The sequence below is a fragment of the Bacillus cereus group sp. Bce041 genome (genome assembly GCF_052646455.1).
Genome location: NZ_JBQXON010000006.1, coordinates 1 through 57671 on the forward strand (window position 1 = coordinate 1; position 57671 = coordinate 57671).

A 57671-nucleotide genomic window follows, 5' to 3' on the forward strand; every position below is an offset into this window, starting at 1 on the left:
ATTAACATATTATCATAACAACATTACAAGCACGTTAGTGCTATGTGAAGTAATGCAGAAACATAATGTAAAGAAGATAATCTTTAGTTCATCTGCAACTGTATATGGTATCCCGGAAACGTCACCGATTACGGAGGAGTTTCCATTAAGTGCAACAAATCCATATGGTCAAACGAAATTAATGATTGAGCAAATTATGCGTGATGTAGCATTTGCAGATGCAGAATGGAGTATCGCATTACTTCGCTATTTCAATCCATTTGGTGCACACGAAAGTGGGCGTATCGGAGAAGATCCAAATGGAATCCCAAATAACTTAATGCCATATGTAACGCAAGTAGCGGTAGGTAAGTTAAAAGAATTAAGCGTATTCGGAAATGACTATCCAACGAAAGATGGAACAGGAGTCCGTGATTACATCCATGTTGTGGACTTAGCAAATGGTCACGTAAAGGCGCTTGAGAAAGTACTGAGTACAACGGGAGTAGATGCTTATAACCTGGGAACAGGTATGGGCTATAGTGTACTAGAGATGGTTGAAGCGTTTGAAAAAGTTTCGGGTAAGAAAGTTCCTTATAAAATTACAGAGCGTCGCCCAGGTGATGTGGCAGTATGTTTTGCTGATGCATCGAAAGCAAAGCGTGAATTAGGCTGGGAGGCAACACGCGGATTAGAAGAAATGTGTGCAGATTCTTGGAGGTGGCAGTCTGAAAATAAGACTGGATATCAAAAAGTTAGTAACTAGAGAATTGGTTATAGGTTGCTAAAACTTTCATTGAGTTATCAATATAGTTTGGCTTAAAAATCGAATTACATGTATAATGTATTTTATATTTTGAAGTTATAATAATTTGATAGCGGTACCTGAAGAAAGAAGGTTAAAAGCATGAAAAAGAAAATCCTATTTTGGATATTAGGAATCATAGGAGTACTAATTATAGGTGGAGGAGCTTACGCTTATAATATATATTCTTCTGTTTCAAAAACATTAGATGAAGTTCATAAACCATTAAAACGTGATCAAGGTAATAAACAAGAAGAAAAAATCAATAAATCTGAACCTGTTTCAATTTTACTATTAGGTGCAGATGAGCGCGGTAAAGATAAAGGTCGTTCAGATTCATTAATGGTCATCACGTTAAATCCAAAAAATAATTCAATGAAAACAGTAAGTATCCCTCGTGATACATACACAGAGATCGTTGGAAAAGGAAAAAGTGATAAAATTAACCATGCGTATGCATTTGGTGGCGTAGACATGTCTGTAGCGACAGTAGAAAAATTCTTAAATGTTCCTATCAATTACTATATTGAAGTAAACATGGAAGGATTTAAAGACATTGTCGATGCAGTAGGCGGTGTAGATGTTAATAATGATTTAGAGTTTTCTCTGGAAGGAAAGCACTTCCAAAAGGGAAATATCCACTTAACAGGTGACCAAGCTCTAGCATACACACGCATGCGTAAAGAAGACCCACGAGGCGATTTTGGTCGTCAAATGCGTCAACGTCAAGTGATGCAAGCTGTTATTAAGAAAGGCGCAAGTTTCTCTTCTTTATCAAGCTATGGTGATGTGTTAACAGCAATTCAAAAGAATGTGAAAACAAACTTAACGCAAGATCAAATGTTTGATATGCAAAAGAATTATAAAGATTGTCTGCAGAATAGTGAAGATATCCAAATCCCAGGTGACGGTCACATAGCAGCTGATGGTATTTGGTATTACTATGTTCCAGAGGCAGCAAAACAAGATTTAACGAATAAGTTAAGAGCGCATCTTGAAGTGACTAAATAATATGTAATAACCCAACTCCTTTGGAAGGAGTTGGGTTTATTTTTGCATGGATTTATATTAGTATTATATATTGTGAGATTAATAGATGAGGTGAATCGATGAATAAGAAAGCAGTACTTGTCCTTGTTATTTTTGTATTGTTTGTAGCTTCGATTGTGAGCGGTAAACTATACTGGAATAAGAAGATTGCGAATGCAACAGGACAAACACAAACGAGTGAAGTAACGAAAACAAAGGCTGAAGTGAAAGATAGCGGAGCGAAGAAAGAAGAGAAAAAGGAAGAGAAAAAAGAAGAGAAAAAAGAAGAGAAAAAAGAAGAGAAAAAACAAGATACGAAGTCATCTTTTAATGAAGCATATGCGAAGAATTTGCCAGATGCAGTGAAAGAGAAGTTAAAGAAAGCTGCTGAGGATAAAAAGGCATTAAATCTTGTTATTGTTGGTGATGAAGCTTCTTCATCTGAAAAAGGTGCTTGGACAGCTAAGTTAACGTCTAATTTAGAAACTGCTTACGGTAAAGGTTTATGGAATGTGACTGTAAAGGAATATAAGGGTGAAAGCACAGAAGAGTTAATCGCGAATAAGCGTGATAAAGAGATTGCGAAAGAGAATCCAGATGTAATTTTATTTGAGCCACCATTTATTACTGATAACGGTAAAACTGGTAATGGGAACTCTGTCGCAAATACACAGAAGTTCGTTCAAGCACTTTCTACTAGTGCAAAGGGTGCTACGATTATGATTCAACCATCAAATCCAGTGTATGGTGCGAAAAATTATCCGAAAGCGATCGAAGCATTAAAACAATTTGCGACGCAAAATAATTATACATATATTGATCATTGGGGAGCGTGGCCGGATGCATCGACAAAGGCTATCCTACCATATTTAAAAGAAGAATTTGGTTTCCCAACTGCTAAAGGTCATGAAGTTTGGGCACAATATGTAACGGATTATTTTGTAGCTAAATAATAAAAGGGGAGAGGGTATCGTCGACAAAATATGTTCGACAATACCCTCTCTTTTTTTGTACGATTTTTGCTATACTAAACTGTACTATAATACATGATGGAAGGAGGAGAATGATGAAAATACTTGTGGTTGATGATGAATCGAGTATTCGTAATTTGATTCGGATGCAGTTGGAGATGGAAGGTTATGAAGTATTAGCGGCGGCTGATGGGAGAGAAGCTTTAGAGCGATGGAATGAAGGACCAGATGTATTGATTTTGGATGTTATGCTTCCGGATACGGATGGGTATGAGTTGCTTCGTTTGTTCCGTGAGAGGGATAGGGATATTCCGGTGCTTATGTTAACGGCAAAGAGTCAGATGAATGATAAGTTGCTTGGCTTGCAGCTGGGTGCTGATGATTATGTGACGAAGCCGTTTAATTATGCGGAGCTTATTCTTCGAGTTAAGAATATGGCGCGGCGTGTAAAGAAGACGGAGGCCGCTGTAAGTCATGAAGTAATTGAGGCTGGAGAGATAGTGATTTGTCCTAAGGAAAGAAAGGGACATGTGAGTGGACAAGAGATTCAGTTAACGTACCGAGAGTTTAATTTATGTCAGTTATTTGTTTCAAATCCGCAGCGTGTGTTTATGAGGGATGAGTTGCTTGAGAAAGTATGGGGATTTGAGTATATCGGAAATACGAGAGCAGTTGATATTATGGTGCAGAGACTTCGCAAGAAGCTTGGGACGAGCGGAGAATATATTAAGACAATTTATTATGGCGTTGGCTATAAACTGGATTGTTAAATGGTGATGGTATGTCTTTAAAGCGAAATATGGTGTTCGGAATAGTTGGGCTGTTAATTCCGATTTTTGTTCTTTTATATGCAGTTGTTTATATTACGTTAGAAAAGAATATGTATCATAACGCAGCAGATTCTTTAGAAAAGTTAAGTGTAGAAGCACAAATTTATACGATGAATTATTTAGAGAAGGAAGCAGAAGTGGATACGCTTGGTTCGAATTCACTTTTAATTGCGTCGTATTTAGCGAAGCGTATGGATGTCCGTGTGCAGATGATCGGGAAGAATGGCGATGTTGTTGCAGATACATAAAAAGGAGCATTGCTTCACCGTAACATCGACATTGAGAGTTCCTTGAAGGGGAAGAAATCTTATGTTTTTGAGGAGGCGGATCCAGCTCCTATTCTTTTGTTTTCAAGCCCAGTATATTATGGAAACGATGTCATTGGAAGTATTCGTTTTATAAATGAGTTAACGGGTGAGAAGGAAGTTTTAACAAATGTGAGCTGGACGTTCTTAATGACATCTCTTTGTTTAGTAGCTACCGGTATTTTCTTTGCGATTCGTTTGGCGAAGTCTCTTCATAAACCAATTGATCAGTTGAGACAAATGGCACAGAGGCTCGCGAATGGTGATTATAAGAGTAAGATTGAGTTAAATGAGTACGTAGAAATCGCTCAGCTTTCAGCATCTTTTAACGCGATGGCCGATGGAATTGAACTGCATATTAAGCAACTGCAGGAGGAGAAAGAGAAGCAGAAAGATTTCCTAGACCGCATTACGCATGAGCTAAAAACACCGCTAACGGCAATTATTGGTTATGTTGATTTAATTCCAAAGTTACAATCGAAAGAAGATGTACAGGAAAGTCTTCGTTATGTGGCTGTGGAAAGTGAGCGTTTATTATCACTTGTAGAGGAACTGCTTAAGTCCTCGAAATATGGGACGAGTACGCTTGAAGTGTCTCCTACAGTTGTGAACATAAAGGAATTGGCAGAAGAAGCAGTTTCAATTGTGAAACCTCGTCTAAATCAATTTGAAATTGAAGTGATAAATGAGTTAACGGATGTACATGTTGTTGCGGATTTTGATAAGACGAAGCAAATTTTCTTAAATGTGCTTGATAATGCAATTAAGTATAGTGATGCTTCGCACATTCGTATGAATGTAATTGTAAATGAGCATGAGGCGAAGGTTTTTGTTCATGATGATGGAATCGGTATAGACGAAGAGGTGCTTGCAGAGTGGAATGAGTCTCCAAAAGGAAAGGCACTTCCTTCTAGTTACGGGAATGGTTATGGTTTGTATATTTGCCAGGAGATTATGAATAAGCAGGGCGGAAGTATGCGGATTGAGAGTAGTGAAGAAATAGGTACTACAATATTCATTACATTTTTGCTTTCGAGAAGGATGGAAGACATAAAAAACTTGAAAGCGGTTAAATGATACATTTATGAAACAATTATGCGGTATTTTTGAAACAACGTTTTTTTATCTTGGAGGTAGGCAGAAATGAAAAGGCTATCATTTCAAATTCTTATGTTTGTCATTTGTATGATTGTTTCTCTTGTTTTGTTTTATGTTATGGAGAAGCAAATCTATAATCGAATCAACATTGTAAATGATAAACAAGCCGTTTTATAAAGGGTGAATGAATCTCTTCCAATCGAAGTGAAAGTAAGACATGAAAAGTGGGGAGAAATTGTTGTAACGGATGAAGTTCGTTTGCATACGATTGTTACATTCTTTGACCGAATTCGAATAGAGCCAGGGGACGTTAAGAGCCAAGAACAAGTATTTACTGGAGAAGTAACGTACTTGAATGGACATAAGCGTACTTTTGCATTAGGTGACTTGTTCCAGTATGGGGAAAATGTATACGGAAAGAATGGCATGGATCCGATGATTTCAGCACTTCAAACGTATTTATTAAGCCTGTATTACACGCCAGAGCGTATTAGTGATTTCTTTGCTTCAGCAAAGGATGTCGTAGTACGTCAAGGCGATGTGGTACGTACTATCAATCTTACGTACATACTTGATTCTATTCGATACGCAAAGCAAATTACAGATTACGGAGAAATTCAGAAGTTATTACAATCGCAGAATGAACCGATTGCTTATATTACAGCTTATAAAACAGGTAAGCGTGTAAAGAATGATCGTGAAGATATTCTTACGATTTCTGTGTATCCATCGTACTTTGTTGTGCAATATCTCGGTGATAATAACGGAAATGTCATGTATATGAAAGGCTCTCTAGCAGAGTTATTCGTAAAGGAGAATGCGTCATGAGAAAGATAGCCTTTTTCTTCTTTTTGCTAGTAATTGGAGGAGCGATGTCTAGTTGCTCTCGAGATACAACCTCTATTAAATATAGTAAAAATGGTCTCCCTATTTTGGATGATCGTCATATTGTTGCGTATGTGGCGGCTCGTGAGGAAGTTGGTGAAGCGTTACTTTCATCATTTTGTAAGCCGCGCGGATGTACGTATGAATTTATTCGTCTTTCAACAGAAGAACTTCTTCGTAGAGTGGAAGAAGAAGCTGGAAATCTGAAGGCGGATATTATTATTGGCGGTACAGTAGATGCGCATCAAATGATGAAGCAAAAAAATCTTTCTATTCCTGTGATAAGCCAACATGCAAATCGTATTTCAAAAACTGTTAAAGATAAAGATGGTTATTGGTACGGTTATGAAGTGGAGAAGCTGGCAATTGCGATTAATAAAGAGCGGTGGAACGAGGAAATAGCGCCGCTCGGTCTCTCGTATCCGTTAAGATGGAAAGATTTATTGAATCCAGTATATAAGGGAAAGATTGTCATGCCCGATCCAAATGTTTCAGGTACAGCATATACGTTTTTCCAATCACTTATTGATACGTTAGGTGAAGAGGAAGCGAAGGAATATGTGAAGAATCTGGCAGAACAAGTTGGAGAAGTAACAGTGAATGGTTACATCCCAGCGGAACTTGTTACGAGCGGTGAATATATGGTAGATCAGAGAATGCTTCAAAAACAAGGCTTTCCTATTTAAGTAACGAACCTCAGCAAACAGGGTTATCCGTTAATGCGATTTCTAAAATAAAACGTGCACCGAGTGGTATTATTGCGGATTTATTTATTGATTATTGTTTATCAGAAGAAGCGGGTCACATTTTAGAAAAAGTGTCGTTTGGCGTACCAACGATGTTTGCGAAGAATGAGAAAGAAATAGAAGGACAGCCGGTTAGAAGGACGAACCAAAATATATCAAATAGCGGGATAATCGAGATATGGAATAGACAGCGTCTCTCTCTGAAGTGAGAAAAGGAGACGGAAATATATGTTTAAATGGCTCAAGCCAGCACCTGCAATTGAAAGATTGCCAGCGGATATGATCGACCGTGTATATCGATTACTACGTATTCGTGTGTTAATGGGGATTTCAGTTGGATATGCTACTTATTATTTAGTTCGTAGTAACTTTACGTTATCAAGTACGTATTTAGTACAGCTGAAATTGGTCTACTAGGTTCAGTAATGGCAATTGTTTATGGATTTAGTAAGTTCTTTATGGGGAATTTATCAGATAAAGCTTTCGCCCAGCGCTTTATCGCAGTCGGTTTATTCTTATCAGGGCTTGTAAATATTTGTTTCGGCTTTGCGATTGTTACATTACTTGTTGTTAACGGTATTGTACAAGGTATGGGAGCACCACCTTGTAGTATTGTTATGACGAAATGGTTTTCGAAGAAAGAACGTGGTACGAAAACAAGTCTTTGGAATATTTCACATAACGTTGGTGGAATGCTTGTGCCACCACTTGTCGGAATTGGTGTAGGTATTTTCGGTGAAAATCATTGGCAAGGCGGCGTGTTTATTTTCCCTGCGATTATCGCAATGGTAATTGCAGTACTTGTTTGGATCAATGCGAAGGATACACCAGAATCTGAAGGTCTTCCTCCAATTGATGAGTATCGTAATGACTATGAAAATCTTGAAAAAGCAGATAATGCTAACAAGATGTCTCCAAAAGAAATTTTAATGAAGTATGTAGTGAAAAATAAATTTGTGTGGTTCTTATGTATTGCGAATGCTTTTGTTTATTTAATTCGTTTCGGTGTTATTAACTGGGTTCCACTTTATTTAACGACAGTTAAAGGATTTTCAAAAGCAGAAGCGCATGCGGCATATGCAATCTTTGAAGGTATGGCAATTCCAAGTTCATTAATCGTTGGTTTTTTAAGTGATAAATTATTTAAAGGAAAACGTATGCCATTATGTATTATTAGTATGGTTGGAGTTGTTGTTGGTACGTTTATATATCGGCAAGCAACTAGCGTACTTGTTGTAAGTATTGCAGTTTCTATTATCGGTTGTTTAATTTATGTACTACAGTTCTTAATCGGTTTAAGTGCGATGGAATTAGTACCGAAATTTGCAGTAGGTACGACAGTTGGTATGTGTGGTCTATTCGGTTATGTAGGCGGAAGTCTTGTAGCTAACGCAGCAATTGGTGTTATTGTTGATAGTTCTGGCTGGGATGGTTGTTTCATCTTACTATTAACAGGTGCGGTTTTATCAACAATTTTCTTATTTATTGTTCAACGTGGACATGAGAGAAAAGATCCTAAAGTAGCGTAATATTTTGTTTGAAAAAGCTATCCAATTGTGATTGGATAGCTTTTATATTAGAAAAACAAACAGTATGTAAAATTGCAGTTTAATATGTAAATGATTTTTATTAATTAATATAATTTTTTTAGATTTAATAAACCAATTACGTACATAGTTAGACCGAAAAATCCGCCGCCACAGATGAAAATTACAACCTTAAATAAAGAAATAGAGATTTCCTCTGAACCTACATAGGGAAGGATATAATTCATAAAAACAAACATTTGAAAGCCCCAAAGCACACCTGCTTTTAAGCCAGCTTTTCTTAATTTTTTCTTATGTTGTAAATATTCTTCTTTTGTTGCACATTCAGTATCACTTAAACCTTTTTTTTTGAATTTAAAGGCTAAATAATTAGCGTAAATCATATTAGATAGAAAAATGAATATTGTTCCTATAGATATTGTGTGGTTCATAGTATCAACAAGTAACATAATAAGCATTGCCAACATATTCAACCACCATAAACCAATTCCAGCTACAGATAATTCTTTATTGATTTCTTGTTTTTGATATTCATCTCTCTCACTCAGTGTTCCAACAAAACTATTATAAACTCTTTCTTTCCATTCAATTTTCATCATTTAATCTCCCTCCCAAAATAGACTGTTTAAATCTGTTTTTAGTGCTTTTGCTAATTCGATACATAAGGCTAAAGAAGGGTTATATTTATTATTTTCAATTAAATTTATTGTCTGTCTCGCCACGTTAACTTTTTTAGCTAACTCTAGCTGCGATAGCCCTTCAAATTTTCGATATTGTTTAACGTTATTCAAATATAACCCTCCCATTTATGGTTGTAGATCTCGTGTACCAAAATGTCATTTATATGTGACATTTTATAATTGAATAAATGAAATGTCACATATATATGACAAAAATGACAATAGTACAATTAGGAAAATGATTTTAATAATTTATCTTGGTAAGAAGTTTATTAATAAAAGATGGCTTACATTCATATAGAAAGTACTTGAAAATTCAATTTAAATTATCCTTTTTCCTTTCCTTAAATCTATCTTAAAAGATATAATGTCATATTTCTAATCATTGGAATTTTTGTTACAATATAAATGGATGTGTAAAACTTTGTAAAAAGATTGTAATAATATACAATTTATTTTCAGAAAGTTTTATACAATTATGGTATTTATTAAACTATTAATTTATAAAGGGAGAGAGAATATGTTACCAAATACGGTTCGTACTCCAAACAAGAAGAAGAAATGGATTATTATTGGGGTTATTGCACTAATTGTTATTGTAGCGGCAATTAATATTTTTGTTATGCAAGGTAAGAAGAAGGGGGTATCAACAAATGCTGATGCTGTAAGTTTTGAGAAAGTGACAGAGCGTAAGCTGAATAATACGAAGTTAATTTCTGGTCAGGTGAAACCTGGTAATATTGAAAGCTTCTATGCAGATCCGGCCAAAGGGAAAGTGAAAGATATTGAGGTAAAAGAAGGGCAAGAGGTAGAGAAAGGTACGAAGTTATTCTCTTATGATAATGAAGAGATTAACCTTCAAATGAAGCAAGCTGACCTTGATCAGAAGATGGCGGATATGCGTTATGATCAGGGGAAAAAGAAGATTGATTCTTTGAAGAAAGAAATTAAGAAGGCGAAAGATAGCGGAGCTGGGAAAGAAGTAACAGATCCGATGGACGAGCAAGTAAACGAGTTAGAGATAGGGCAAAAAACAATTGACCTTGAGAAAGAAAAAGGAAAGTTGCAGAAAGAAGAGTTAAGTAAGAAGCAGAAAGAGCTTACGATTTATAGTAATTTCGCTGGTGTTGTTCAAAAGTTAGATAAAGATGCGGCACAAAGTTCATCTCAAGCGTTAGGTGGTCAAGGAAAAGCGTTTTTACAAGTAGCTTCTAAAGATCCATTCCAAGTTCAAGGGACGTTAACTGAGCTTCAAAAGTCACAAATCCAAAAGGACCAAACATTCACTGTAACGGCAAAAGCAAATAATAAGAAGAAGTGGACAGGTAAGATTACAGAGGTAAGCGAATTCCCAACGAGCGCAGAGATGGCGCAAGCTGGCGGCGTGGGTGAAGCAACTCAAAATATGTCTCAGTATACATATAAAGCAAGTCTTGATAGTCAAGATGGTTTATCTCCAGGTTATCACGTTTCTCTGCAAGTAAACTTAGAGAATAAGACGATGATTGCTGTCCCAAGTAAAAGCATTGTAGAAAAAGGCGATGATGCATTTGTTTATGTTGAGGATAAAGGGAAGCTTCGTAAACAAAATGTGAAAAAAGGTTCTACTGATGGAGACTGGACAGAGGTTATAGAAGGCGTAACAGTGGGGCAAAAGGTGGTTAAAAATCCTTCCGACGATGTGTATGACGGAATGGAAGTGAAAGAGAAATGATTACGTTAAATAATATTGCTAAAACTTATTATCAAGGGAAATTGGCGGTGCCGATTTTGCATGGTATTAGTTTAACAATTCAGAGCGGTGAGTTCGTTTCTATTATGGGGCCATCCGGTTCAGGTAAGTCAACGCTTATGAATATTATCGGTTGTTTAGATCGTCCAACAGAAGGCGAATATGTGTTGAATGACGTGAATATCTTAACAGCAGACGAGTCAAAGCTTGCTTTAATTCGTAATGAATATATTGGCTTTGTATTCCAGCATTTTAATTTACTACCTCGTCTTTCCGCAGTGGAAAATGTTGAGCTTCCGCTCGTATATGGTGGCGTGAAGAAAGCGGAGCGTCGCAAACGTGCTTTGGAGGCGTTAGGTAAAGTTGGATTGGCAGATCGCGTGCATCATTTACCAAATGAGTTATCAGGTGGACAGAAGCAGCGTGTAGCGATTGCAAGAGCGATTGCGAATAATCCAACGTTCATTATGGCCGATGAACCGACTGGTGCACTTGATACAAAGTCTGGTGAGCAAGTTATGGATATTTTCACGAAGCTTAATGCAGAAGGTACGACGATTGTTATGGTTACGCATGAAGAGGAAGTAGCAGCGTATTCTTCCCGCCGCATTGTACTGCGAGACGGGAAAGTTACAGAAGATAGAAGGTGTGCGGTATGAGTTTACTAGATAGTATAAAAATTGCCTTATCTTCTATTTTAGCTCATAAACTGCGTTCAGCTCTTACGATGCTCGGTATTATTATCGGGGTAGGTTCGATTATTACTGTCGTTGCAATTGGGCAAGGCGGAGAAGCGATGTTGAAGTCGAAAATCGCTGGTTCTGGTAATAATCTTATGCCAATTCAATTTAAACCAGATATTAATGATGAGTTTAGTATGGGTGGGCATCAAGTACCGAAATTAACAGAAGAAGATATTATGGAAGTAAAGCAAGTTAAAGATGTTTCTCATGTTATTACGACGAATAATACGATGGAAACAATGGATATTAATGATAAAAAATCAATGATTAATGTTATTGGACTTGATAGTGAGTATTTTGAAGTAAATAAAGTGAAAGTGGTTAAAGGCCGTTCATTAAATGAATCTGATATTTCACAAGGAAATAATGTTGTTATGATTAGTACGAAATCAGAAGAGACGTTATTTAAAGATGAAAATCCAGTAGGGAAAATTATTGAAATGAAAGGGCAACCGATGCAAATTATTGGTGTCTATAAATCAGATAATGAATTTATGGGGTTCGAGGCTGAGGAAATGTTAATTCCTCTTACTTTATGGCCCGTCTTATACGGAACAGATGAAATTCAAAGTATCGCCATTCAATCTAAAAACGTAGATAATTTAGAAACGGCAGGGAAAAAAGCTGTTGATGTATTAAATAGTCGTAAACCAAGCGATATTCCAGGTAAATATGAGCTGGTGAATTTAAAAGAATTCCAAGAAGGTGTTTCTAAAGTTACTAACATTATGACGATGATCATCGGTGGTATCGCTGGTATTTCACTAGTCGTTGGTGGTATCGGTGTTATGAATATCATGCTCGTATCTGTAACAGAGCGTACGCGCGAAATTGGGATACGTAAAGCACTTGGAGCAACGCGTAGTAAAATTTTATTACAGTTTTTAATTGAAGCCGTTATGTTAACACTTCTAGGTGGTTTAATCGGAATTGGTCTTGGGTATGGTGGAGCATATATCGTTTCTACATTCGCAAAATGGCCACCACTCGTTTCATGGGAAGTTGTCGTTGGAGGCGTACTGTTCTCGATGACACTCGGTATTATTTTCGGATTAATTCCAGCGAACAAAGCCGCAAAATTAGATCCAATTGAAGCATTGCGTTATGAGTAATTAATAGTGTAGTAGAACTACACGTTACCGTTCTAGTGGGCGGTTCGTAGCCTCTTGCGTGAGGAAGTGAACCGCCCGTTAGAACGGGTTATATAAATAGAAGGAGGCGTTATAATGGAAGCAAATATTAATACGCAAGATGTAGTTTCAAAAAAGCCATCATTATTTGGAATGATTACTTCTCCAGGTGAGCAGTTTGAGAGAATGAAGACGAAAAGTCCGATATGGGGAGTATTTTTCTTATTTGTTATATTAGGAACGATTATAGCAACAGCAGTGTCTTACTTAACATTAATTAGTACTCCAGAATTGGCAAAAGAATTAAATGGTGAAGCAGGGGCAATGGTAAAAGGATTTACCCTTGGTGGAGGCGCACTTGTTGGTCTATTAGGGACACCTATAGGTCTCTTTATTGCGGCAGGTTTTTATAAAATTATTATGATGTTTATGAGCAATGATACACCGTACATGAAAATATTATCGATTTACTTATATGCTAATCTGGTTTATTATATCGGCGGATTGTTAAATGCAGGATTAGGATTTATTTTTGATGGAAATGGCACTGATGTTTATACAAGTTTAGCTCCTTTATTTGAACAAGGGACAGTAGCACATGGAATTGCCTCTTCAATTGAAATTTTTAATATTTGGAGCCTCATTCTAACAGGACTAGGCTTACACATTGTAGCTGGTTTAAGTAAGAAAAAAGCTACGATTTTAATTGTAATCTTCTTTATCCTAACAATTGCATTAGGCGTTGTAAGAGGTTTAGTAAGCGGCTTTGGTGCATAACATATTATTTTAAAAAGGTGACTCTTTAAAGGAGTCACCTTTTTTATTTTTACCCTTACTTCAATTACTACCAGCAGAATTTTAAATACGGTTTAGTGTAATTTCAAATTCCGTCGGTAGTATTTGAAATTACTCACAGTGAAATCTTTTCTTTATTTTTATATTGTGAAAAGGTACCACGGAATACTAGAAAGGTATACCTTTTAGAAACGGGTACTGTGTGAAGCCAGCGACTTTTAAAGAGGCAATTGTTTTGTATGAAGGGATGATTGTAAATCAAATAAAGAAATTAGGTATTCGTAAAGATTATGAAGAGTATTATCAATGTGGTTTAATTGGTCTTTGGTATGCGTATGAAAGGTATGATGCAGAGAAAGGGAGTTTTCCCGCATATGCAGTTGTAACGGTGCGAGGTTATATATTAGAGAGATTGAAGAAAGAGTTCGCAGTGCAGGAGAGATGTGTATGTGTAGGAGAGTATGAGGATATCTTTCATTTTGAAGACGTTGAAATAAGAGTGAAGGAATTTATGAGTGTGTTAGATGAGAAGGAGAAGTATATTATTTTTAAACGTTTTTTTGTAGGGAAGACGATGGGAGAAATCGCTTTAGAGACGGAAATGACATGTTATCAAGTAAGATGGATGTATCGGCAAGCAATCGAGAAAATGCGAGATAGTGTAAGAGGATAAAAACAGCAAATAGAATGGAAGGTAGAGAAATACTACCTTCCATTCTATTTGTTATTAAGGTGATGAATCTAGCATGTTCATTTGGGATAATACATATCCAGCTTTCCATAATTGCTGGCTTAACTTATGGGAATTAATTTGTATCGTTACGGTAGCTCCATTTGAAAAATGAATTTTAGCTCGTTTAGCTTTTTTGAAAAACTCTATTGTATGAACATGTTTGAAGAAAAGCCAAATACAATTTGGAAAAGCAGGAGATTCTGTTGGGAAAGCACAAATATATTCTCTATGATTGATCGGAATTGGAACGTTTTGTTTAAATTTAAATTTTTTTTTTACGGCATTACGTCTCCCTTGATAAGTAGAATGAATATTTGTTAGACAAGATTTCTGTATAAGTTGGAGAGCAGTTTGACAGGAGTAAAGATGGTTCCCGCTACTGTCGATAATTTTTGTGCGGTAATAAGGGTGTTTACATGGTTCAAGCATCATTGTAGAACTAGAAATAAAAATGTTGTTTTCATTATCCATAATTCTATATCCCCCCTCTTATAATTTTTATTCTGAATATAATTATATATAAATTAAGTGAATTTATTGTTAATATTCTATTTCATATTGTAAATTTTGGCTATTCGTTTACAATCAATAGGTGATAGTCTTTCTAATTTGCATCGCTTGTACATATATATGAAAATAGAAAAGAGTAGGCGGTGATATAGTATGAAGAAAAAGTATATTATTATGGCTTTAGTTGTCGTTCTCCTAGTATATTTAGCAAACAGTAATCCGAGTAAAGGAGAATATACAGAATGGGCAGCGAAGCAGTTTATGAAGCGTAATGATGTGAGTAAGAAGCTAGATGAAGTTCAAAAAGAGAATGAAGAGGGTCTCCTTGGCGACTTGGCATCGGCCGGTAAAAAGTTAGCGAAAAAGTATGTTGAGCCACAAGTTGGGTTATTAATTGATCATTATACGAAGCGAAATGATTATATATTCTTCTCAACATATACGACTGAGTTTGATATAGGTGAAGAACATTATAAGTACGTATGCGTCGGTTTTTCAAAGATTTTTATTCCGATTGAAATGCCGAAGAAAAAAGACGAATCTGCAAAATGATGCAGATTCGTCCTTTTCATTTTATAGAGTAATTGGAACTTCAGATACATTTTTTTCTACAAGGCGAGCTCCCTTTTTTCGTGTATTTTCATCAATGGATGAAAATACAGATGAGGTAAGGATTGTATCCATTACTTGATTTACAACTTGTGCATCGATAGAAAAAACGACTGTTTTTCCATCTTCTTTCGCGAAAATCAACTCTAGTACTTGCATGTATTATTCCCTCCTTTGTATTTATCCCGCTATTTAGGGGATTCGGGTCTGCCAGTTAAATTGTGGGCTAATAATCAGTGGGGATGAATAAAATCCCCACTGATCCGAGTTTTACTTTATAGTTTAGAAAGATCTGATGTGCTTACCAGTTGTACAGCGTGAAGTGGTGATGCTTATAAGGAAGCGAGAGCATGAGCTACGTTGTGTACTTGATCTAAGCTTGCATTTGTTTTAACACGTTTAAATTGTTTGCTCTTGAAAACTGTTTTTCCGTTCTTATCTAATCCGTTGTTTAAGACTAGACGTAAAGTTAAATCCATTACGATTGTTTCAATTGCCATGTGTATCACCTCCTTTCACTTTATAAGTAGGGTGCAAATGTCATGTTTTGGCGTGAAATTTTTTCTTTTTTTTGGTACCCTTAAAAGATTAAGAGAGGAGATTTCTGGAGAATGAATCGTAAATTGTTATTTTGGATTCCTGTATTACTATGGATGGGGCTGATTTTCTACTCTTCGGCACAGCCATATAAAAAGCAGGATATGCGCTCGGATATTGAGCAATATGTAAATGTTGAGTTTGTGAAAGAGCATTTTTCATGGGTATCTATCGATTATGGTGGAGGTACACCTGTTAGTATTGCGAATAAAGGTGTAGGCGGATTTATTGAGTTTTTCCTTCGTAAAGGTGCTCATTTTATGGTGTTCTTTATGCTAGGTTCATTGATTTATTACGCTTTTCATCGATCGGGTTATTCGAGAAAAAGGTGTTTTATATATGCCCTTCTTTTCGTTGCAGGATATGCAACATTTGATGAAATTCACCAATGGTTTACGGGAGACCGTACACCGATGTGGCAAGATTCATTGCTTGATACGTGCGGTGGATTAACAGGGATTATAATAAGTAATTGGTTTTGGAATAGAAAAAAGCGCTAATCTCATTTCGAGATTAGCGCTTTTTTTGCGGGTAGTAAAACTCTACGTAACTGGCCTAATTCAAGTTTCACTTTATACACCAAGTAATTCTTTTAGTTCGTCTGTTGATAGTTCAGTCATCCAGCTATCGCTTGTGATGACCGCATTGTTTAGAGATTGTTTTCTTTCTAGCATTTCATCAATTTTTTCTTCTAATGTTCCTGTTGTAATGAGTTTGTGAACATGAACAAATCTTTTTTGACCAATGCGATATGCGCGGTCTGTTGCTTGATTTTCCACAGCTGGGTTCCACCAACGATCGTAGTGAATGACATGGTTGGCAGCGGTTAAGTTTAATCCTGTTCCGCCAGCTTTTAAGGATAAGATAAAAATGTCATACGTTCCGTTTTGGAACTCCTCAATCATCTTGTCGCGATCTTTTTTCGGTACACTACCGTTTAAGAAGAGGACACGCTGGCCGAATTTTTCTTCTAGCACACGCTTTAGCATGTTCCCCATGCCGATGTATTGAGTGAAGATGAGGCAACTTTCATTTTGATCTTTTATATTTTGGATGAGCTCCATTAACGTTTTTGTTTTCATAGAGCGTTCAACGACATTTTGTGGCTCTTCTTCTTTTAAATAAAGAGCTGGATGATTACAAATTTGTTTTAGCTTGTTCAGCATAAGTAATATAAAGCCGCGTCTTTCAATTCCACTTAATCCTTCGACATTTTGCAGTGTATCTTGAACAAGTTGTTCATATAAGGAAGCTTGTTCACCAGTAAGAGGACAGTAAGCTTTTTGTTCTTGTTTATCTGGTAAATTTAATGCGACCGTTTGATCTTTCTTCGTTCGGCGCAGTAAAAATGGTGAGATAAACCGTTGAACTTGCTGAATTTTTCCTTCATCACGATCTTTTTCAATCGGTGTGACGAAGCGGCGTTGGAATTGCCCTAAGCTTCCGAGATATCCATGATTAATAAAGTCGAAAATGGACCAAAGTTCAGCGAGGCGATTTTCCATCGGCGTACCAGTTAAAGCGATTTTGTGATTTGCTTGCAAGTTTCGTACTGCTTTCGACTGTTTCGTATGTGGGTTCTTAATATTTTGTGCTTCATCCAAAATAACAGCATCCCAGCATAATGAAGTCAATTCTTCCTCATCGAGCTGAGCCAATGCATAAGATGTTAATACAACATCTGCCGATTGAAGGAAATATTCAAATGAATTGCCTTTATCTCTATTACTTCCGTAATGTAATTGAACACGTAAATTCGGTGCGAAACGCTCAAATTCTTTTTGCCAATTTCCAAGAACAGATGTCGGCGCTACGATTAATGCAGGGCCTGTTTTGAGATTGTTTTCTTTTATATATAGTAAGTAAGAGATTGTTTGAATACTTTTCCCGAGTCCCATATCGTCAGCTAGCAATGCTCCAAATCCAAGCTTTCGTAAATATAATAACCATTCAATGCCGTGTTGTTGATACGGACGAAGTGTTGCGTTTAGTGAAGTAGGGACATCTACTTTTGGAATATCTCCAATATGAAGCAGCTTTTGGAATAGTTCCTCATAATATCCATCTAGTTCGATTTCAATATCAGTAAACGGACTATCATCTTCTACAATTTCTGTTTCAGCCGTATTTGATAAATGTTGTTGCAAAACATCTTTCATCTCTAATCCGTATTTATCGGCACGGTTCATGAGTTTCCTTACTTCTTCGATAAAGGCTGGATCTAGTCGCATCCATTGACCGTTTATATTAAATAGACGTTTGTTTTGTTCAACGAGTTCAAAAAATTCGCTTTCTGATAAATCAATGCCGTTCGTCGAAATTCGCCAGTCAAAATTAACGAGCGTATTCATACCGAAGAACGATTGTGTTTGTACTGTATTTTGCTTCAGCTGGACACGTAATTTCGGTTTTGTTGCTTTTAAATTTTGCCACCATGATGGTAGTAAAATTGTAATGCCGGCTGCAAGTAATTCATTGCTTGCTTCTGTTAAGAAGTTCCACGCTTCGGTTTCAAAGAGCTCATTTCGGAACGTATCTCCTTCTTTTAACCACGGTATGAGCTTACTAAAACCTTCTTGTGTTTCTGTAATCCGTTCTTCGTAATCGTGCCATCTTTTCGGTAAGGAATCGATGTTTTCATATATATATATGCGATGCGCCCCGCGCTTTGGTGTCACGATTGTTTCAAGCTTCCACATTTCAAATTCTTCTTGTGGTTCTTGCAGTCTTAGTCCGATTGTAAACGGAAGATCATCTTCAATATAACCAATTTTTCGAAGCCAATCTTCTTCATGTAGTGCTGTTTCCAATTGTCTTTTCGTAAAGTCGTAATGTTCATATAGTCTTTTAGCATCTTCCCAGCCGTCATTTGAACGATTATCTTGTAATATGCTTTCATTAACTGCTGCTGAGAAAAGAGATGCTAATGTGTCATCTTCAATTGGCGTATTTTGAACTTTCCAAGATGGTTGTTTGGGCCAGTGCTCCATATCTGGTACGAAGCTACCACTCGTAAAGGCATCCCATAATTCATTTGCATCTTTTGTAAGTGCTGTAATAGGGCCGTTCAGTTGAATATGTGCAAAGGAATTCATCGGTTTGTTTGCAATGTATTCAAAGGCTTGTGCATTTGTTAGTAGCACACCTTGTTTTCCTTCGAAGGTTGCTTCTTTTAGAAACGTACCGTAGAAAGAAGTGGAGTGCCATGTGAATGCATTTCGTTTCCAACTTGTTACGGATAATGGAGTACCACTGTCATCTTCTCCCCAAAGGAACCAACCTTGACTAACATGCTGGAGCCTAATTGTTACTTCAGTTTGATTGATCATCGATTAATTTTCCTTTCCGTAATTCCTCTTGTAGTGCACGCAGACGTGAATGGAGATTGGCGATGTGAATAATGAAAGCATCCCATTCATCGGTGCGTTTTAATCGTTTATATAATGTACGTAATTTCTTTAAGTAACGAACTGCGCGTCTATATGATTTACGATTTCGTTCTTCAATTGCCTCTACAGCAGCAAGATGATAAAGAGGAAGTGCTGCTTCTGGCGCTTCTTTCTCAATGTCTTTCAGTGGTTCTTTTAACAGTTCAATTGCTTCAAACCCATATAAGAGATGAAGCTCTGCCCATGTGTGATACTGTTTTTTCGCGAGTACGTACTGTTCATAGTTTGTGAAACTATACGGTAATAGTTCTTGTAAAATCATTTCAAAGCCAGCTTGTTCATTTGTATGTGTTGCGTATGTTTCATACATGATTACAAATAGCCGAACGATATCTTTTATGAAAATCGTATTTTCGTGATCTTGGATCGTTTTCTTTACTTGTTTATACGTAAAGGAAAGCCAGTTTTTTGCACGTTCCCACTGCATGCCACTTAATAGTTCTTCTAACCAATAGAAGTATAGACTCACAACAGAAGCAGGCTGTTTTTTTAGTAAGTCCATCGCTAGTAGATCTTCTTCATTTAAAAAGAGAAGGTGAGAAGACGCTAATGCTTTAGATAGTGGATTGATTTTCGTATCGATTCGTTTTTCTTCCTCTTGTATTTTCTCTTTATTGTTTAAAAGTTCACTCCATATGTGGCGATAAATGAAAAATCGCTCTTGTGTATAAGCGTCGGTAGAGAAGAATACTTCATGAACAAGACGAGCTGTTTCTTGCAAAATTATTTCAGACTCTGAAGGAATCGCTTCTGATTGTAAGTCCCGAACGATGGATTCCACTTTGTCTACAAATAGGCGAACGACATTAACAGGTTGGTGATAAGAATACGTTTTGTTTGCTTCGAATGCCTGGATTTCTTCTAATAATTTTTGAAAGCAGTAAAGTGCTGCATGTAATCTGAATAATTCATGTATGGCGATGACGCGCGGAGCTTTCCGCTCAAGTTTCGTATAGAAATCTGTAAAGATACTCATAAGAAAATACATTTGTTTATAAGTAAGGCGAGCTTGTTCTTTTTTAAATGATTCATATTCTTTTTCAAAATACGATTCCCAACTTTTATAATCCGTTTCTTCAAAAGCTGATGATTGCAATACTTGTCTTGCAGTTCGAATAGGAGGAAGGGAAGGTTTCGTATTATTTTTAAATAAAGTTAATACATCTCCTACTTGCCCGAAACTAGACGCTGCAGATAGTAATACAGCGAGCATATGCTCACATTGTGTTGGTGCGAAGCAATCACAATAACTTTCAGCGACATTACGAATCGGAATATGAACGCTATATACGTTGCCTTCCGCATCTACAGTTCCTGATAGTGTATAACCATCAAAGTCAACGTTGTAGACAACACCACTACGATATAGGTGCCGAGCTGTAGCGACATGTTCCTGATCAGCTGTTTGCTGTGGATCTAGTCCTTGAACGAACTCATTCGCAATCATCATAATTTCATCTTTCGTAATTGAGTGTTGCAGCATAATATTCCTCCGTACACATATTTCTTTCCTTTACCATTATAAACAAAAAATGCTCAAAACAGAAAAAATGAAATTTGGATTACATAACTTGAAAATCATGGTAATATATAAAATGTTAATTTCATATATGAATATATATGTATAGGAGGAGAAATGATTTGTCAGATTTACAGACGAAGTTAGGTAGTGGAATGAATAAGTTACAAGAAGGAATAGAACAAGGGAAAATGAAGTTGCAAGTTGCACAAGAAATTGCTCAATTGAAAAAGGGAATGCAAGTGCAAATGCAGAAAAAAGCAGAGGTTCTATTAGAGGTTGGACAGCAAGTGTATGTTCAATTAAGAGGAAGTGGAGTAAATGAAGCGAGCTTAAAAGAAATGATTGCTCCAGTTCAAGAATTTGATGTAGCTATTTATCAAGCAAGAAAGCGCATTGTTGAATTGCAAAAACAACAAGGTGAAAAAGCTACATGTGAATGTGGTGGACCTTTATCAATAAATGATAAGTTTTGTGGTTCGTGTGGAAAGCCTAACCCGATGTTAGCAGTAGAAAATGAAGGTGAAATGGTAAATTGTATTTCATGTAATGAGCATATCGATAAAAACTCTACTTACTGTCCAGTTTGTGGAATTAAGCAAAGTGGGGAGTGAATTAAATGTATTGTCGCACATGTGGAAAACAACATGGTGAAGAAGTAAATTATTGCCCAAATGAAGGTAGTATGGAGATTGCAGGAGCTATAGATGCAGTAACATTAGAAAAAGATACTGCAAAATACTGCAGAGGTTGTGGCAGTGAAAATGCTCAAAAAAATTTATATTGTCAAAAGTGTGGGTATTCTTTATCTGTTGTGAAGAAAAAAGAACAATCTGTAAAATTGCCTACAATGGATGGTGCTCCTAAAGTTGAATTTAAAGCAGATAAAGCCGTTTTACAAAAAGGTTTTATTGGTGGGGCTGTTGCAAGTATTCTCATGTTAATTGCTGGTTGGATTGGTAGTTTATTATTTGCCTCTATGTTAAGTGAGATGTTTAGCAAATTTGCGAAAGAATTAGAAATGTTGCCAAGTTTTTATTCGAGTGCAACTTCTACGATGTTAAGTTACCATTTACTTGGTTTTACAGCTAACGATGATAGTGGATTGATATTTTCTTTATCTTGGCATACTCCATTTACATTATTATTAATCATTCCATTTATTATTTTCGCTGGTACAGGAATTTGGTTAGGGAAACAGCATGTTGCGAAAACGATTAAAGATCAAATCTTTATGGCAGGAACAGTTGGTATTATTTATGGAGTCTTTTTATTCATTATAAGTTTTATAGCATCACAATCTTTTGCAATCCCATTCTCAGAAGCAGGTAAGATTACGGTTGGCTATTCAGCGATGAAGAGTTTATTGAGTGGTTTTGTATGTGGGACATTATTTACCTTATTAGGATTTATTGCTCATACAAGCAAAAACAATATGGCAGTAGCATTTCAAGAGTTAATGCCATATGGAGCGTCTGTTTATTACGGTGTTTCAGCTATGATAAAAGGACTTTTAGTAACAGCGGTAGCAGTTTGTATTATGGCGTTAGTAAGTAAGGAAGACGGTATTGAACCATTAAAAGAAATAACAACTTTAAAATCTGAAAGTACATTATTAGCATTAGAGTTAACACCTCAATTATGGAGTATGGCTCATTTTGCGCCGTTAGAAGTATCAAGTCCAGCACTTAGTAAGGAATTTACTAGAATTGGTAAGAAATCAAATGTATATGAGAGCACACTATCGTTTTCATTTATATCAGGCGTCTCTGTAAATGGCGTAGAGCTTAGAGAGATATTAATTTCAAAAGGAGCAAATGAGGAAAGCCTTGCAGAATTTGATAAAGTGAATAACGTATTCCATTACGGTTTATTACTGCTTATTATTCCATTGTTCTTTATGTTTAGAGCGGGAAGAAAGTTAGCTAAATTACCGACTGCCAATATATATATTACATTAGCGGTATGCAGTGGTTCTTACACAATTATGATGATTGTAATGAATATGATTTCTAAGTTCCAAATTAATGTTTCAGGAACTGTAACAAGTTTATTTGGAACAAGCGGAACAGTACTATCTATGCAAAATTCATTTACATATTTAATTTTGTTTAGTTTTATTGTGACATATGTAGCGGCATTTGCTGGAATGAAATTAGCTAAAAAATAGGAGGAGAGCACGTTGAAGTTTTGTGGAACATGTAAAAAGAATGTTGCAGACCATTTGAACTTTTGTCCTGAGTGTGGGAGTAAAGTAGAAGTAATCGTTGATAACACTGCTGCTTCATATACAGAATTACAAAGCGAGACAAAACCAGTGAAAAGTAAGAAAAATTTATTTTTAATCATTGGTTTTGCCATTATTGCTGCATTATTATTTGGGGCATATAAATTTGGAGCATATAAGTTTTCAAAAGAAAAGCAAGTAAATGTAATGATTGAAGCATTCCAAAAGAAAGATATTAATGCAATTGATGAGTTTGTAAAAGCAAATGATTCAAGCTTAAAGATTAAGACAGAGGATCTTAAAGCGTACATACGTTATTTAAAAGAGAATCCTTCTTACAACAAACAATTACTGTCTTATTTACAGAAAGAGACAGTAGATCAAAAGTTAACAAAAGATAAATCTTCATTTAAGGACGGGGAAATAGTAGAAGAGGGAAAAGAGTGGTTATTATATCCAAAGTATAAGTTCAGCATGAAATCTTATTATATGAGCGTTAGTACAACTGCAAAAAATGCAGAAATATATGTGAATGACAAAAAAGAAGCAGAGCTTTCTAGTGATAAAACTTCGAAAGAGTTGGGGCCATACTTCCCAGGTACATATGTTGTAAAGGCAACGGCGAAGACAGAACTTACTGAATTAGAAACAGAGAAAGAAGTAGATTTAGCGGATGAACAGAGCGAGAAGGTGAAAGTGGATTTATCGCTTGAAGGCAAGTATGTAAGCATTTCTTCTGATGAAAGTGATGCAACTGTATTTGTGAATGGGAAAAAACGTGGAAAATTAAATTATGGAAGTTATAAGCTTGGCCCTGTACCAACAGATGAAACAGTAGAAGTGCATTTAGAGAAAAATGCTGAGTTTGGTTTAATTAAATCAGAAAGCGTTAAAGTGGGAGACCAAAGCACATATTACTTAAAATTCCCGAAAGAAGCATCAAGTTCAGCAGTGGGCGAATTTGTAAGAAATCATATTTATGATAACGTACGTGCAATTTCATTAAATGATTTTAGTTTAATTGAAAATAATTATGATAAGAGCGGGAAATCGTATAAGGAAGACCGTGATTATATACAGTATTTACACAAAAAAGGAATTACAGAAGACTTATTAACGATGGAAGTTCGTAATGTAGAGCGTCAAAGTGCTACGAAATATAAAGTAACGACATATGAAGAGTATCATATTCGTTACGGTGATGGATCTGTGAAGTTCAAAAGTTTTAATAACGAACATATTATAACTGTGAATGGAAATGGAAAGATGTTGTATCATTCTCTTGGTGCAAATAATACGTTGAAATCAGAAGATGTATCTGGTCCAACTCGTTAATATGAGAGAAGCTGTTCAATATTTGAACAGCTTCTTTTTTGTAGCTAAATCGATATTTCGTGTCGAACCGTTGATATATCGTAAGTTATGATAGATATAATCGAAAAATCGTTGATATATTTTTTTACAATTATGAGTGTGTTTCCTTTAGTATCGCTTGTACATACGGATCATGTAATATTTGCTCTATAATTGGTAACATGTTTTGTTCAAATGGAATGTCGATAGGAAATGGCTTTTGAGAGCCTGGTTTTATTCCATATTGCACAATTTTGTAATGTGTATTGTTTTCAGACTTGAGCACAATTAACTTATAGCGGTTATCATCGCCAGCGAGTGAAAAATCAATAGAAGTAGCGTTATATGTCACTTCATCTTTATATATGTACGGTTTTGGCGTACCAATCCAGTCTACTTTTGCTTGTACATTCATGGGCGTAGCCTCCTTATATGTATTATAAATAAATAAAAGCCAGCTCTCAATAAAGAGAACCGGCTTGTAATTTAGCAGTCATTGGTTATTTTAAAATTTTCACTTTAACAGTTTTGCGTCCCCATTTTTGAGCAGCGCTATCTGATCCAAGTAAGATATCAATACGGTTACCTTTAATTGCACCACCAGTATCTCCAGCGATAGCTTCTCCGTAACCTTCTACCCATACTTTAGATCCTAATGGGATTACTTTCGGGTCAACAGCGATCATTTTCATGTTTGGATTCGCAGTTAAATCATGACCCATTGCAGTTAATACACGGCCGCCATATGTGCCACCGTTTTCGCTCGGGTGAGCTGTATATGCTGTAGCTACAACTGTTAACTCACGACCACCAGATGGTTCGCTAGTTTCAGCAGCTTTCACAGCAGGCTTAGCAGCTGGTTTTGCTTGAGCCTTAGCTGGTGCTTCAGCTTTAGCAGGAGCAGTTGTTTCTTGTTTCTCAATTACAGGTGCTGTACCTGTTAAGAAAGGAACATGAACATAAGCTGTTTTCCCGTTATATTCAAATTGTAACCACTCATTTTGTACTTGGTTCGTTGTTTCGATTACATCGTCTTTCTTCAACTTTCCAAGAACCTCTGAGTTTGTGTTCGTTTCAGCACGTACGTTTAATACGTTAGCTGTTACGTAGTAGATGCTTTTTGTGAACTCTGCACTTACGAATGCGTCTTTACCGTCTAAAGTAATTTTTGACCATCCGTTCTCTGTATTTTGAACATCTATTTTATTACCGTTTAGTAATTTACCGACAACTTTTGATTCAGTAGTAGGGTTTTCGCGTACGTTTAGTACGTCTGTTGTTACAACAGCTTCTGCATTAGCAGATGATGTGAAAATCCCAAGACCAAAAACTGCTGCTGTTGCTATACCAATTAATTTTTTCATGATAGCCTCCATTGCGTTTGTTTTCGTGTCCTCATTATAGCAACAGATTTTTTCGGATTTGGGGAAAACACACAATTACAAACCATTCGTAATAAGTCGTTAACATCCTGTAATATAACAAAAAATATAGGAAAGCGTTTTTCATTCTATATGATTCATAGGTTTCTAGTTATATTCAAAATATTTAATACAACATGTTTTTTTCGACGTAAATAAAAATGTTACAGGAATATTACATGATGTTTACTAAACGATTACATTCCTTGAGTATTTTACCGTTTTATGGGTAATATAGTTATATAAACATAAACATTTTGTTTGTGAAGCTATAAACACGTGCTATATACTAGCAAAAAAACCGCATAATTGTTACAAAACGAAAGGGTTGCAGGGAAGAACTTTGCCCTTTTTTACATATGTAACACATCCTTTTTTAGGAAAATACATTCCTATCCGCGTTTTTCTCACACAATTTGACAGCAGTATTTCTAACTTGTAGCTCTTGCAGAGTGAAAAGGTTATACGAAAGGTAAGGCTGTCCATAAGAATTCGAATTGGTGAAGGTGAAAGTAAGAAAATCACCGCAAAATTATAGTTTTCTATCCGATTTTACATATCGGAATTTATGTTATTTACAAAAGCGAAACCTACGAAGGGGGATTTGATGAGGAAACTGACAAAAACATTCATCGTTTCATTAACATTATGTATTGCATTTACAATTTGGGGGATTATTCCCGAATCTATTATTGGAAAAGGTAGCTTAGGAAATGTAACAACCGCAATTCAAACTGCATTAGTTAGTAAGTTCGGGTGGTTTTATATTATTTCCGTGTCTATTATTTTAGGTGTGTCTATCTTTTTAATTGTTTCGAAATACGGTTCTATTCGTTTAGGTAAAGATGATGATGAACCTGATTATAGTTATATGACATGGTTTGCTATGTTATTTAGTGCTGGTATGGGTATTGGCTTAGTTTTCTGGGGCGTTGCCGAACCATTAAACCATTTATACGCACCTCCGTTTGGAGATAGTGCAACTGAGGAAAGTGCGCGCCTTGCACTGCGTTTTTCATTTTTCCATTGGGGATTACATCCTTGGGGACTATATGCGTTTGTAGCGTTATGTATTGCTTACTTTACTTTTAGAAAAGGAAAAGCAAGTACGATTAGTGCGACAGTAGGTCCGTTATTTAAGGGCGGGGAACACGGGCGTATTGCTCATTCATTTGATGTGTTAGCTGTTTTCGCAACTGTGTTTGGTGTTGCAACGTCATTAGGTCTTGGTGCGAAACAAATTGCAGGTGGTGTTAGTTATTTAACATCTATCCCGAACTCATTAACGACTCAGTTAGTTATTATTGCAATCGTAACAGTATTATTTATGTTATCTGCGCAAACAGGTCTTGATAAAGGAATTAAATATTTAAGTAATACGAATATTATTTTTGCGTTTGCACTTATGATCATTGTATTATTTGCAGGTCCAACAAACTTTATTATGAATTACTTCACTTCAACAATTGGTTCTTACATTCAGGAATTGCCAAGTATGAGTTTCCGTTTAAGTCCATTAGACGAAGGTGGGAATCAATGGATTCAGTCATGGACAATTTTCTATTGGGCATGGTGGATTGCTTGGTCACCGTTCGTAGGTACGTTTATTGCTCGTGTTTCACGAGGACGTACGATTCGTGAGTTTGTTATCGGTGTGTTACTTGTGCCGACCGTAATTGGTGCACTTTGGTTCTCAGTTTTCGGCGGAACAGGTATTCATATGGAGCTGTTTGGTGATGCACATATGTTTGAAAAAATTAAAGAGATGGGAACAGAAGTAGGATTATTCGCTATGTTCGATCAGATGGGCAGCTTTGGATCAGCTTTATCAGTTTTAGGTATTTTACTTATTGCAACATTCTTTATTACATCTGCAGACTCTGCAACATTTGTTTTAGGAATGTTAACGACACATGGTAGTTTAAACCCACCAAATCGTATTAAAATGATTTGGGGTATCGTTCTAGCCGCGATAGCTTCTACGCTATTATATATTGGCGGATTAGAAGCCTTACAAACGGCAGCTATCATTGCAGCATTCCCGTTCGTCTTTGTTATTTTCTTTATGATGGCAGCTTTATTTAAAGAGTTACAAAAAGAAGGACGTATGAAGCGTCATTAATAATAGAAGGAAAAGAGCTGATTTCATATCAGCTCTTTTTTTATCCCTCTATTTGCTGAGCAGTAAGAACCCCACCTCAAAATTCAGCAAAAGCAAATAAATCGAGCTGCTTGTAAAAGCCCGATTGGTGATGGCTAATGAAAGTTTCAATTTATATAGAAGGAATTTGAAATGCGGGTAGGGGAAATAAAATACTTTACCATATAAGTAGTATGCCTTTTATACGAAGAAAAAACGATAGGTTTCGACAATATTCGATACCTTACGAATTCTATTCATATTTTTGACAAAAAATTGTCGGAAATGTGTTGTCACGTTTATATATATGTGCTATATTATTTCCTGTAAGCGATTTCAAATAGTTTTAAAGCGCATTCAAGGGGGACATCTAGAATAATGAAACGTTACGAAAGAAAGTGGAAGCATATTTGTTTGAAACGTGTGGCACATCGTAGTGTCCAAGAAAGCACGGAACCTAAGACTGAAACGCGCAAAGAACAGCAAGAGAAGCAATTGGTTCTACAAAAATAGCAATCACTTTTTCGTATATAAATGAAGGTCGATCGTTCGTTGGGGGATGGACGTGAAATTACTTTCAGCTAAGGGGTATTGTCTGATATATAATTTATACGGCAATAAATAAGCACAGAGCATACGGCGCTCTGTGCTTATTGTTATTATTTATCTTTTTTGAATCGAACTGTCTTATCCCAGCCAATGACTTGTTTCTTGCTCTTTGCACGTAAGTATAAGATTAAGCTACGAATAAATAAGTACGTAAAGAGCTGTGCGTACGTAAAGTACATAATAACGCTAATAAAAATATTAGTCGGTGTAAAGGTTCGTTCGACACTCTGGGCACTAAATAATTGAGAAACATATGTAATATATGCGACATACCACATAAATAGTAGCGGAATGCTATATTGAATTTGGAATATCCCGAGTAGCCCAATTACAAACCAAACGTTTGAAATGATTAGGAATAGCCAAAATACAACATACACTAGAACTTGTTGTAAGGAATGGACGAGAAGTTTTCCTTTAAAGAAACTTAATGACGAGAACATTTTTTCTAAAATGTATAAATTCCCTTGGAGCCAACGTGTACGTTGTTTAATAAGAATTTTTAAATGCTCTGGTTCTTGTTCCCAAGTAACTGATTCTGGGACGATTGGTAAGAGATAACCTTTTTGTGTAATTCTTAATGTTAATTCAGCATCTTCTGCAATTGCGTAAGGGTCATAGCCACCAAGCTCTTCTAGTGCGGAGCGACGAAGAAGCATATTTGTTCCTGTCAGTGAGCCTGTTTGGAATAGTAACCAGCGTCCAGATTGCATAAGGAGCTGGAAGATTTGGAATTCTAGCGAAATCATTCGCGTCAACCAGTTTCTTTTTTCGTTTACTGTACGAACATGTCCAACAGCTCCAACAGCATCTTCAGTTGTTTCAGCGTGCTCTACAAGCATTCGCAGTGCGTGTGGTTCAGGTTGGTTATCTGCATCGTACACACAGAAGTATTCACCATCTGAAATACTAAGGCCGTAGTTTAGTACACGTGATTTACCCTTCGGTTCACCGGGTGGAACACGAATATGGCGAATATGAGCATAAGCTTTGTCGAAATCATCGCCGATTTCAGGTGTTTCATCTTGAGAGTTATCATTTAATAAATAAATAGTTAGCTTTCCGGGATACTCAATCTTCGCCATCGCCTCTAAGGTATCTTTAATAACGACGCCTTCATTATGGGCAGGTATGAAAATATCGACGCTTGGATAATGTTCTAGCGTACGATCTTTTCGTTTACTATTTCGGTGAATTAAGCCCGCGATTGTTAAGAAAGAGTAGTAAACGAGTAAGCCAGAGAATAGAAAGGCCGTAAAAATAAGTACATATTTAATTGAAAATGTGATACTAATCCAAAAAACGAGTACGCAAAACAGAAGAAATAAAAGAAGTATAACGAGAGTCATCATAACAGTGTCTGTCCTTTGTTTCCAATGTGCTCGCGTGAAATTTTTATATCTCGGATTGCTTCAGCAGCAAGCCATTGCTCCATTTTTGGTTTTAGGCGGTTCATTACAATGTCAGCACCAGCTTCATTTGTGTTTTGTAATAAAATAACTAGCGTATTATTATCATATTCAGCAGCAAGGTCAAAATCATTCCTTACCGTTTCAACTAATAAGGAAGCTACACGGTCCATAACACTTTCCTTCGTATATTTACTAAAGGAAGTGAAATCAAAGTAAATGATAACGCCTGTTTCATTACGACGATTCATTGCAGTCGTTAATAACGCTTGGCGTCTCTCGAATTCTTGTCTTGTTAGTAATTTTGATTCTCCAATATATTGTTCTAATGTTCTCACACGCTCAGTTAAAGTTTTATTTTCATGAATCACTTTTTTCAATAGGTGAGTTGTTATATATACAATGAAGAAGTTAGCTGCCATCAGGAAGTGGATAATCATATATTGCCATTGATCTGATGTACTCCATAAATGAAGCCATGCTTGATAAAATAAATAAAATACGGAAATAATGGTCCCTAGTATGAAGAAAATAAATGCTGTTTTGTCAGCTAAAAATAAGAATAGTACATTTACGATTACGTATATTATTGTAAAAATGAGCGCATGCTCATAATTCGTCACATGTACAGTAGTAAAATAAAATACAATTTGTAGAATCCACATAGAGAGGATTTTATAGAACTTATCTTTCACAAAACTTTCCTCCTTAAAGCTATTTCATCCATAGATACTTGTAGTATGCGCAATTATTAAGAAATTGACTATGTCGTTACATTCTTTTGAAGGGCAACAACAAGTAGTATTTCTATTTTCATCAGAAAAATAAAAAGACTTAAACATTATTGTATCATAATGTTCTTATATTTGGGATAAGGTGCTTGATAGATATATATAATACGTTTGGATTGCATGAAAAAAGTCTTCTCTTGGAGAAAGAGAAGACTCTATATAAGTTTATAGGAACATCATACCTGCAACTGCTGCGTTTAAGAAGTTCGCTAATGTACCAGCGATAACTGCTTTAATCCCTAATTGTGCAATTTGTTTACGGCGAGTAGGAGCTAACGTTCCTGTTACACCTAATTGAATTGCGATAGAAGAGAAGTTTGCGAATCCACAGATTGCAAATGTTAAAATTAGATTTGTTTTGTCAGAGAACTCTGCCATGTGTGGTCCTAAGTTTGCGTATGCAACGAATTCGTTGATTGCAAGTTTTTGACCGATAAAGCTTGCTGCTTGTACAGCTTCACCAGGAGAAACCCCGATTAAGATTGCAAATGGTGATAATAAGTAACCGAAGATTAAATCAAGGCTAAGTTTAATATCGAACCAAGAACCAACCCATCCTAATAATCCATTTAATAAAGCGATTAATGCGATGAAAGCCATTAACATTGCTGCTACGTTAATAACAAGTTGCATACCTTCAGATGCACCGCGTGCAGCTGCATCGATAACGTTTGCGTCTTCACGTTCTGTAGAAAGTTCAACGTTATTATCTACTTTTTCTGTCTCTGGCATAATCAGTTTCGCAATTAATAAGCTTGATGGAGCTGCCATTATTGCAGCTGCTAATAAGTGCTCTAACGGAATACCCATTGCTGCATAGCCGACAAGAACTGATCCAGCAACAGCTGTCATACCGCTTACCATAATAGTGAAGAATTCACTATTTGTTAAGCGTGCTAAGTAAGGTTTAATTAAGATTGGAGCTTCAGTTTGTCCTAAAAATACAGTCGTTACTGAGTTTAAGCTTTCTGCTTTAGAAGTTCCAAGAAGTTTACTTAATGCACCACCAACGACGCTAACAAATTTCTGCATAATACCGAAATGATATAAGATTGCTACTAATGAACTAATAAATACGATTGGAAGTAGTGCTTGAATAAAGAATACAAATCCCCAAGGTCCTTTTGCGTTGACTAAATCCCCAGCAACGAACTTAATTCCCTCGTAAGAAAAATTAATTAATCCTTGAACACCGTCAGCAGCGTGTTTTAAACCTGCTTTACCAGCATCCCATCGTAATACGATAAATGAAAATGACATTTGTAATGCTAGCGCAATTAAAATTGTGCGCCAATTAATAGCTTTGCGGTTGGAAGATAGTAAGAAAGCAATTGCTAATACTCCAATCACGCCGCCAATTCCCCATAAAAGATTCATGCAGTGTATGCTCCTTCCTCATAGTAAAAAAGTGTATAAACCAGTTGTCTATACTTTTGCGAATATACATCTTAAGTAACTTATCATAATGGACATCGGAGGTCAAACGTCTAACGAAAAGTTTAAATAAAAAGAAAATTCTTCAAAAAAACACATATAAAATAAATAGACATGAAATAGGTTATGTTTTTTATGGGAATATATACATTATGATAACGTTATGGATTATTTTTGCAGAATAAAGTGTATGAAATGAAAAAATAGATACATTATTTTTATAGAGAGAAGGTAGGAGAAAGGGAGTAATATGTTGAACTCATAGCAAAAAGCCTTCTAGTAAACTAGAAGGCTTTGAAACTATTAATTAAGGTGCTTTCGTGTATCCTAAGAAGTGGCTCTTCCAATAAGAGTTACTTAATGAAGCGATTGCTACACCTTTATCTCCAGCTTGGATAAATGATCCGCCCCCAAGGTAAATACCCATGTGAGAAGGGCCAGATTTATAAGTGTTTTGGAAATAAATTAAGTCACCTGGTTGTGGACTTGAAGTTTTTGGTAGGCTACTCCAATATCCCGCAACACTTTGACGGCTAATGTTATGACCAAATTTCTTAAATACGTGGTAGATGTAGCCACTGCAATCTACGCCGTTAGCAGAAGTTCCACCCCAAACGTATGGTACACCTTGCATTGATTTTGCATATGCAAGTACGGAAGAACTGTCGCCACTATTATTGCCTGTATTATTATTATTGTTGTTGTTATTGTTTTGATTGTTATTTTGATTATTGTTAGGCTTATTATCTACTGCGCCTCCAACTGGTGTTTTAGATAGGTAACGTGTTCCGATATAACCAGTTTGACCGTTGTAGTTAATTTTGCTCCATCCAGAGTTTTCAGAAATTACTTGAACCTTCTGACCTTGTGGAAGTGCGCCTATGATTCTATAATTTGTACCTTCGCCGCTACGTACATTTAGTGCAGAAGCATTAATGTAATAGTCGCCAATTGCACCTTGGTTAGGTTGTTCAGGTTGTTTTGGTTGCTCAGGAGTAGTAGTGCCACCTTTAACGAATTTTACAAATTCGCTACTAACAAAGCCTGTTTTTCCTTGGTAATTTACTTTAAACCAACCGTTTTCAGATCCAACTACGTTTAATGTTGTACCGTTTAAAACGCCACCAATTACACTATGGTAAGCGGCAGGGCCTGTACGAACACGTAAAGATGTAGCGTTAACTACGTAAGAACCGCCAGTTTGAATAGTTCCATTATTATTGTTATGCTCTTGTTTGTTGCCTTCTGTAACGTTTTCGTTAGAACCGCCTTTTGTTACGTAGTCTTTGCTTATATAAGCAGTTTGTCCTGCGTAATTGATTTTGAACCAATCTTGAACTTCGCCGACAACTTGTACTACTTGTCCTTTTTTGACAGAACCTACAGTTGTGTGAGAAGTGCTAGGACCTGTACGAACGCGAAGGGAAGATACATTTACTGTATAGTTTCCGCTTGCTGGTTTTACTTCTTGGTTGTTATTATTCGTATTATTGTTTGAAGAACCCCCATTAGAAGAAACGCCAGATACGAATTCGCCACTTACATAACCTACTTGTCCATTATGGTTAATTTTCACCCAACCATTTTCTTGTCCAATTACGTTTAATGTTTGTCCTGCATATACACGTCCAGAAACAGAACTAGAAGTGTTAGGAGCTGTACGTACACGTAATACATCAGCAGTAACTTTATTGTTTCCACCTGTGCTTACATTGTTGTTTGCTGCTCCACTTTTTGATACAAATTCGCCACTAACAAAGCCTGTTTTTCCGTTAATGTTAATTTTGAACCAACCATTTTCTTCGCCAATCACGTTTAGTGATTGACCGTTATAAACACGTGAGATGATGTCGTGAGAAGTGCTTGATCCCGCACGAACATGTAAGACGCTCGCGTTTACCGTATAAGATGAGTTGTTTGACGCAGAAGCTTGGACAGTTGTAGCAGCTTTTTGTGTATTTTGTTCAGGTGCAGCTTGAACACTATCAAGTGTAGGTGCTGCTCCTCCTGCTACAGACACTGCCGCAAGACCGGCAAGATACTTTTTCATAATTTGTCGATTCCTTTCTGTCTGTAATGTAGTGAAGAAATATTTACCAACTGTTAAAAATTCTAAAGAGCATGTCGATTACTGTCAAGGCTTATGTGGGAATCTGAATATGACAAAAAGATTACAAGAAAAAATCAAGGTATAAATTTACACCTTGATTTCCATTTAAATACATATATTGAATATAAAAGGACAGAAATTATTCGTGTTTAAGAAGATGACATATTGGATTGTAACAAGATTTTATTAAAAGATTTTTGCAGTTTTTTGGTGATAGGTCCAACTTGCCCATCTTGAATCGCGGTTCCATCAAGGTGGGTCATTGGTAAAATTTCAATCATTGTGCCTGTGAAAAAGCATTCATCTGCTTGATAAACGTCACGAACGCTGAAAAGTTCTTCCTGTACAGGTATGTGAAGAGTATTCGCTAAAGAAAGGACATATTGACGAATAATGCCATTTAAAATAAGGTGATTGGCTGGATGTGTGTAAAGAGTTCCATTTTTAATTAAAAAGAAGTTGGAATGGCTTCCTTCCGTTACAATACCATTCCTTACGAGAAGTGCCTCTTTACAACCTTTCCGTTCAGCTTTCGTAGCAGCTAGTACGTTTGGTAATAAATTTAATGATTTAATGTCACAGCGTAGCCATCGAGTATCGGGTTCTGATATAGCGCGTATACCATATTCAATCCATAAGGCTGGTCTTTCTTTTTTTGTAATATAGGCATAAATTGTCGGAGGGGTGTCATATGAAAATACATGTGTGCGAGCTTGTACACCACGAGATACTTGCAAATAAATTGTGCCATCTTCGTGGAAATGGTTTCGTTCAATTAATTTGTAAAGTAAAGTGATGAGCTCAGCTTTTGAGAAAGGGAGCGATAATTCTACTTCTTCCATGGATCGATATAATCTCGTTATGTGCGGATCTAATAAGTGAAAGTTCCCTTTATATAGGCGAATAACCTCGTAGACACCATCTCCGAACTGCGAACCTCTCTCTTCAAGTTCTATGTACGTTTGTTGTTTTGTTGTATCAATAACTTCATCATTCCAAAGTACAAATTTTTCGTATGCCAATTTCCGTCCCATCCTTTCGTAAGTACGTAAGTAATGTGAAACTTTCATTCATGCGAGATAAAAATCACTATAGTAATTTTTATGTAAGCAATTCTCTACATATGACCGTATATGTATTTGTAAATCATAGAGAAGTAAGGATGGTTTACCCCGCATTAACGGGCAGTAAAACTCCTACTTAAAAATTCGGGTGGAGCAAAGAAGTGAATTGGGCGAATAACTGCCCGTAGCTGCCCGATTGGTGAGGGCTGATTAAAGTTTCACTTTACAGCATTTTGTATATACAAATTCGAAAATAAGAATGAGAATCCTGCTTTTAAATAAAAAAAAGCAACATTCTTATGGAATGCTGCACAAGGAGGGTAGCTATCTTTCATAGGGACATTGTCTCGTTGAATGTTTTGTGTATGGAAACAAAACATGTTGAAAGACAATTATAAGAAAGTAGAAACAAAAGATTTACACACTTCTTTAAGGGATCTTACGAAAGATGAGAGATAAGAAATATGTAGAACCTCGTTTACATATTTTATTATAGAGATTCTTCATTAACACTATGTGAATATTTGGTAAAGGTTATGTAATTTTAAAGTTAATGAATATAAGTAGTTGTATGGAAGAAAATAAAAAAAGAGGCTGAGATTACTCAGCACTCTTCTTTTCTTCTTTAATAACTGTTTTTACTTCACCAGTTTTGATCTTATTACTTTCAGAGAAGCGAAGTAAGTCACCTTCAATGATTTTATCAGACATGTTCAATTCATTTTGGGCGCGATCAATTAGTGGTTGAGATTCTTCTTTCGGTAATTGTACAACTTCGCCAGTAGCACGGTCATAGAATGTACTGTTTGTGTACATGTATTTATCTGTAACGAAGCTACCGTCACGAAGAACAACGAATCCTTTATTATCAGGTGAGAATACATCATGACCGAATCGAACGTCATTTGTAGAATCTACACCAAGTAAGTTTAGAATAGTTGGTTTAATGTCAATTTCACCAGTTGGTTTCGAAATTGTTTTACCTTCTTTTTGACCTGGAACGTGAATAAACATCGGTGTTTTTTGTAAGTTCATATGGTCAAATGCAGTGATTTCTTCTTTTCCTAAGAACTGTGCCATTGCACGGTTATGGTTTTCAGAAATACCGTAGTGGTCACCGTAGAATACGATTACTGAGTTGTCGTAAATACCTTCTGCTTTTAGACGCTCAATAAAGTGTTTCATTGCTTCGTCTAAGTAACGAGCAGTTACCATGTAACGGTCAAATACTCCATCACCAGAATTGTATTCGTCGATTAATTTTGTACTGTCATCGTAAGTGAATGGGTAGTGATTCGTTAAAGTAAGGAAGCGAGTATAGAATGGTTGCTTCACTTGTTTTAACATATCAATAGATTGATCGAAGTACTCGATATCTTTTAATCCCCAATTTAATTTTGTTTCTGGCGTAATCTTGTAGTCAAGCTCGTTGTAGTAACGATCATAACCAAGTGCTGGATACATAATGTTACGGTTCCAGAATGTTGCGTTGTTTGCGTGGAATACCGACGTGTGATACCCTTGCTGACGTAAAATTTCTGGAGTTGCTGTATATTCATTGTTACCGTGTGTGAAGAATACAGCACCGCGGTCTAGTGGATATAACGAAGTATCTACTAGGAATTCAGCATCAGATGTTTTACCTTGACCAGTTTGATGGAAGAAGTTATCAAAGTAATAACTTTCTTTCGTAAATTGGTTTAAGAATGGTGTAACTTCTTGTCCGTTAACTGTTGCACCAATTAAGAATGTTTGTAATGACTCAAGAGAGACAACAATTACGTTTTTCCCTTTTGCAGTACCGAACATATTTGGATCTGGTTTACTTTGTGTTGTTTTTACGTAGTTTTCTGTTTCTTGTAATTTACTACCGTCAGCGAACGCTTTTTGTGAACTTGATTTTGCTTGTAAGCCAAGATCGTATACTTGGTGTACATATAATCCTAAGTTTTTAACAAGCATAACGCGGTCGAATGAACGTGTTAATAGTTCTGGGCGTTCAGCTTCTGCAAGTCCTAAGTTTGCGAAGAAAATAGCAACTGTTGATACGAAGTATAGAGAACGCATCGGGCGTGCTACACGCTCTGTAGGTGCAAAGTTCTTCATTTTCTTTAATAGAACGAAGAAAACGATAATGTCTGCAAATGCAAGGATAATTTTGTAGTTAAATAATTCTTTCACACTAGAACCTAAACTTCCGAAGTTAGATGTTTGTCCTAGCACCGGTAATGTAACGAAGTCATTGTAGAATCCGTAGAACATTACGTTACCAACAAGAACGATTGTTAAGACAAAATTAATTCCAAGTGCTATATAGTTACGTTTTTTCCCTTTTGCAAATAATGCAAGACCAACAAGCAGTAATGATGCTGCTAATGGGCTAAGGAATAAAATGAATTCTTGCATGAAAGATTCAAGTTTTAAGTCAAAGCTTGTGCGTGTAATAAGGTAAGTTTTCAGCCATAAGGCTAAAGCTACGAATACAGTGAAACGCACATTTTGAAATTGTGATTTCAAGGTTTCTTTCATTCATTTCCACCCTTTCTCTATCAGGCTTGGTCGATTTTGGAGCGAAAAATGCTAAAATAAAAAATACATAGTTTTCTTGGCCATAATTAAAGGTTCTATATTCACCCATATACGACTATAACTATGCATACCCTTTTGGTTTCTTTTGTTGCTCATAAGCATAACGTCATTTCTGTATTATACAACAAAATTCATTTCTGAGAAACACTATAACATTTTACATTTTTTGTATAAGATTTGTCACTACCAGAGAAAACTTTAACATTCGTTTATATGTCCGTCAACTAGAAAATATAACAAAGGTAGAGCAGAATGTTAAGTAGAAGTGAAAATTTTCTTTGTTGAGAAATAAGAAACGAAGATGGGTAAGGGTTATCTAGAAATCTATTATATGAAGGAAATCTTGTGAAAATTAACGAACACTTGTTCTTTTTTAGTTTGTTTGTTACAATAAAAGTTCATTGATAGGTTTTGTGTAATTTCCATGAACTTTTACTGATAACATATTGTAGCTTATTTCTTTTTAAAAATAGGGAGGCTTTTTACATGAAACAAAAATTTTCAGTTGAAGCGTTTTGGAAGAAAGTAAAACATGTTGCAAAGCAAGCTGGGCAGTCGGTCATTTATGCAAGTTTATTACTGTTTTACGTTTTGCAAAGACCAGATGTTCCAAAACGAGTGAAAATTATTGTAATTGGAGCACTTGCTTATTTTATTGCACCGATTGATGCGATTCCAGATTTCATTGCTGGAATTGGCTATACGGATGATTTAGGGGCGTTAACGGCCGCACTAATACAGGTGTCGTTATACGTCAATGAAGATGTGAAAGATAAGGCACGAGTGAAGTTGGCAGAATGGTTTGGTTCGGATATAGACACAACATTTATCGATCAGAAATTAGGTCAATAGGTGAAACCTGTCTGTTATAAGGTGACAGGACGAACGTAAGCGAGGAAGTGCATTATGCCATCAGGAAGAACGCATACGAAAATAAACTTAATATCCCTTCCGGTTGTTTTGTTTTTTCTCTTTTCGTATGGATTAACAAATTTTGATTTTTTATTAACTTTTGCAATTGGTTTTTTAGTAGGTACTTCATTTTTAACACCAGATTTAGATACGTACAGTAATGCTTATAACAAATGGGGTTTCTTACGTATATTTTGGTATCCTTATAAGAAAGTAATGCCACATCGATCTTTCTTTACGCATACGATTATACTTGGTGATGTGATTCGTATTGCGTACATGTTAATTGTCTTTTCTCCATTTTTATTACTATTAAATGTAATCGCACTGGATGGTAATTTAATAGAAATTGCGAAGAAACATGAGGTTGAAATTGTAACGTTCTTAATGGGAATTGTTGTGGCAAGTACGCTCCACATTATAGCGGATAAAGTGAATACACGCCGAAAGAAAATGATGAGAAAAAAGAAGAAACGCAGAAGATAAAGTGAACGAATTAGGAAAAGGGCCCCTTGCAATTTGCAAGGGGCCCTTTTTAAACAAACATTTGTTTAAAATTAAGCTTTCAGCACTTTAATTCCTTTTACAATGTTCCAGATGAAGTAGTATAAGCTGATGATTCCGCAAATAGCTAAGACAATCATTGATCCAATTCCAAGTGTTACATCTGGTTGATCAGATCCAAGACCCATAATTCCTAAAATAGTTACGCCAATGAATGTAGCGATACTTGGAATGATGTGTGTCCATAGAGCACGTTTTGCATGTGGTTTTGTTTCAGCGTCTCCTACAATCCAAACGATAATAGGGAATAAGATAGGGGCAAATAGTACACTAAAGTATGATAACGCAGCTAATATTTTATTTCCGTTCATATATATCACCTCATAAATAATTTCTGTTGTTATACTATTATTATGCAATAATTTTGGCAAACTTCCTATCGATGAACATTACAAGAACGTGACGATTTTGTAAGATTTTCTGTTAAATGATAAAATTTTCAAAAAAATCTTTTTTAATGGAAATTGTTATGGTACAGTATAAATGAAAGTTATTGAAAACGTTTTCTTAAACGTTTTTTTATTTTAGACTTAAAGGTATGATGACCTGATAGTCTATTGATGAGGTTATTCTATTTAAAAGGGGATTCTTTAGGGGGAGAGAACAATGAACACATGGACACAAGTTTATGATCCATTCGGAAACATTTGGATTTCGGCAGCGGTAGCACTTATTCCGATTATCTTTTTTTTCTTAGCTTTAGCAGTTTTCCGCATGAAGGGGTATGTAGCAGGATTTATTACAGTTGTACTTACAGTTTTAGTAGCGTTATTCGCTTATAAAATGCCGTTCACGATGGCAATGGCAGCAACCGGGTACGGTTTTTTGTACGGGTTATGGCCAATTGCTTGGATTATCATTATGTCCGTATTTTTATATAAAATTTCTGTGAAAACAGGTCAATTCGATGTGATTCGTGCATCGGTATTATCGATTACGAACGATCATCGTCTACTCGTTATTTTAATTGGATTTTCATTTGGAGCATTTTTAGAAGGAGCGGCAGGATTTGGGGCACCAGTAGCGATTACAGCAGCGCTTCTTGCGGGTCTTGGGTTAAATCCTTTATACGCAGCAGGTCTTTGTTTGATTGCAAATACTGCACCAGTGGCGTTCGGAGCGATGGGAATTCCGATTACAGTTGCTGGACAAGTAACAGGTATTGATCCACATAAAATTGGACAAATGGCTGGGCATCAATTACCGTTCCTATCATTATTTGTGCCATTCTTTATCGTATTTTTAATGGATGGATTTAAGGGGATACGACAAACGTGGCCTGCGTTATTTGTAGCGGGTAGTTCATTTGCGATTACGCAGTTCATTACAGCGACATTTTTAGGACCAGAACTTCCGGATATTACATCGGCACTTGTAAGTTTAATTAGTTTAGCGCTGTTCTTAAAAGTTTGGCAGCCGAAAGAAATTTATCAATCTGGGCAAGCCAATAGTGAAGTAGCAGCAACAACGACAGCGGCATCGATGCCGAAATTAACGTTTGGAAAAGTAGTGAAGGCATGGTCCCCATTTATCGTATTAACGGTTATGGTAGTCATTTGGAGCCAAAGTTTCTTTAAGGCATTATTCACTCCAGGAGGGGCTTTAGAAAGTCTTGTATTTAAGTTTGAAATTCCAGGTCTGCATAATCTAGTAATGAAAGCAGAGCCAATTGTAAATAAACCAACGCCTTACGAGGCAATTTTGAAGTTTGATGTATTATCGGCAACCGGAACAGCGATTTTAATTGCGTGTATCATTTCCATGTTTATTTTGAAAATGAATGTAAAAGATGCAGTAGTGACATTTAAAGAAACGTTAAGCGAATTAAAAATGCCAATTCTATCTATCGGATTCGTACTAGGGTTTGCATTTATCGCAAACTATTCTGGTCTATCTTCCACGTTAGCGTTAGCATTAGCCGGAACTGGCGGCCTATTCCCGTTCTTCTCACCATTCTTAGGCTGGATTGGCGTATTCCTAACAGGGTCTGATACATCTGCGAATGCACTGTTCTCAAATTTACAAGCCATTACAGCGCAGCAAGTCGGCGTATCTGAAGTGCTTCTCGTTGCAGCAAATACAACAGGCGGTGTAACAGGTAAAATGATTTCCCCACAGTCGATTGCGATCGCTTGTGCAGCGGTTGGTCTTGCTGGAAAAGAATCGGATTTGTTCCGTTTTACAGTGAAGCATAGCTTATTCTTCGTAATTATTGTTGGTATTATAACGTATGTTCAAGCATATTATTTAACGTGGATGATTCCATAAAGAGAAAAAGAAATAACCTTTGCATTTTTCAGATTATCGTGTATGATGGGAAAGTATTGAAAATTAAATCAGTGATAAACTAGGGGTGCCTAACGTATGCGTAGGCTGAGAGAGAAGCGCGTGATCTTCTTAACCCTTTGGACCTGATCTGGCTCGTACCAGCGTAGGGAAGTTAACGGCTTTACATAATGATGTCTTTTATGAGCCAGGTCCTTATTTTTTTATGGACCTGGCTCTTTTTATTTTGGCATGCGCTGGCCATATCTCGTCCTTGTCACGAACAGGGGAGGCAACAAAGGTTATGAAACAGTCTGTTTCAGCTGAGCAAATTGAATTGAAATCGAGTTTACCAGGGAGTAAGAAAGTATATGTGGATGGACCACGAGAAGGCATGAAAGTACCGATGCGTGAGATTGAACAAAGCGAAACAAATGGCGTTCCAAATCCGCCAATTCGTGTGTATGATACGAGCGGCCCTTATACGGATCCTGAGTATAAAGTGGAGTTAGAAAAGGGGATTCCAACGCCGCGCCATTCTTGGATTCTGGGGCGTGGTGATGTAGAAGCATACGAAGGGCGTGAAGTGAAACCAGAGGATGACGGTGTGAAAGTGGCTTCGAAACATACACCTGTTTTCCCGCAGATGGATCGCAAGCCACTTAGAGCAAAGCAAGGTGCAAACGTTACGCAAATGCACTATGCACGTAATGGCATTATTACGTCTGAGATGGAGTATGTTGCGATTCGTGAAGGGGTAGAGCCGGAGTTTGTTCGTAAGGAAATCGCAGAAGGCCGCGCTATTTTACCAGCGAATATTAATCATCCAGAAGCTGAACCGATGATCATCGGGCGTAATTTCCATGTGAAGGTAAACGCGAATATCGGAAACTCAGCTGTATCTTCTTCGATTGCAGAAGAAGTAGAGAAGATGACATGGGCAACGCGCTGGGGTGCAGATACGATTATGGATTTATCTACAGGTAAAAATATTCATACGACGCGTGAGTGGATTATTCGTAACGCGCCTGTACCAGTTGGAACTGTACCGATTTATCAAGCGCTGGAAAAAGTAAACGGAATTGCAGAAGATTTAACGTGGGAAGTATATCGTGATACGTTAATTGAGCAGGCGGAGCAAGGCGTTGATTACTTTACAATTCACGCTGGTGTATTGCTTCGTTACATTCCAATCACGGCAAAGCGTACGACAGGTATCGTTTCGCGCGGTGGTTCGATTATGGCGCAGTGGTGTTTATTCCATCATAAAGAAAACTTCCTATATACTCACTTTGAAGAGATTTGTGAAATTATGAAGCAGTACGATGTTTCATTCTCTCTTGGAGATGGATTACGTCCAGGTTCGATTGCAGATGCAAATGACGAAGCACAGTTTTCTGAGCTTGAAACACTTGGTGAATTAACGAAGATTGCTTGGAAACATGATGTGCAAGTTATGATTGAAGGGCCTGGGCATGTACCGATGCATTTAATTAAAGAGAATATGGAGAAAGAGCTTGATATTTGTCAGGGCGCGCCGTTTTATACACTTGGGCCACTAACGACAGATATTGCACCAGGTTATGACCATATTACATCGGCAATTGGAGCTGCGATGATCGGTTGGTTTGGAACGGCGATGCTGTGTTATGTAACGCCGAAAGAACATTTAGGTTTGCCAAACAAAGATGATGTACGCACGGGTGTTATTACGTACAAAATTGCAGCGCATGCGGCTGATCTTGCGAAAGGACATAAAACGGCTCATCAGCGTGATGATGCACTTTCAAAAGCACGCTTCGAATTCCGTTGGCGCGATCAATTTAATTTATCTTTAGATCCTGAACGTGCGATGGAATATCATGATGAAACGTTGCCTGCAGAAGGGGCAAAGACAGCTCACTTCTGTTCAATGTGTGGACCGAAGTTTTGTAGTATGAGAATTTCGCATGATATTCGTGAGTATGCAAAAGAAAATGATTTAGAAACGACAGAAGCAATTGAAAAAGGAATGAAAGAGAAAGCAGAAGAATTTAAAGAAGCTGGTAGTCATTTATATCAATAATATGTTACACCTCTTTACTTGATTGATCACACTGTAGTACCTAACTTTATTATAGAAGAAGCCCCATTTGCTAAGACGGTAGCAAATGGGGCTTCTGTTGTTTATAAGGCAAAGAAGAGATGTACCCAGTAGAATAAGAGGAATAGTGTGACGACTGTTGTGAGCGGGATAACGATAAGGGATACACTTAAATAGTCTTTCCATTTTACTTTAATTTTGTTTTGTTTCAGAATATACATCCAAATGAGTGAAGCTAGTGTACCAATTGGTAGTAATAGTGAACCGATGTCACTACCAATGATGTTTGCAAGATAGATTGTTTTTAATGTGACTGGATCTAGTCCCATTTCTGTTAATGTGATTGTACCAATCATAAGGGCAGGATGGTTATTGAAGACGTTAGAGAGGATGGATACAAGTCCGCCCATTGCAAAGCTAGCATAGAGTAGATGCTGATTCACAATTGGCTCGAGCCATTGTACAAGTGCAGCTGTTAATCCTGCGTTGTGGAGTCCGTAAATAATGACGTACATAGAGAAGGCGAAAATTAAAATGTGCCACGGTGTCTTTTTCAAAATGTCGACAGGATTTGTTCGTAAGTAGTACCATCTCCAAATGAGAAGAACGAGTGAACCAAGTACTGCAACGATTTCAATTGGGATGGATAAGAAGGATGCAACGAATAGAAGACAGCGCATCAGGAAGACGAAACCTAATACTTTTAACATGAATCTAGTCCGTTTTTGTTTCGTATCAACAGAATTATTTCCTTTTAGTGGATGGAAGTTTTTCGTGAAGAAAATTTCTTCAATATCATATGAAGAAACAGGTAATTTTTTCGGAAGTTTTTTCTTCAAAACTGTATACATGAGCCATGACATAAATAATAAGCCTAATGTTGCAGGTACAAACATCATAGCAGTATGCATATAAAGAGTCATATTAACGATATTTAATGCAATTAAGTTTACGATATTACTTACACCAATTGGTGCACTAGATGCGGTAGCGATTAAAGCTCCGCTTAATAAATAAGGAATTTGTTGATGTGGTTTTAATTGAAGGTTTTTTAGAAGAAGAATTAAAATGGGAGTTGTAATTAGAATACTACCGTCGTTATTAAATAAAAGAGTCATAAGAAAACATAATAATTGAATATACCAGTATAGACGGCGTCCAGAACCCTTTGCTAGATTTGCTAGTTTCGCTGCGGACCAATGGAAGAAGCCGAAGCTTTCTAATATAACTGCCATGACGATGGTCGCTAATATTGTTATGGAGGCCCCTCCTATTTTACTAACAATATCTATGACGTCTGGTTTTGACACAAGTCCAGTAATTAGGATAATGCCAGCACCGATTGCTGCTGGCCACGCCTCATTCAAACCTCGAGGCCGCCAAAAGATAACGATCATCGTTAAGAAGAATACAATAATAGTAATCCATATTTCAATGCTCATATTTTGCCTACCTTTCTATTTTCCCTTGAACAGATGTAGCTTGTCTCAAGTTTATATTGGTAGTATATTCAGCAAAAAATAAGAAGAACTAGACGTATAACGAGATGAACCGAATATGTGTTTTTCATGCTAAAGGACAAGTGTCATTAGTAGTGAAATAACTATTGTGATAGGAGCCTATAAATTGATTGGGTAGTAAGGTAGTAAATGAGATTTATATCGGAAATTTTTAAAATATATCGACTTAACGACAAAATATAACAAGAGGAGTCTATCCCAAAATACCTTTTGGAATAGACCCCAATGCTATATTATTTTTCCTTCAAAAAAGTACGATCCTTCAAGAATAAATTCCAGAAGAAAATAAATCCTGGTAATAAAATTGCAATCCCAATTGCGTATAGAATGAGCAGTGCATAGAATGTTTCTGTCGTTGTGAAGCTTGTAAATACAGTTACGTCAGGATAAATAATATAAGGTAAATGCGCGACGCCGTAAGCGTAGCTTGCAAATGCATATTGAGCGACGACAGCTAAAACGGCAATGCGAGGGTATCCTAGTGTATTGTATTTTTTGTTTGTCCACCAAAGGGACGAGTATCCGATAACGAATAAAACAATAGAAACTGTAAACCACGGGAATTGCTTTATTAATCCTTGCATAAGCCAATGTGTTTCTGGATCCATTACAACGAGAGCGATGATCGCTGTAACGAGTGTTGCAGGACCAAGGATGATGGCATTTCTTCTATAAATTCTATACGTATCTTCTGAACTTTGTTCTCTCGCAAAATCAGCGAGAAAGAGAGAGGAGAGAAACAGTTCAGACGTTAGTCCGAAGAGCATATAACAATAGATAACCGGGCTAGAAAGAAGTTTTCCATACAAGAGTACTTCTTTTCCTTCAGACATTGTAATATAGGCCCCCTCTGTAACGGGTAAAACGGTAATTAATAGTGCTGGAATTAAGAGACCAGTAATACCTGAAATAACCCGAAGAAGGTACTGATATTTTGGTAAGGAGTAAGCAAATACCATAAACGTACTACGTACTGCAACGAGCACTAAAATTAACATAACTGGTACGAACATTACTGTCGCAAGAGTAAAGGCCGCTTTCGGAAAGAAGCCGAGAAATGCGACAACGACGAAAACAAGAAACGTATTTGTTACTTCCCACGTTGGTGATAAGTACCGATTCGCAAGTTTGGCAGCGAGCGTTGGATGTTTTGCGTATACCATGCCCCAAAAACCAGCTCCAAAATCGATGGACCCTAATATACTGTATACGAAAATAAGGGCCCATAAGATGATGATTGCAATACTTTCCTCATGCACGAGAATCGCCTCCTTGGTGTTGTAAATCATTCTTTAATGGATGTCTTCTAAAGAATGTCCGTAGAACAAAGACTGTTAAAATAGCGAGTCCAATATATAAAATGATGAATAAAACAAATAAAGGACCGACGAAATCAGCGCGAGTAGAAGCATCGACTGTACGTTGCATACCATAAATTGTCCATGGCTGACGACCGCTACAACTGAAAATCCATCCGAATTCAATACCGAGCATCATAATTGGTCCGCATGCGGCAGCCCCCCAAAGTAACCACTTCGGTAGTTCTGTCCCCTTTTTTCGGTAAACGAAGTACCAATATAAGAGAGCAATTGCTGCAACTGCAAAGGTAAACGCAGCAGTGCCGACCATTAAGTTGAACAGTGTATGTGTATAAAATGGTGGCCATGTTTCTTGTGGGAATTCATTTAGACCTTTTACGACAGTGCTAGGGTCTAGTCCCACTAATAAGCTAAGCATGTTTGGGATTTCAAGTGCATAGTTTAGTTCAAGTGTATTAGGATCCACAACCCCGCCAATGGATAGCGGTGCGTGTGATGTCGTTTCAAATAAAGCTTCAGCAGATGCAAGTTTTTCAGGTGAGTGTTTATGTAGGGCGATTGCCGATTCGTGCCCTGAAAGCCACATCGTAGCGCCTGTAATAAATGTCACGACAAGCCCTAATAGTAGCCCCTTTTTATGATAAGCAATTTCACGTGTACTTAAATTTTTCTTCAATAATTTAAATCCAGCGATAGAAGCAATGACAGCCGCACCAGTTGCATAAGCCGTAATAACGACATGGAATGCACTTGTGCCAAAACTCGGATTAAAGAAAGCTTTCCAAGGATCAACGTTAAAAACAGATCCATCTGGATTCATTGAAAAGCCTGCTGGTGTATTCATCCATGTATTTGCTGATGTAATGAGCACGGCGGATGCCGTGGCACCAAGCATGACGAAAAATAGCGAGATTAATCTCATAAATGGAGGAAGTTTATCAGCTGCATATACGTAAATCGACATGAATAAAGCCTCCAAAAAGAAGGCGAAAATCTCAATTTGGAAGGGAACAGAAATAACTTGCCCAACAATTTTGGCGAAACCAGGCCAAAGAAGTGAGATTTGCACACCAACAATTGTTCCAGTTGGAATTGCTACACCGAGAAGAATAGCAAACGCCTTTGTCCATCTTTTCGCCATAATGGCATAGTCGGAGTCTTTCTTCCAGTGATAGAGTATTTCGCTTATAAAAATCATCAATGAAAGACCGACACCAAGTGTTGCAAAGATTATGTGGAATGCTAATGAAGAACCAAAAAATGCTCTTGCTAATGTTACCGTATCCATATGTAAACTCCTCTTCTTTTTTGCCATTATTTTCTGATTGAATTGGAAGATTTATTCAAAAAAACTACCAAAAATATATATGTATTTAAAAAGTGAATATGATAATATAATGTTGTAATATTTTGAATAGAAAGAAATAAATAGTTGGTCATGTTTTGTTTGTTTTTTGCTCAGGAATCTTTTATAATCTTTTATGCGAACATAAGTTCTGTTTTTCGGAATCAAGAAGTTTATGTGAAATGGAGAGGGTGTTTTATGTATCCTGAAGTCATTAAAAAGATGGCATTTTCAAAAGAGCATAGAGATTTATTATTGAAGCTATATAATAAAGAAATTACACGTCGTGAATATGATCGACTTGTACAATCGCTATATAAACCTTCTAAAGAGGTTTGCGGGGGATAGAAATGCGGGAGACAATCTAATAGATTGTCTTTTTTAAATTTATGTATGTTCTGATAAAATTAAGGTTAGCCTTACTAGGGAGGTGAAAAGATTGCGGAAACGTTTATATATAGGGATTGGAGTTATCTTCTTAATCGCTTTAGGTGGAATTGTATTTTGGTCAGCTTTACAAGGAAACCGTACAGAAAATTTTATTTTAAGACATATGGTGAATGACAATGGAACACTTGCCACGTATCGTTTAGTAGATACTAAGGCAGGTACGGGTGAAGCTAAGGGACGTGAAGCTTTATCAGAATCGGCGGGATTATGGTTACAGTATACACTTGATAAAGATGATCAGGCGTTATTTGATGAGCAAGTAAAGGTTATTCAAGATAATTTCATATATAAGAATCATATTGTTTTATGGAAACTCTCTGAAAAGGGAGAGAGGCAGTCAGCTACAAATGCACTTATAGATGATCTTCGTATTATAGAACAATTATATCGTGCTTATGAAATGTATAAGGAAGAGCGTTATAAAAACCTTGCCGATCAATTAAGTGATGCTGTACTTCGTTATAATAAAAAAGATAATTATTATGTTGATTATTATGATGCAGATGCAGGAAAACAAAATAATTTTGTAACAACATCATACATAAATCCGCGTGCATTCTCCTATATGAAGAAGTACGGCAAAGTTTCTGCTCAGCAATATCAGGAAGTCGTTCAATTTTTAGCAGATTATCCAAGGCATGGCTGGGCATTCCCAAAAGAGTATAAAGAAGATGGTACATTTACGTACGATAAAGAAGTGAATCTTATTGACCAATCATACGTTGCATATCATCGAAGTTTAGGTGGTCTTTCATCAGCTGCTTATTTGGAATTTATAAAGAAGAAGTTCCAGGAGGATGGAAAGCTATACGGTCGTTACAATTTAGAAACGGGAAAACAAACTGTGAATTATGAATCGCCGGCCGCGTACGGACTAACGATTTTGTACGTACTACAAACAGGTGATACAAAGTTTGCGAAGGAATTGTATGATCATATGGCCACATTCCGAAATGACAACGTATTTAGTAGATATTACGGTGGATATGTAACAGGTGAAAATAATAATACGCATATTTTTGATAACGTATTGCCGCTTTTAGCTGAAATAGAATTAAAAAAGAGTGAACAATAAAAGGTGCCACCATATGAGGGTGGCACCTTTTATTTGTTCATATAATTTTACGTCCTAATATTAGAGAAGTAGTCAATCACAAATTCACGAAATTGCTGAGCAGTTTTCGATAAGTAGCGTTTCTTCGACCAACTTAAGCCGATAGTTCGCTCACAATTTGGTTCAATAATACGTAACTTATTTAATGCTAAAGTAGAGTTTTTTAATAAAGTTAAACTTGGAACAAAAGCGATGCCGAGACCTTGCTTAATGAGGTCGCTAATCACGGTCGGTTCATCTACTTCAAAAGCAATATGCGGAGTGAAACCAGCTTCTTTACAAAATTCATCCGTTAAGTGCCGAAATCCGTAGCCAGTGTTCATACTAATAAACGGTTCGTCTTTTACTTCATGCAGGTGGATATTTTCTCGGCCGGATAAACGGTGGCCTGAAGGGACGACTAAGAAAATTTCTTCTGTAATAAGTGGTTCCCAAACAATCTCCTCACCTTCAATTGGCACAGAGGAGATACAAAAGTCAATTTCTATATTATCTAGTTGTCGTTTCATAGAAGGAGTAGATGCAAGAAATTGTTGAAATCGAACGTTAGGATGTTCTATTAAAAAAGAGCCAAGTAGTTCTGGTAATATTCTCGGAATAGAAACGGCCAGTGTAATAGAGCTTTGTTGTAATTCGGCTAAATCTTTAATTTCTCGTTCCCCTTCACTTAATTCATGAAAAATACGCTCTACTCGTTTTAAAAATACTTTTCCGAAAGAATTTAAAGTAATCTGTCGGCCTTGGCGATCAAATAAAGGGACGCCTAAATCCTTTTCGAGTCTAGCGATTGTTTTGCTGAGTGAAGGTTGCGCGATATGCAATTCTTCAGCTGCCTTTGTCATATGTTCTAGTCGTGCAACTGTCTGAAAGTATTTTAACTGGAGCAGTTCCATTTCGAATCTCCTTTCTATAGACCAAAAGGAATGAATTGATAATTAAAGATGTATTATACAGTATGGAAAGTGACGTGTATAGTAAATCTGTTAAACCATTCTAATGGTGTTAAATTCGGAGAAGGAGTATGTTTCATGAAGGGAATTCAACTTATATTTAAAGATTGGAAAGCGATGTGGCACCATAAACATGGACGTATCGCTTTAATTTTTTTATTAATCGTTCCGTTAATTTATTCAGGATTCTTTTTAGCTGGATATTGGGATCCGTACGGAAGATTAGATAAATTACCTGTTGCAGTTGTGAACTTAGATAAGGGTGCTATGATGGATGAAAAAACAATTCATGCAGGAGACGATTTTGTTAAAAATTTAAAAGAGAATAAGGAACTAGCTTTTCATTTCGTATCAGAAAAAAATGCAGATGAAGGGTTAAAAGAAGATAAATATTATATGGTTGTTACGATTCCAGAGAATTTCTCTAAAAAGGTAAGTACACTTATGGATGAGAAACCAGAGCCGGCAAAGTTGCAGTACAAAGTAAATCCAGGTAAAAACTTTGTAGCAGCTCAAATTGGAACGACAGCTGTTGAAAATATGAAAACAAAAATCTCGAATAGTATTACGAAATCTTATACAGAAGGTGTCTTTTCAAAGTTTCAAGATTTGGCACAAGGATTGAGTGATGCAAGTAATGGTGCTGAGAAGTTACATGAAGGAACGACCGATGCAAGAAATGGAGCGAATCAGCTTGCGGATGGTATTGATCGTTTAAGTAATGGGACATCGAAATTGAAAGAAGGAAGTGACAAGCTTGCATCCAGTCAATCTGCTTTAACCGGGGGAGCAAATGAGCTGAGTCAAGGAGCGACATCACTTCATAGTGGTATGGAATTACTAGCACAAGGTGAAAAAACGTTACAATCAGGAATTAGTGAATTAAGTGCTGGTACAAATGAATGGGTGAATGGAAATGAAAAACTTGCTGAAGGGCAAGCGAAAGCGGACAATGCGGCAAATAGTGTAAAACAACAATTAGAAGAGTACGTGAAAAATCATCCAGAAGTGCAGCAAGATCCCGCTTTTCAAAAAATTGTTGCTACGTCTAATGGACTAGCTAAAGCAACAAGTACTTTAAATAATAGCCAACAACAATTGACACAAGGTGCGAAGAAGCTTACTGACGGTCAACATAAGATTGAAGAAGGCATAAATACATTCGGAGTTAAGTTAAATGAAGCTACTGCTGGAACGCAAAAGATAGCAGATGGTGCATCGAATTTGGCTGATGGATTTACGAAGTGGGGAAATGGATTTACATCATTGCAAGAAGGTGTAAACCAGCTTGCGAGTGGTGGAACGGAGCTGAATAACGGTGCTAGTAAATTAACAAATGGACTTGTTAAACTGGATGATGGTGCGAAAGAACTTTCTGCGAAATTGGGAGAGGGTGCAGAGAAGATAGCGAATGTTCGTAATGATGATGCACGTAATACGATGTTCTCAGAGCCAGTTCAGTTAGTGAAGTCAACAGTTTCTGACGTTCCTAACTACGGTTCAGGCATTGCACCATATTTCTTATCGCTTGCATTTTATGTTGGCGGAATTATGGCATCGAATATTTTACCGCTTGGTCGTAGACAAAATATGAAGGTAAGCGGAACGGTACATTTTATTAATAAACTAGGATTGGTATATTTAATTGGACTTATTCAAGCGCTACTCGTAGATGTAGTTGTGCTAGGTGTTATGAAATTAGAAGTTGCCAGTGTGCCACTCTTTGTTTTATCAAGTATTGTGATTTCCTTTACGTTCATGACATTTATTCTTATGTTAGTAACAGTATTTGGTCTTATTGGAAAGTTCTTAGCAGTAACGCTTCTTGTCTTGCAATTAGCGACGAGCGGAGGTACTTTCCCAGGAGAATTAAATATAGCTGTTCTTAGTAAAATTGGACAATTTCTCCCAATGTCTCATTCTCTTAGAGGATTACAAGATGTTATTTCTTTAGGAGATTGGTCGCAATTACAAATGCAAATTTTAATATTGTTATGTTACCTCGTTGTTGCCGGTGGAATTGCTTGGATCACGAGTCATATACAGCATAGAGAAACGAATGCAGAACAAGTTTCTTAAAATGAAATAAGCTATCCGATTTTTTCGGATAGCTTATTTTTTATTTACGTTCCATTACTGCAAAGTAATTATTTTCATTATCAGCAAAGTTGAATGCTCTACCAGTAGGTAAATCTACAACCTGTCCAACTGTGACATTTTTCTCAGAAAGATCTTTATATAGACGGTCTAAGTCATTTGAGAAGAACATAAGTGAAGGTGTATTTAGGTTTAGTTCAGGTTGCATCTTCGCGATTAACGCTTTATCGTGAAGGACGATGCTTGTTCCTGCTTCTTTCGCCGGTGCAATTTCAATCCAGCGGAATCCGTTTCCGTTATTCTCTTCCGCAATGATTTGGAACCCTACTTTTTCTGTCCAAAATTGTACTGTTTCGTCTTGGTTATTTACATATAGCATAATTTGTCCAACTTGATTAATCATAGGTGTCTCTCGCTTTCTTTTTATATGCGTATCATTATATCAAATATATGGCTTGAATAGTTTTTTATGATTTTTTCGGAATACAACCTTCGTCCATTTCATCTTTGTTGTAGGAGAAGGACCTGTAATCCAAGTATGAAATGGTATTGTGCTACAAATGAACATTGTTGAAATAGAGATAATAGCCGTTAACACAAATAGTAATAGGCTATATAATATAGTATTTTCTTGCAGTGTGAATAAAGAAAGAAACTTTGTGCATAGTTGCAAGAAGAATAAGTGAGCTAAATAAGCACCATACGTGTAATTTCCAATGAAACGTAACGTTTTATATAAGAAACCACGACGCTGTACTATCGTAATAGATAGCACATACAGTATGATAATTTCGCATACGATATATATAAACATAGATGGTTTTAAATAGGTAGAAACAGTTAAATGAATAGAGTTTGCTCCGTAAAAACTAAACAACTCATAATTGATGAATAAAAATAAGATGAAAAATAATATCGTTATAAGCGGGATATGTCTCATGACGAATAGACGCCAAGTTTTTAGTGCTACAGCGGCAATGCCACCCATAACGAAATAGAATGAGTAGAATAGAAATGATCGATCTGTATAATGTAAAATTGTTGAGCTTGTTAATTTTTCTCCATTAAAAATATAGTGAGAAGAGAACCACATTAATAGAAAATATAGGCAAGCGAAAAAGGTCATATATTTATATATGTCTTTTTTATTTTCTGTTCGTTTTTGAAACCAATAAAAAAGTGTGCATAGTAAAGGGAACAATAAGTGAATTTGGAACATCATAATAACGTACCAAAGATGGGGCGCGGCTGTTCCGAGTAATAAACTTTTTATTCCGCCTTGTAATGTAATAAGATCATTTGTTGTTAATAAGTAAAGAATAGACCAAAAGAAATAAGGAATGAGTAAGTGTGTCGCTTTTTCAGAAATATATTCTTTATATACTAATTGCTTCGTATAGTGACGAATTAAGTGAAATCCAACGATAAATATGAATGCTGGTGCTGAGAATTTTGCAAGATTAAATAGCATGCCCATAATGAGGGATTGCTCAAGTAAGACATTTCCTTGATTCATTGTATATAATAAGGAACTTTGCAAAACGACAGCGAGAAATGCAATGCTTTGCAAAACTTTAAATTCAGGTGCGCTTTGTGTCATTATTTCCATCTCCTTTTCCATACATGATTATAGTACGGAGAATGGATAATGGATGTGGAATATTTGTGAAGATTTTAACAAATTTGTGGCGAGAGGAAATATCAACTTATCAACAAATAACGACAAAAAGAGGATGCTCGTTTAGAGCATCCTCTTTCTAGCTATTAAGCAAATTTGTTTTTGATCCAATTCTTGCCTTCTACAAGGCGAGCTGTCATTACCGCACAAGCGTTATCTGCTGTTACGTTTAACATCGTTGCAGGTGGATCAATGATTGTACTAATTGCTGCGATAATTGGCAGTGCTTCTGGTGGGAAACCGTATAGAGATACGATTAACATTTCACCAATCATACCACCGCCTGGAATAGCACCCATTACTGTTCCTACTAATAAAGAAACAACAAGTGCGATTGCTAATGTTTTCGGCCCTTCGAATTCCATGTTGAAAATACCGAATAAGAAAGCAATTTTTAATACGCCACCTAAAACAGAGCCGTCTTTATGAAGTGTAGAACCAAGAAGGACAACTGTTTCACGAACATCTGAAGAAATACCCATTTTCTTCGTTGCTTCTAAGTTCGCTGGAATACTTGCGGCACTACTACAAGTTGCAAGTGATGTAACTGTAGGAGAGACCATGTTCTTCCAAAATACTTGTACACCTTGCTTGCGACCTGCAAGGTATGCATAGAATGTGAAGAATACAAAGAAATAAATTAGAGAAGCTGGATAGTATACCATTGCCGCTCGGAAGTAAGTTCCAAGAAGTTGTGGTCCGAATTCACCAACTAATGCTGCGAAGTAAGCAGCAAGTCCGATTGGAGCGTAGTACATAATGAAAGATACAACCTTCATTGAAATTTCTGCACCAGCTTGTAGGAATGTAGCGAATGGTTTTCCTTTTTCGCCAACTGCTGAAGTTGCAATCCCCATTAAGATAGAGAAGAAAATAAGAGCTAACATATTTTCACGAGATAGTAACTTCGAGAAGTCAGATACTGTTAAAATACCGACGATTTGATCTGCAACACTAACAGCTTTGCCGGCTTTGTCAGGTTGTGTTAGTTCTAGTACAACACCTTGTGCTGGCGGGAATACTTTCACGACAATAATCATAAAAATAGCAGCTAAAATACTTGTAAATAAGAAAGTCCCAGCCATACTAGACATAATTTTACCGAAACGTTTTAATCCATCCATATTAGCAATAGATGACGCGATGCTAAAGAACACTAGAGGTACAACAATCGTAAACATTAAGTTTAAGAAAATGTCACCAAGCGGCTTTAAAGCAACTGCATCGGCACCCATGAAATAACCAATGAAACCACCAATTAGGATAGAAGATAATAAAATAAGTGGAAAGCGATATGCCTTCATAAATATATCCTCCTATCAATTAAAAAAAGTCATACTGAATTATTATAGCGAGTTAGAGTCCTCTTTACTAGGAGAATAATGATAGATGGAATAGCGTGAAAACCGAGAAATTTTTGTTTTTAAGCTCGGCATACAGCAGGAAATCTAGACATATATATTTGTAACCTAGTGGTGGCAAGGAGTGCACCATAATTTAGGTAGAGAAAAAAGGGGAGGGAAGCGGGATGAATATTTTACTTTGCTGTGCAGCGGGAATGTCTTCCAGTTTGATTGTTACAAAGATGGAGAAAGCAGCAGAGGCAAGAGGGATAGAAGTAAAAATCTGGGCAGTATCAGGTTCTGAAGTGAATAGTCATATTGATAAAGCTGATGTCCTTTTACTTGGACCGCAAGTACGTTATTTATTACCGAAAATGAAAGAATTATGTAAGGATAAAGGGATACCTGTTGATGTCATTCAATCCGTTCATTACGGACTTTGTAATGGAGAAGCTATCTTGCAAGCAGCGTTGTCAATGAAACCATGAGGAGAGTGGGATAGATGATACGGTTTTTAGAGAAGTATGTGATGCCAGTAGCAGGGAAGGTTGCAGAGCAGAGGCATTTACAAGCAATTCGAGATGGAATTATTTTAACGATGCCTTTCTTAATTATTGGATCGTTTTTCCTCATTATTAGTGCACTGCCGATACCAGGATATAACGAGTTTATGGCAGGTTTGTTTGGTGAGAATTGGCAGAGAGCTTTAGGGTATCCAGTTAGTGCAACTTTTAATATAATGGCTTTAATAGCTGTTTTTGGAATCGCTTACAGGCTTGGGGAGTATTATAAAGTGGACGCTTTAGCATCCGGGGCATTGTCGCTTGTGACGTTTTTACTTGCGACGCCATTTCAAGTTGCATATATTATACCAAGTACAAAAGAAAGTGTACTTGTAGAAGGCGCTATCCCAGCTGCATTAATGGGAAGCCAAGGGTTATTTGTAGCAATGATTATTGCACTTATATCTACTGAACTTTATCGATTTATTGTACAAAAAAAGATAATCATAAAGATGCCAGAGACAGTTCCACCAGCTGTCACGCGTTCATTTGCGGCACTTGTTCCAGGATTTATTGTTGTAACAGTTATTTGGATTTTACGCTTAATTATAGAAAATACTTCTTTTGGCAGTATCCATAATATTGTAGGACAAATTTTACAGGAACCACTTAGTGTACTTGGTGCTAGTCTTTGGGGCGCAATAATAGCAGTTATTCTCGTTCATGTTCTTTGGTCGTGTGGAATTCATGGTGCTACTATTGTTGGTGGTGTAATGAGCCCCGTTTGGTTGTCGTTAATGGATCAAAACCGAGTCGCTTTTCAAGCTGGGCAAGATGTACCAAATACGATTACGGCACAGTTTTTTGACTTATGGATTTATATGGGCGGTTCTGGTGCAACGCTTGCTCTAGTTGTCGGAATGTTACTATTTTCACGAAGTCAACAATTAAAAAGTTTAGGGAGATTGTCAATTGCACCTGGTATATTTAATATTAATGAGATGGTAACTTTTGGTATGCCGATTGTAATGAACCCACTTTTACTAATTCCATTTATATTAGTTCCAGTTGTGTTAACAATTGTTTCTTACTTTGCAATGGAATGGGGATGGGTCGCACGTCCGAGTGGGGCCGCTGTACCTTGGACGACACCTATTCTTTTTAGTGGATATTTAGGATCGGGCGGGAAAATTTCAGGTGTTATTTTGCAAGTTGTTAACTTTGCGCTAGCATTCTTCATTTATTTACCGTTCTTAAAAATATGGGATAAACAAAAACTGGCGGAAGAAAAGGGGGAGTAAAGAACTAAAATGGATACGATAGAGACGAAAGCTTTTCATTTAATCTTGCATGGGGGAAACGCGAGAAGTTGTTCAATGGAAGCAATTGATTGTGCGAAGCGTGGGGAGTTTACAGAAGCTGAAGCTAAATTACAAGAAGCACTAGAGGAATTAAAAGAGGCGCACCGTGTACAAACGGAGCTTATCCAGAAAGAAGCTGGTGGCAAAAAGACCGAAGTTACTCTTTTAATGGTACACGCACAAGACCATTTAATGAATGCAATTACGGTGAAAGAATTAGCGAGTGAGTTTGTAGAGTTATATAGGAAGATGTCGGTGGATGAATGAACCTTGCTTATGCAAGGTTTTTTTATGTATATGCCTGTACCATCAGTGGAATGTTCATCCC

General features: G+C 36.7%; 49 protein-coding genes, 4 pseudogenes and 1 riboswitch. Of the genes and pseudogenes, 30 read left to right on the plus strand and 23 right to left on the minus strand.

The window, feature by feature from the left end:
• The 9 genes and pseudogenes from galE to ACUN13_RS19345 all read left to right on the plus strand — a co-directional run.
• Nucleotides 1–745: UDP-glucose 4-epimerase GalE (gene galE / locus ACUN13_RS19305; protein ID WP_445423919.1), on the plus strand; the 745-nt coding region annotated here is incomplete at its 5' end.
• A 141-nt stretch (nucleotides 746–886) separates the two neighbouring features.
• Nucleotides 887–1795, plus strand: a complete 909-nt coding sequence (gene tagU, locus ACUN13_RS19310) for a polyisoprenyl-teichoic acid--peptidoglycan teichoic acid transferase TagU (protein ID WP_017674575.1) — start codon at nucleotides 887–889, stop codon at nucleotides 1793–1795.
• 98 nt (nucleotides 1796–1893) lie between these two features.
• Nucleotides 1894–2766 (plus strand): SGNH/GDSL hydrolase family protein, encoded by an 873-nt coding sequence (locus tag ACUN13_RS19315; RefSeq protein WP_445423920.1) that lies wholly within the window; start codon nucleotides 1894–1896, stop codon nucleotides 2764–2766.
• Between the two features lie 113 nt (nucleotides 2767–2879).
• Nucleotides 2880–3554 carry a response regulator transcription factor gene (locus tag ACUN13_RS19320; protein ID WP_342761580.1) on the plus strand — a complete coding sequence of 225 codons (675 nt, stop codon included), beginning with the start codon at nucleotides 2880–2882 and terminating at the stop codon, nucleotides 3552–3554.
• Nucleotides 3555–3565: 11 nt separating this feature from the next.
• A pseudogene (locus tag ACUN13_RS19325) lies at nucleotides 3566–4996 on the plus strand (HAMP domain-containing sensor histidine kinase).
• Between the two features lie 66 nt (nucleotides 4997–5062).
• Nucleotides 5063–5194, plus strand: coding sequence for a hypothetical protein (locus ACUN13_RS19330; RefSeq protein WP_342761578.1), 132 nt, complete (start codon nucleotides 5063–5065; stop codon nucleotides 5192–5194).
• A gap of 3 nt (nucleotides 5195–5197) precedes the next feature.
• Nucleotides 5198–5845, plus strand: a complete 648-nt coding sequence (locus ACUN13_RS19335; protein ID WP_342761577.1) for a DUF3919 family protein — start codon at nucleotides 5198–5200, stop codon at nucleotides 5843–5845.
• Nucleotides 5842–6857, plus strand: a pseudogene (locus ACUN13_RS19340) (ABC transporter substrate-binding protein). The gene ACUN13_RS19335 and the pseudogene ACUN13_RS19340 overlap by 4 nt, the downstream one beginning before the upstream one ends.
• 19 nt (nucleotides 6858–6876) lie before the next feature.
• Nucleotides 6877–8177, plus strand: a pseudogene (locus ACUN13_RS19345) (MFS transporter).
• 104 nt (nucleotides 8178–8281) lie between these two features.
• On the opposite strand, the gene ACUN13_RS19350 reads toward ACUN13_RS19345, so the two are convergent.
• On the minus strand, nucleotides 8282–8794 hold the full coding sequence (locus ACUN13_RS19350) for a DUF3278 domain-containing protein (RefSeq protein ID WP_242278353.1): 513 nt from the start codon (nucleotides 8792–8794) through the stop codon (nucleotides 8282–8284).
• Nucleotides 8795–8986, minus strand: coding sequence for a helix-turn-helix transcriptional regulator (locus tag ACUN13_RS19355; RefSeq protein WP_064476148.1), 192 nt, complete (start codon nucleotides 8984–8986; stop codon nucleotides 8795–8797). It abuts the gene before it with no gap.
• Nucleotides 8987–9395: 409 nt separating this feature from the next.
• On the opposite strand from ACUN13_RS19355, the gene ACUN13_RS19360 reads away from it, so the two are divergent.
• The 5 genes from ACUN13_RS19360 to ACUN13_RS19380 all read left to right on the plus strand — a co-directional run bounded on the left by ACUN13_RS19360 (nucleotide 9396) and on the right by ACUN13_RS19380 (nucleotide 13948).
• Nucleotides 9396–10589, plus strand: a complete 1194-nt coding sequence (locus ACUN13_RS19360; protein ID WP_242278354.1) for an efflux RND transporter periplasmic adaptor subunit — start codon at nucleotides 9396–9398, stop codon at nucleotides 10587–10589.
• The gene (locus ACUN13_RS19365; RefSeq protein ID WP_000631630.1) at nucleotides 10586–11266 is read left to right on the plus strand and encodes an ABC transporter ATP-binding protein; all 681 of its coding nucleotides are present in this window, start codon (nucleotides 10586–10588) and stop codon (nucleotides 11264–11266) included. Before ACUN13_RS19360 ends, ACUN13_RS19365 begins: the two co-directional genes overlap by 4 nt.
• Nucleotides 11263–12462 carry an ABC transporter permease gene (locus tag ACUN13_RS19370; protein ID WP_000054380.1) on the plus strand — a complete coding sequence of 400 codons (1200 nt, stop codon included), beginning with the start codon at nucleotides 11263–11265 and terminating at the stop codon, nucleotides 12460–12462. The genes ACUN13_RS19365 and ACUN13_RS19370 overlap by 4 nt, the downstream gene beginning before the upstream one ends.
• A gap of 114 nt (nucleotides 12463–12576) precedes the next feature.
• On the plus strand, nucleotides 12577–13257 hold the full coding sequence (locus ACUN13_RS19375; RefSeq protein WP_242278355.1) for a Yip1 family protein: 681 nt from the start codon (nucleotides 12577–12579) through the stop codon (nucleotides 13255–13257).
• Between the two features lie 220 nt (nucleotides 13258–13477).
• Nucleotides 13478–13948: a sigma-70 family RNA polymerase sigma factor gene (locus ACUN13_RS19380; protein WP_445423921.1), complete on the plus strand. Its 471-nt coding sequence runs from the start codon at nucleotides 13478–13480 to the stop codon at nucleotides 13946–13948.
• A 54-nt stretch (nucleotides 13949–14002) separates the two neighbouring features.
• On the opposite strand, the gene ACUN13_RS19385 is transcribed toward ACUN13_RS19380, so the two are convergent.
• Nucleotides 14003–14479, minus strand: a complete 477-nt coding sequence (locus ACUN13_RS19385; protein ID WP_445423922.1) for a competence protein ComK — start codon at nucleotides 14477–14479, stop codon at nucleotides 14003–14005.
• Between the two features lie 192 nt (nucleotides 14480–14671).
• On the opposite strand from ACUN13_RS19385, the gene ACUN13_RS19390 reads away from it, so the two are divergent.
• Nucleotides 14672–15070, plus strand: a complete 399-nt coding sequence (locus ACUN13_RS19390) for a DUF4359 domain-containing protein (protein WP_000731405.1) — start codon at nucleotides 14672–14674, stop codon at nucleotides 15068–15070.
• Between the two features lie 21 nt (nucleotides 15071–15091).
• On the opposite strand, the gene ACUN13_RS19395 is transcribed toward ACUN13_RS19390, so the two are convergent.
• Nucleotides 15092–15286 (minus strand): DUF2922 domain-containing protein, encoded by a 195-nt coding sequence (locus ACUN13_RS19395; RefSeq protein ID WP_445423923.1) that lies wholly within the window; start codon nucleotides 15284–15286, stop codon nucleotides 15092–15094.
• A 176-nt stretch (nucleotides 15287–15462) separates the two neighbouring features.
• A pseudogene (locus ACUN13_RS19400) lies at nucleotides 15463–15627 on the minus strand (DUF1659 domain-containing protein); the annotation flags it as partial.
• A gap of 111 nt (nucleotides 15628–15738) precedes the next feature.
• Between ACUN13_RS19400 and ACUN13_RS19405 the strand changes: the two are divergent.
• A complete protein-coding gene (locus ACUN13_RS19405) occupies nucleotides 15739–16224 on the plus strand; it encodes a VanZ family protein (protein ID WP_445423924.1) in 486 nt (161 codons plus the stop codon).
• 72 nt (nucleotides 16225–16296) lie between these two features.
• Here ACUN13_RS19405 and ACUN13_RS19410 read toward each other — a convergent pair whose 3' ends face one another.
• Together ACUN13_RS19410 and ACUN13_RS19415 are read right to left on the minus strand one after the other, a co-directional pair.
• Nucleotides 16297–19053 carry a DEAD/DEAH box helicase gene (locus ACUN13_RS19410; RefSeq protein WP_445423925.1) on the minus strand — a complete coding sequence of 919 codons (2757 nt, stop codon included), beginning with the start codon at nucleotides 19051–19053 and terminating at the stop codon, nucleotides 16297–16299.
• Entirely contained in the window at nucleotides 19037–20656 is a 1620-nt protein-coding gene (locus ACUN13_RS19415) for an SWIM zinc finger family protein (RefSeq protein WP_445423926.1), read from the minus strand. The genes ACUN13_RS19410 and ACUN13_RS19415 overlap by 17 nt, the downstream gene beginning before the upstream one ends.
• Nucleotides 20657–20814: 158 nt before the next feature.
• On the opposite strand from ACUN13_RS19415, the gene ACUN13_RS19420 reads away from it, so the two are divergent.
• From ACUN13_RS19420 to ACUN13_RS19430, 3 genes are read left to right on the plus strand one after another with little or no spacing between them, the layout of a single operon-like run.
• Nucleotides 20815–21306, plus strand: a complete 492-nt coding sequence (locus ACUN13_RS19420) for a zinc ribbon domain-containing protein (protein ID WP_061113492.1) — start codon at nucleotides 20815–20817, stop codon at nucleotides 21304–21306.
• Between the two features lie 5 nt (nucleotides 21307–21311).
• Nucleotides 21312–22862: a zinc ribbon domain-containing protein gene (locus ACUN13_RS19425; RefSeq protein WP_089607738.1), complete on the plus strand. Its 1551-nt coding sequence runs from the start codon at nucleotides 21312–21314 to the stop codon at nucleotides 22860–22862.
• A 12-nt stretch (nucleotides 22863–22874) separates the two neighbouring features.
• Entirely contained in the window at nucleotides 22875–24254 is a 1380-nt protein-coding gene (locus tag ACUN13_RS19430) for a zinc ribbon domain-containing protein (protein ID WP_445423927.1), read from the plus strand.
• A gap of 130 nt (nucleotides 24255–24384) precedes the next feature.
• Here the strand turns inward: ACUN13_RS19430 and ACUN13_RS19435 are convergent, their stop codons facing one another.
• Complete coding sequence (locus ACUN13_RS19435) at nucleotides 24385–24687, minus strand: DUF3910 family protein (RefSeq protein ID WP_001102539.1); 303 nt, start codon at nucleotides 24685–24687, stop codon at nucleotides 24385–24387.
• Nucleotides 24688–24772: 85 nt separating this feature from the next.
• A complete protein-coding gene (locus ACUN13_RS19440) occupies nucleotides 24773–25636 on the minus strand; it encodes a cell wall-binding protein EntA (protein WP_445423928.1) in 864 nt (287 codons plus the stop codon).
• Between the two features lie 664 nt (nucleotides 25637–26300).
• On the opposite strand from ACUN13_RS19440, the gene opuD reads away from it, so the two are divergent.
• Nucleotides 26301–27815, plus strand: a complete 1515-nt coding sequence (gene opuD / locus ACUN13_RS19445) for a glycine betaine transporter OpuD (RefSeq protein WP_089607734.1) — start codon at nucleotides 26301–26303, stop codon at nucleotides 27813–27815.
• A gap of 677 nt (nucleotides 27816–28492) precedes the next feature.
• Here opuD and ACUN13_RS19450 read toward each other — a convergent pair.
• The 6 genes from ACUN13_RS19450 to ACUN13_RS19475 form a co-directional block, all read right to left on the minus strand.
• Nucleotides 28493–29794 carry a glycosyltransferase family 2 protein gene (locus ACUN13_RS19450; RefSeq protein WP_000988751.1) on the minus strand — a complete coding sequence of 434 codons (1302 nt, stop codon included), beginning with the start codon at nucleotides 29792–29794 and terminating at the stop codon, nucleotides 28493–28495.
• Nucleotides 29791–30546, minus strand: a complete 756-nt coding sequence (locus ACUN13_RS19455; protein ID WP_342761570.1) for a diguanylate cyclase domain-containing protein — start codon at nucleotides 30544–30546, stop codon at nucleotides 29791–29793. Before ACUN13_RS19455 ends, ACUN13_RS19450 begins: the two co-directional genes overlap by 4 nt.
• Before the next feature lie 261 nt (nucleotides 30547–30807).
• Nucleotides 30808–32019, minus strand: a complete 1212-nt coding sequence (locus ACUN13_RS19460) for a NupC/NupG family nucleoside CNT transporter (protein ID WP_001051020.1) — start codon at nucleotides 32017–32019, stop codon at nucleotides 30808–30810.
• Nucleotides 32020–32383: 364 nt separating this feature from the next.
• Nucleotides 32384–34126, minus strand: a complete 1743-nt coding sequence (locus tag ACUN13_RS19465) for a C40 family peptidase (RefSeq protein ID WP_342761569.1) — start codon at nucleotides 34124–34126, stop codon at nucleotides 32384–32386.
• A 209-nt stretch (nucleotides 34127–34335) separates the two neighbouring features.
• A complete protein-coding gene (locus ACUN13_RS19470) occupies nucleotides 34336–35220 on the minus strand; it encodes a D-amino-acid transaminase (RefSeq protein ID WP_089607808.1) in 885 nt (294 codons plus the stop codon).
• Nucleotides 35221–35850: 630 nt separating this feature from the next.
• Entirely contained in the window at nucleotides 35851–37779 is a 1929-nt protein-coding gene (locus ACUN13_RS19475) for an LTA synthase family protein (protein ID WP_000665358.1), read from the minus strand.
• A gap of 546 nt (nucleotides 37780–38325) precedes the next feature.
• Between ACUN13_RS19475 and ACUN13_RS19480 the strand changes: the two genes are divergently transcribed.
• Nucleotides 38326–38691, plus strand: coding sequence for a YkvA family protein (locus tag ACUN13_RS19480; RefSeq protein WP_000810369.1), 366 nt, complete (start codon nucleotides 38326–38328; stop codon nucleotides 38689–38691).
• 54 nt (nucleotides 38692–38745) lie between these two features.
• Nucleotides 38746–39237, plus strand: coding sequence for a metal-binding protein (locus ACUN13_RS19485; RefSeq protein ID WP_001139057.1), 492 nt, complete (start codon nucleotides 38746–38748; stop codon nucleotides 39235–39237).
• 71 nt (nucleotides 39238–39308) lie between these two features.
• Here the strand turns inward: ACUN13_RS19485 and ACUN13_RS19490 are convergent, their stop codons facing one another.
• The gene (locus ACUN13_RS19490; RefSeq protein ID WP_001014099.1) at nucleotides 39309–39626 is read right to left on the minus strand and encodes a DUF4870 domain-containing protein; all 318 of its coding nucleotides are present in this window, start codon (nucleotides 39624–39626) and stop codon (nucleotides 39309–39311) included.
• A 295-nt stretch (nucleotides 39627–39921) separates the two neighbouring features.
• Between ACUN13_RS19490 and lldP the strand changes: the two genes are divergently transcribed.
• Together lldP and thiC are read left to right on the plus strand one after the other, a co-directional pair.
• Nucleotides 39922–41583, plus strand: coding sequence for an L-lactate permease (gene lldP / locus ACUN13_RS19495; protein ID WP_257115781.1), 1662 nt, complete (start codon nucleotides 39922–39924; stop codon nucleotides 41581–41583).
• A 71-nt stretch (nucleotides 41584–41654) separates the two neighbouring features.
• Nucleotides 41655–41770: riboswitch (TPP riboswitch) on the plus strand.
• 114 nt (nucleotides 41771–41884) lie between these two features.
• Entirely contained in the window at nucleotides 41885–43645 is a 1761-nt protein-coding gene (gene thiC, locus ACUN13_RS19500; RefSeq protein ID WP_000814482.1) for a phosphomethylpyrimidine synthase ThiC, read from the plus strand.
• 101 nt (nucleotides 43646–43746) lie between these two features.
• Here the strand turns inward: thiC and ACUN13_RS19505 are convergent, their stop codons facing one another.
• The 3 genes from ACUN13_RS19505 to cydA all read right to left on the minus strand — a co-directional run bounded on the left by ACUN13_RS19505 (nucleotide 43747) and on the right by cydA (nucleotide 47790).
• Nucleotides 43747–45105 carry an arsenic transporter gene (locus ACUN13_RS19505; protein ID WP_000021127.1) on the minus strand — a complete coding sequence of 453 codons (1359 nt, stop codon included), beginning with the start codon at nucleotides 45103–45105 and terminating at the stop codon, nucleotides 43747–43749.
• Nucleotides 45106–45416: 311 nt separating this feature from the next.
• Nucleotides 45417–46442, minus strand: coding sequence for a cytochrome d ubiquinol oxidase subunit II (locus ACUN13_RS19510; protein ID WP_000544187.1), 1026 nt, complete (start codon nucleotides 46440–46442; stop codon nucleotides 45417–45419).
• Nucleotides 46435–47790, minus strand: a complete 1356-nt coding sequence (cydA, locus tag ACUN13_RS19515; RefSeq protein WP_000381984.1) for a cytochrome ubiquinol oxidase subunit I — start codon at nucleotides 47788–47790, stop codon at nucleotides 46435–46437. Before cydA ends, ACUN13_RS19510 begins: the two co-directional genes overlap by 8 nt.
• A 255-nt stretch (nucleotides 47791–48045) precedes the next feature.
• On the opposite strand from cydA, the gene ACUN13_RS19520 reads away from it, so the two are divergent.
• Both ACUN13_RS19520 and ACUN13_RS19525 read left to right on the plus strand, forming a co-directional pair.
• Nucleotides 48046–48195, plus strand: coding sequence for a hypothetical protein (locus ACUN13_RS19520; RefSeq protein ID WP_000283180.1), 150 nt, complete (start codon nucleotides 48046–48048; stop codon nucleotides 48193–48195).
• Between the two features lie 91 nt (nucleotides 48196–48286).
• Nucleotides 48287–49372 (plus strand): hypothetical protein, encoded by a 1086-nt coding sequence (locus ACUN13_RS19525; RefSeq protein ID WP_001231660.1) that lies wholly within the window; start codon nucleotides 48287–48289, stop codon nucleotides 49370–49372.
• A 47-nt stretch (nucleotides 49373–49419) separates the two neighbouring features.
• Here ACUN13_RS19525 and ACUN13_RS19530 read toward each other — a convergent pair whose 3' ends face one another.
• The gene (locus ACUN13_RS19530; RefSeq protein ID WP_065382041.1) at nucleotides 49420–50304 is read right to left on the minus strand and encodes a LysR family transcriptional regulator; all 885 of its coding nucleotides are present in this window, start codon (nucleotides 50302–50304) and stop codon (nucleotides 49420–49422) included.
• Between the two features lie 135 nt (nucleotides 50305–50439).
• On the opposite strand from ACUN13_RS19530, the gene ACUN13_RS19535 reads away from it, so the two are divergent.
• Nucleotides 50440–52440, plus strand: coding sequence for a YhgE/Pip domain-containing protein (locus ACUN13_RS19535; protein WP_257115780.1), 2001 nt, complete (start codon nucleotides 50440–50442; stop codon nucleotides 52438–52440).
• Between the two features lie 40 nt (nucleotides 52441–52480).
• On the opposite strand, the gene ACUN13_RS19540 is transcribed toward ACUN13_RS19535, so the two are convergent.
• The 3 genes from ACUN13_RS19540 to ACUN13_RS19550 form a co-directional block, all read right to left on the minus strand.
• Nucleotides 52481–52861 (minus strand): VOC family protein, encoded by a 381-nt coding sequence (locus tag ACUN13_RS19540; RefSeq protein ID WP_000610162.1) that lies wholly within the window; start codon nucleotides 52859–52861, stop codon nucleotides 52481–52483.
• 39 nt (nucleotides 52862–52900) lie between these two features.
• Nucleotides 52901–54058: an acyltransferase gene (locus ACUN13_RS19545; protein WP_098852414.1), complete on the minus strand. Its 1158-nt coding sequence runs from the start codon at nucleotides 54056–54058 to the stop codon at nucleotides 52901–52903.
• 164 nt (nucleotides 54059–54222) lie between these two features.
• Complete coding sequence (locus ACUN13_RS19550; protein WP_000649376.1) at nucleotides 54223–55440, minus strand: dicarboxylate/amino acid:cation symporter; 1218 nt, start codon at nucleotides 55438–55440, stop codon at nucleotides 54223–54225.
• Between the two features lie 224 nt (nucleotides 55441–55664).
• On the opposite strand from ACUN13_RS19550, the gene ACUN13_RS19555 reads away from it, so the two are divergent.
• The 3 genes from ACUN13_RS19555 to ACUN13_RS19565 are packed head-to-tail and all read left to right on the plus strand — an operon-like array spanning nucleotide 55665 to nucleotide 57610.
• Nucleotides 55665–55967: a PTS sugar transporter subunit IIB gene (locus ACUN13_RS19555; protein WP_001023543.1), complete on the plus strand. Its 303-nt coding sequence runs from the start codon at nucleotides 55665–55667 to the stop codon at nucleotides 55965–55967.
• A 14-nt stretch (nucleotides 55968–55981) separates the two neighbouring features.
• Complete coding sequence (gene celB / locus ACUN13_RS19560) at nucleotides 55982–57283, plus strand: PTS cellobiose transporter subunit IIC (RefSeq protein ID WP_257115779.1); 1302 nt, start codon at nucleotides 55982–55984, stop codon at nucleotides 57281–57283.
• A gap of 9 nt (nucleotides 57284–57292) precedes the next feature.
• Nucleotides 57293–57610, plus strand: coding sequence for a PTS lactose/cellobiose transporter subunit IIA (locus tag ACUN13_RS19565; protein ID WP_069604509.1), 318 nt, complete (start codon nucleotides 57293–57295; stop codon nucleotides 57608–57610).
• The last annotated feature ends 61 nt before the right edge of the window (nucleotides 57611–57671 follow it).

Coding starts and splice junctions, on each gene's coding strand:
- tagU (WP_017674575.1), top strand. CDS start 887: ATGAAAAAGAAAATCCTATTTTGGATATTAGGAATCATAGGAGTACTA.
- ACUN13_RS19315 (WP_445423920.1), top strand. CDS start 1,894: ATGAATAAGAAAGCAGTACTTGTCCTTGTTATTTTTGTATTGTTTGTA.
- ACUN13_RS19320 (WP_342761580.1), top strand. CDS start 2,880: ATGAAAATACTTGTGGTTGATGATGAATCGAGTATTCGTAATTTGATT.
- ACUN13_RS19330 (WP_342761578.1), top strand. CDS start 5,063: ATGAAAAGGCTATCATTTCAAATTCTTATGTTTGTCATTTGTATGATT.
- ACUN13_RS19350 (WP_242278353.1), bottom strand. CDS start 8,794: ATGATGAAAATTGAATGGAAAGAAAGAGTTTATAATAGTTTTGTTGGA.
- ACUN13_RS19360 (WP_242278354.1), top strand. CDS start 9,396: ATGTTACCAAATACGGTTCGTACTCCAAACAAGAAGAAGAAATGGATT.
- ACUN13_RS19365 (WP_000631630.1), top strand. CDS start 10,586: ATGATTACGTTAAATAATATTGCTAAAACTTATTATCAAGGGAAATTG.
- ACUN13_RS19370 (WP_000054380.1), top strand. CDS start 11,263: ATGAGTTTACTAGATAGTATAAAAATTGCCTTATCTTCTATTTTAGCT.
- ACUN13_RS19375 (WP_242278355.1), top strand. CDS start 12,577: ATGGAAGCAAATATTAATACGCAAGATGTAGTTTCAAAAAAGCCATCA.
- ACUN13_RS19385 (WP_445423922.1), bottom strand. CDS start 14,479: ATGGATAATGAAAACAACATTTTTATTTCTAGTTCTACAATGATGCTT.
- ACUN13_RS19390 (WP_000731405.1), top strand. CDS start 14,672: ATGAAGAAAAAGTATATTATTATGGCTTTAGTTGTCGTTCTCCTAGTA.
- ACUN13_RS19395 (WP_445423923.1), bottom strand. CDS start 15,286: ATGCAAGTACTAGAGTTGATTTTCGCGAAAGAAGATGGAAAAACAGTC.
- ACUN13_RS19405 (WP_445423924.1), top strand. CDS start 15,739: ATGAATCGTAAATTGTTATTTTGGATTCCTGTATTACTATGGATGGGG.
- ACUN13_RS19410 (WP_445423925.1), bottom strand. CDS start 19,053: ATGATCAATCAAACTGAAGTAACAATTAGGCTCCAGCATGTTAGTCAA.
- ACUN13_RS19415 (WP_445423926.1), bottom strand. CDS start 20,656: ATGCTGCAACACTCAATTACGAAAGATGAAATTATGATGATTGCGAAT.
- ACUN13_RS19425 (WP_089607738.1), top strand. CDS start 21,312: ATGTATTGTCGCACATGTGGAAAACAACATGGTGAAGAAGTAAATTAT.
- ACUN13_RS19435 (WP_001102539.1), bottom strand. CDS start 24,687: ATGAATGTACAAGCAAAAGTAGACTGGATTGGTACGCCAAAACCGTAC.
- ACUN13_RS19440 (WP_445423928.1), bottom strand. CDS start 25,636: ATGAAAAAATTAATTGGTATAGCAACAGCAGCAGTTTTTGGTCTTGGG.
- opuD (WP_089607734.1), top strand. CDS start 26,301: ATGAGGAAACTGACAAAAACATTCATCGTTTCATTAACATTATGTATT.
- ACUN13_RS19450 (WP_000988751.1), bottom strand. CDS start 29,794: ATGATGACTCTCGTTATACTTCTTTTATTTCTTCTGTTTTGCGTACTC.
- ACUN13_RS19460 (WP_001051020.1), bottom strand. CDS start 32,019: ATGAATCTTTTATGGGGAATTGGCGGCGTGATTGGAGTATTAGCAATT.
- ACUN13_RS19465 (WP_342761569.1), bottom strand. CDS start 34,126: ATGAAAAAGTATCTTGCCGGTCTTGCGGCAGTGTCTGTAGCAGGAGGA.
- ACUN13_RS19470 (WP_089607808.1), bottom strand. CDS start 35,220: ATGGGACGGAAATTGGCATACGAAAAATTTGTACTTTGGAATGATGAA.
- ACUN13_RS19475 (WP_000665358.1), bottom strand. CDS start 37,779: ATGAAAGAAACCTTGAAATCACAATTTCAAAATGTGCGTTTCACTGTA.
- ACUN13_RS19480 (WP_000810369.1), top strand. CDS start 38,326: ATGAAACAAAAATTTTCAGTTGAAGCGTTTTGGAAGAAAGTAAAACAT.
- ACUN13_RS19485 (WP_001139057.1), top strand. CDS start 38,746: ATGCCATCAGGAAGAACGCATACGAAAATAAACTTAATATCCCTTCCG.
- ACUN13_RS19490 (WP_001014099.1), bottom strand. CDS start 39,626: ATGAACGGAAATAAAATATTAGCTGCGTTATCATACTTTAGTGTACTA.
- lldP (WP_257115781.1), top strand. CDS start 39,922: ATGAACACATGGACACAAGTTTATGATCCATTCGGAAACATTTGGATT.
- thiC (WP_000814482.1), top strand. CDS start 41,885: ATGAAACAGTCTGTTTCAGCTGAGCAAATTGAATTGAAATCGAGTTTA.
- ACUN13_RS19505 (WP_000021127.1), bottom strand. CDS start 45,105: ATGAGCATTGAAATATGGATTACTATTATTGTATTCTTCTTAACGATG.
- cydA (WP_000381984.1), bottom strand. CDS start 47,790: ATGGATACGGTAACATTAGCAAGAGCATTTTTTGGTTCTTCATTAGCA.
- ACUN13_RS19520 (WP_000283180.1), top strand. CDS start 48,046: ATGTATCCTGAAGTCATTAAAAAGATGGCATTTTCAAAAGAGCATAGA.
- ACUN13_RS19530 (WP_065382041.1), bottom strand. CDS start 50,304: ATGGAACTGCTCCAGTTAAAATACTTTCAGACAGTTGCACGACTAGAA.
- ACUN13_RS19535 (WP_257115780.1), top strand. CDS start 50,440: ATGAAGGGAATTCAACTTATATTTAAAGATTGGAAAGCGATGTGGCAC.
- ACUN13_RS19540 (WP_000610162.1), bottom strand. CDS start 52,861: ATGATTAATCAAGTTGGACAAATTATGCTATATGTAAATAACCAAGAC.
- ACUN13_RS19545 (WP_098852414.1), bottom strand. CDS start 54,058: ATGACACAAAGCGCACCTGAATTTAAAGTTTTGCAAAGCATTGCATTT.
- ACUN13_RS19550 (WP_000649376.1), bottom strand. CDS start 55,440: ATGAAGGCATATCGCTTTCCACTTATTTTATTATCTTCTATCCTAATT.
- ACUN13_RS19555 (WP_001023543.1), top strand. CDS start 55,665: ATGAATATTTTACTTTGCTGTGCAGCGGGAATGTCTTCCAGTTTGATT.
- celB (WP_257115779.1), top strand. CDS start 55,982: ATGATACGGTTTTTAGAGAAGTATGTGATGCCAGTAGCAGGGAAGGTT.
- ACUN13_RS19565 (WP_069604509.1), top strand. CDS start 57,293: ATGGATACGATAGAGACGAAAGCTTTTCATTTAATCTTGCATGGGGGA.